Here is a 57,671-nt window from a genome sequence, read left to right on the forward strand (position 1 = left end):
AAAAATTACCTTTAAACGCGGTCTGTCTTCTTTGAAGGTACGTCGATAGACATTTTTCTTATGGAAGTTGTAATTAAACGAGAGCTTTAACGGCAGCAACTGCATTTTCGTATTTAGGGTGCTCTGTCATTTCGCCTACATACTCAACGTATTGAACGGTATTGTCAGCATCGATTACAAAGACGGATCTCATCAACAATTGAATTTCCTTAATGAGAACGCCGTAAGATTGGCCAAAGCTGCGGTCTTTATAATCGGATAAGATGATTACATTGTCAATGCCTTCAGCACGGCTCCAACGGGATTGTGCAAAAGGAAGATCCACGCTGACGGTCAGTACAACCACGTTATCGCCAAGCTTTGCGGCTTCCTTGTCAAAACGCCGGGTTTGAGCGTCGCATACACCTGTATGGTCCAGGGAAGGAACGACACTGATTAGTTTGACTTTCCCGGCATAATCAGCCAAGGATGCTTGCTCTAACAAATTTTTGCTAACTTTGAAGTCAGGGGCTTTGTCGCCGACCTTCAGTTCAGGTCCTACTAAAGTAAGCGGGTTGCCTTGAGCTGTTGCTACACCGGTACGCTCTTGTGCCATAGTACACGGGCCTCCTTATTTTTTAATGGATATAAGTGGAATTTGACTAAGATTAGTTGTAAGCTTTTTTTAAAAGGAACTTGTTAAACGGGCTTTTTAACAGCAGCAACTGCATTTTCGCAGTTAGGATGCTCTGTCATTTCGCCCAAATATCAATGTATTGTACGGTATTGTCAGCATTGATTACAAAGCTGGATTTCATCAACATTCGGATATTTCTTTAATGAGCACGTCGTAAATGCTCGAGCTTAAGCTTTAGGCACCTGCATTCCGATCTCTCTGCTGCCGCTCTTCGCGACTGGGGCCGTAAACGCCAGGCACCACCAATCCGGCTTGACGCATGAGCACGAACATTTGTCCACGATGATGGGCCTGGTGCTGGATCAGCAAACGCAACACTGCAGAAATAGGTAGCACAATCGTGCCCCACATATTCCGGGTTTCGCTTAACGTCACATCGTTCCATTGCGTCTGCAGGGCATCCAGCATCGCACGGCTCGTCCGATCATAGGCCTCTGTGATGGAAGCCGCCGATGTTGGTTGATCGCTATCTTTTCCTTGATCTTGGAATTCCAGCCAATTTCCTTCCGCTTGGAATTCCAGCCCCGCTGTGGACAAAAAGTAATGAACCGATAGTGTTATATGCCACGCCAGTTTCCCCAAAGTGAAATGATCTGGAGCCACTTGTTGCTGAAGAGACTCGTTCGTCAGGACCTGGAGGACCTTCTGTGTGAGGGCAGCTTCCATTTTCCACTCATCGATAAATTGATGCAAACTAGTAAACATGTGCTAATCACCCTGCTTTTCGTTGAATTTGGAAACTTATTACCGCTCCCTGATCGGCAAACGCTTCTGCCGTAGCGGTGCCATGGCCGCGTGAGCCGCCAGCATGAGGACGACCTTGCATTTCTGCATGAAAAGAACCTCCTTGTACGTGGCGGACGCCCTGGCCCGGGGATCTTCTGTACGGCCACATAATCCAGCACACAGATCACTACCACCGGACTCGCCGCAATCGCTTCGGTCACTGTGTTCGCGGCCTCCGTCCCCTGTTCCATAAGCGGAACTGCTTTGCTGTCAGTTCGCATCCGGCTGTGTTTCATTTATGTCCTATCTAATCTCACTTATCCCATTTTGTTCATTTGGATATCTCATCTCCTTTCTCCTTTATCTTAAAAGGTTGACACAGTGTCAAAGTCAATGCATACTTTCGTATTTTTCTGAGGTCTGGCAAATGCGCGCCTTTGGCTTGACGCTGCAGGGCGGATTATCACAATGGGATGCTCCTAGCTGAGGCTTGCAGCGGGTTATACCAGTTATTTACAAGGCCGGGTGAAGGCTCTACAATGAGTGCAACAACATGTTAGCGGGTTAACATCTACCTGGCTGATTCGCAGCAATGGATGCTCGATCGGCCGGGACAGGCCAATCAGCCAATTTTTACATTGCGAGGAGCGGTGACAATGAGCAAATCAACAAGCAAGCTGGTGGTACCCATTGCGGATGATGCAGCGAAGCCCGTGGGATTGACCGCCGCTGCCGGGTTTCAGGTCGGCGTTCGGAGAACGTTTCCGGTATCACGGGAGGCGGCGTGGTCGCTGCTGACTTCCCCACAGGGCATGATGGTATGGCTTGGGAAATTCCAGTCCCTTGAATTCAAGCCGGGAACGACGTATACGTCCAAGGAAGGAAACCACGGCGAGATTCGGGTCGTCAAACCCGGGGAGCAAATCCGCTTGACCTGGCAGCGGCCCGGCTGGAGCCATCCTTCCACGGTCCAGATCCGCTTGCTGGAGGCCAAGACCGGAACGACGATCAGCTTCCATCAGGAAAAGCTGATTGATATCCAGCAGCGTGAGCAGATGAAGGCATATTGGGAGGAGGCGGCGGACCACATCCGGCAGCAGCTGGCTGCAGACTGATCGAAAGTATGGCCTCAACGAATGGATCATTGAGTAAAACTCCGCCACTTGAATCGCTTGATTGAATCGAAGGAGCCGTAAGGCCGGTAAGACGACTTGGAGAGTTGATTTCCTCCTCCGCTGCGGCTTACTATAATAACTTCAGGAGGAGGTCTGCTGATGGCTGAGCTGAAGGCAGTATACAATGAGGAATTTTTGCGCGGATTCGGGGCGAAGGTTCATACGGCCCACGCCGCATTTGATACAGATAAGTTTGTCAAAGACGTCATGGACGACACATGGGAGGAACTTGAGCTGAAAGCCCGTATGCGGCGGATCAGCGAAAAGCTGGGCGATCACTTGCCCGCCCGATATGAAGAGGCGCTGGAGGTGCTCTTCGCGATCGACGAGCATTGTGCGGGGTTTCCGTACCTGTTCTTTCCCGATTTCGTAGAAGTGTTCGGGCAGGCGCCGGAGCACTGGGACCTTTCAATGAAGGCGCTCGAGCGCTTCACGTCCAAATCGTCGGCGGAGTTTGCCGTCAGGCCCTTTCTGCTGCGGGACCCGGAACGGATGATGCGTCAGATGACGGCTTGGGCGCAGCATCCGGACGAGCATGTCCGGCGTCTGGCCAGCGAAGGCAGCCGGCCGCGGCTGCCGTGGGGACAAGCCCTGCCGATGTTCAAGAAGGATCCGGCGCCGGTGCTGCCCGTGCTGGAGCTGCTGAAGCAGGACTCGTCGCTCTATGTCCGCAAGAGCGTCGCCAACAACCTGAACGACATCGCAAAGGACCATTCTAATGTGGTGCTGGAGACGGCGCGGCGCTGGAAAGGTACTCATCCGCATACCGATTGGATTATCCGTCACGGATGCCGGACCTTGATCAAGAAGTCCCATCCGGAAGCGATGGCTCTGTTCGGCTACGCGGAGTCATCCGCGGAGGAACCGCTGGCGTCCGCCGCTTCGCTGACGGTAGATCCGTCCGAGGTCGCGGTCGGGGGCAGCACAGAGCTTCACTACGAAATCCGCGTGCGGGACGGGCAGCCGGCCCATATCCGGGTGGAATACGGGATCGACTTTGTCAAAGCCCGCGGCAAAATATCGCGCAAAGCGTTTTTGCTGTCGGATAAGACCGTACCCGGAGGCTCCCGCCTGTCGGGGACGCGAACCCATTCCTGGGCCGATCTGACGACGCGCCGACATTATCCGGGCGAGCACCGGATCGTGCTGCTCGTCAACGGCCGGGAGGCGGCCTCCGCCAGCCTCGTGCTTACGGGCAGCGGCGGGGCGCAGCAGGCATAGGCGAAGCATGCGAAGACAAAACAAACAGGAGTACCCGAGCGGTCGTTGGACCTCAAGGGGACTCCTGTTTTTCGTGATCGGCATGCCTTTATATAAGCAGGGAACGCTCCGATCAGTGCTGCCGCTGGTTTGAAAGAAACTGCTTCTCATGCTGAAGCAGCCAGCTTTTACGCGTCAGTCCACCGCCGTAACCGCCCAAGTCGCCGCTCGCGTTGATGACGCGGTGACAGGGGATGACAAGGGCGAGCTGGTTGGCGCCGTTAGCCTGGGCCACGGCCCGGAAGGCCTTCGGTTTGCCGAGAGCCCCAGCCAGCCCGGAGTAGGAACGTGTCTCGCCCGGCGGAATTTGCACTAGCTGCGCCCAGACCGACTTCTGGAACGGAGAGCCGATCAGATGCAGCGGCGTGGTGAATACGGACAGCCTCCCGTCAAAATAAGCCGTCAGCTCCTGCTCGATGGAGCGTATGGGAGCGGTGACGCCTGGGATGATCGCCGATTTCGTCCGCTGGCGCAGCCGCTCCACTTCGCGCTCGAGGCCCCGCCGGTCCACAAACTCCAGCAGATACAGCGCCTCCTCGTCGGCGATCGCGACCATCGGGCCGAGGCGCGTATCGATCCATGCCGCGCGCAGGATGCGGCTGTCTGCGGATTTCGCCGGAGCCGCCCCCATGATGCGGGAGAAGGCGTCCCGGAATCCGCTTCCGGATTCATACCCGCTCGACAGCTGGGCGTCGATCACCGCCTGGCCGGACCGGATCTGCTTGAATGCCAGCCCCATGCGGCGGGCGCGGGCATACTCCACAAAGGTCATGCCAAACCGTTTTTTGAACTGCCTCCGCGCCGTCGAGGCATCGATGTCGAGCTCATCAAAGTCCTGTTCCTTCCACCGTTTTTCCGGATGGGTCTCGACGGCCTCGACCAGCTTCTGGACGACCGGCGAAACGTGATTCGGATGGGACAGCGGACGGCAGCGCTGGCAGGGCCGGAAAGAAGCGAGCAGCGCCTCCTGCGCGGTCTCGTAAAACTCACAGTTTTCATATTTGGGCTTTCTGGCCGGGCACGTCGGGCGGCAGAACACTCCCGTCGTTTTGACCCCGACATAGAAAATCCCCTCGTACTCCGACTTTTTATCGAGCAGCGCCTGATAATACTCCATTTTATGTTCAGCCGTAATCATGACCGGCCTCCTTTTTTCATCATCCTTTACTCTTATTATAGACCAGCCCTGCAGATCCCCGCCGCCGAAAATCGGGCACTGATTTTTAAATGATCGTTCTTTTTCAACAGGAAGCCATCATAGCGGAGCCAGCAGCCCCCATCCGTGGCTAAATTCCCGCTGCATCCCTTGTTTTAACAAAAAAAATTTGGGACAATAATAGACAGATTGCCTGCCGGATCTGGTAAAGTAGAGAGAGTATGCATTTTAAAGCTTTTGAAAAGAGGAAAAACGATGAACAAACCATCCATCTATGGATTAACGTTCGATCAGCTGTCTGCATGGCTGCTTGAATATGGACATAAACCATTCCGCGCCTCTCAGGTGTGGGACTATCTATATGTACAACGGGTCACCGATTTTGCCGATATGACGGATGCCAATCCGGACTGCGTGAAGCTGCTTGCGGAGCATTACGTTATCCAGACACTCGAAGAGCATGTGAAGCAGGAGTCGGCCGACGGGACGGTCAAGTTCCTGTTCCGATTGCAGGACGGCAATCTGATCGAAACGGTGCTGATGCGCCATAAGTTCGGCCTTTCCGTCTGCGTGACGACCCAGGTCGGCTGCAATATCGGCTGCAGCTTCTGCGCGAGCGGACTGCTGAAGAAAAGCCGGGACCTGTCCGCCGGGGAAGTTGTGGAGCAGCTCATGAAGGTGCAGCTGTTCCTGGACCAGAACAAGCCGGGCGACCTCGTCAGCCATATTGTCGTGATGGGCATCGGGGAGCCGTTTGATAATTTCGAGAACATGGTCGACTTCATCAATGTGGTCAAGGACCGCAAAGGGCTGGCGATTGCCGGGCGCCATATTACCGTATCGACCAGCGGGCTGGCTCCGAAGATCATGGAATTTGCCGACCGCGATTTGAAGGTGAACCTGGCCATTTCGCTGCATGCTCCGAACAATGAGCTGAGAACCCGGATTATGAAGATTAACAAGGCTTATCCGATTGAGGAAGTCTTGAGGGCCATGGATTACTATCTGGCCAAAACGAAGCGCAGAGTGACGCTCGAGTATATTTTGCTCAAGGACGTCAATGACGGCAGGGAACACGCGGCTGAATTGGCGGAGCTGATCGGTGACCGCAGACAGCTGGTCAACGTCAACCTGATCCCGTACAATCCGGTCGATGAGCACAGCCAATATCAGAGAAGCGCGCAGGAGTCGATCCTGGCTTTCTATGACACGCTCAAAAAGAACCGGGTCAGCGTCAGTGTCCGGCTGGAGCATGGAACCGATATCGACGCGGCCTGCGGACAGCTGCGGAGCAAGCAAATCCGCAAGGAAAATGGCAGAGGTGCGGGCCAGGCCAGCGCGGTAAACGGTTGAGGCCGGCATCCTGTTTTTCAGGGGATTCCCCCATTTTTTTAAACATGAATAACACGAAAAAGCCTGCAAATCTGCAGGCTTTTGTCATAATACCAGAAAGTATAAACTCCAGAGCCATGGCTTCCTGGTATTGCAAGAAAAATTACCTTTAAACGCGGTCTGTCTTCTTTGAAGGTACGTCGATTGACGTTTTTCTTATGCCTAGGGCATTTATACGAAACATCCCTATCCTCAATCGGTTAGCCAGCCACAGCCACGATGAATACGACCCATCCCGCCAAAAAGGCCACTCCGCCGATCGGCGTAATCGCCCCTAGCTTGCGGATGCCGGTCACGCTCAGCGCGTACAGGCTTCCCGAGAATAACAGAATTCCCGCAAACAGCAGCCATCCTGCGAGCTGGATGGTGCCCGCATGTGCGGCGGATGGGGCATAGAGGCCCATCAACAGCAGGCCAAGTCCGTGAGCCAAATGATATTGGACTCCGGTCTGATAGGTTTTCTGCCGGTTATCGTCGAGTCTTTCCTTCAGGGCGTGCGCCCCGAATGCGCCGATGGCCACGGCCAAAAACATCATGATTCCGCCCAGAATGAGCAGCGTGTTCACATCAATCACCTCTAAGCGTCATCATACGTTCTGGCGCGGCGGCCGTCAACGAGTTGGATTTGATCTGTTTTCTTAATAATGCCGGCGGATATGATGATTCCGTTTTTTCTTCTTCACGAACTTGTTCGTGCCGCTAGCGCCGGGTCCGCCGCCGACCGAGTCCTGCTGTCTGGTGCAAGGGCTGTCGATGGTGGAGTTGGTGCCGCTCGTGCTGTGTGTGCCGGAGCCGCTGGCAATTTGGGTGGCGGCAGCCTCCTCGCTTCCCTCCGGCATTTGAACCCGCTGGTGATTCAGAACGAAGATGGCTTCCTTCTTCCGGCGGTGCGAGCGTTTCCGCTTACCGCGGCAGGCGTGGGCGGGCTCGCGGAGGATGCTGATGTTATCGGCGGTACCTCCGGCTCCGACGCTGACCTGCTGGTCCGTATTCGGGGAACCAATGGCCGCGTTGCTTCCCGACGCGCTGCTGTGGCCTGCACCGCTGGCGATCTGCGTCGTATTCGGGGCGTTGGTGAATTGATCGTTAATGACGAACACGAACTTATCGAACCTGCGAAGCGGAACCTTGGTCGTCAGCCGTTTTTCGCCTCGGACGATGCTGACGATGAGCTTGCCCTGTGACCGTGAACGAGAGTGCCTCTTCAGTCGTCTTGCCATATGCCGGCGGGCATAACCGCAGCCGTGGCTTTTAAGATACCTCCTCATATCAACCATCCTTTGTCTCTGGTATGGTTCATCCTAGTGATGTTTGCCGGATTTTGTGAGGGACAACTGTCTCGTAGGGGCAAAAAATAGGGCGTTTTATATAGGATGAACTAAAGAAATGAATGTTATAGGACTCTATTGGGCTGTTATAACAGGAAGATCAAGCAAAACGTTAGTTCAATCGATTTTGCCGGATTTTACCCCTGATAGGTGATTAATGCTTCTGTCGGTGATAAAATATAGCAAAACCGTCCGGTCATAGAGAACGGCCTGCCGGAAGATCTGTAGCTGAACCGTTCCCGGCGTAAAGGTCCAGTCTGCCGGGGGTATCAAAGACACTTGTAAACGCTTTAATCATAAACCGTAGATTGCTTTGCCTAAAGCGCGGGCAGTCATACAGGAGAGGATGGGAATGCAATGCAGGTGAATCAAGTTCGCGAGTTGGCTGTGAAACTGAAAGAGAATATCGGGAGAGTCATTGTCGGCAAAGAGGGAGAAGTGGAGCTGCTGCTAACGGCCTTGCTTGCGTCAGGACATGTGCTGCTGGAGGATGTGCCGGGGACCGGTAAAACGCTGCTTGCCAAAAGCTTGGCGGCGTCCCTGTCGCTCAGCTTCCAACGGATTCAGTTTACCCCCGATCTGCTGCCGTCGGATTTGACGGGCATCCATTTCTACAACCAGAAGGACGGCGAGTTTCAGTTTCGCCCGGGTCCGCTGTTCTCGCGGATCGTGCTTGCGGATGAAATTAACCGGGCCACGCCCAGAACCCAGTCCAGCCTGCTGGAGTGTATGGAGGAGCGGCAGGTCAGCATTGATGGGCAGACGATGGCGCTGGAGCGGCCGTTTATGGTGCTGGCCACCCAGAACCCGGTCGACAACCAGGGCACGTTTCCGCTGCCCGAAGCCCAGATGGACCGCTTTATGATCCGCATGAAGCTGGGGTATCCATCCGCAGCGGAAGGGAAGGAGATCTTGAAGCGGACGCAGGGACCAGCCGGCTTAACCGCAGAGCGGGCCGAGCGCACAGCAACAGCCGACGAGGTGCTGGAAGCCCAGCAGCTGTGCACGCAGGTGAACGTGAGCGAGGATTTGATGGGATACATCGTATCCCTGGCCGAAGCGACCCGCGTCCATGCGGAAGTGGCTCTTGGCATCAGCCCCCGCGGAACCCAGGCGCTGCTGCGCGCGGCGCAGGCTTATGCTGCGCTGAATGGACGGGAGTACGTACTTCCCGATGACATCAAGCATCTGCTGGAGCCGGTCTGCGCTCACAGACTGGTGCTCAAGAAGCGCTACGGCGGGCAGCATGAGGCCGCCCGGCGCATTCTGCTTGAGGTGCTGGATCAGATCGCAGTTCCCAGCGAAGCGGGACTGGAAAGCGGCGTGAGATAATGGCGATGCTGTGGCTGCTTCTGGCCTGCGGCGGCGTGTTGGTGCTGCAGGGCCTGGTCCTGGGCAGGGGATCGCTGCGGAAACTGACGTACGAGCGCCATTTCAGCACGGAAACCTGTTACGTGGGAGATCGGATCGAAATGGTCGAGGTGATCGAAAACGGCAAAATGTTTCCGGTGCCCTGGCTGCGCCTGGAAGCGATGCTTCCCTCGTCCCTGATGTTTAAGCGCAGCCGGGAAACCTCGATCAGCGAGGGGAATATTTATCAGAATCATACGAGTTTATTTATGCTCCGTCCCCGGACCCGGATTACCCGGACGCATCAAATCCAGTGTACCCGCCGGGGGATCTATCGGATGGACTCGGCCACGATGACCGGCGGGGACCTGTTTGCGGTCTACACCCCGTCACGGCAAATTACGCTCAGCAAACGGCTTGTCGTTTACCCGGAGCTGCTGGGCGATGACCGGCTGCCTTCCTCCTGGAAGACATGGCAGGGGGAGCTCGCGGTGCGGCGCTGGGTCGTTGAGGATCCATTCCTCATTACCGGAATCCGGGAATACGCCGCGGGAGATCCGATGAACCGGATTCACTGGAAAGCCACCGCCAGAACGGGCGAGCTTCAGGTCCACAAGCACGGCTATACCGCCGATCCGCGGGTCATGATCTGCCTGAACATCGAGGTGTCCGAGCAGATGTGGAACGTGGTGACCCGGCCGGAGATGGTCGAGGATGCGCTGTCCTATGCGGCCACCTGTGCGGCTTCGCTGATCCACCAGGGTATGGCGGCCGGTTTCACCCATAATGCGTCGGTTAATCCGGAGAGCCAGGCCATGCTCCGGATCGATCCGGATTACGGCACGGCCCATTTGGAGAACCTGCTGGAGGCCATGGCCGGTGTGGACATGAAGACGCGGATGTCATTCCACGAAATGCTGCGTCTGGAAGCGGAGCGCGAGCAGGAAGAGACGGTCGACTATCTGCTCATTACGGCGCATCTGTCTGAAGCGGTCCGGGAGAGCATCCACGGACTGGAGAACAAAGGCCACCGCGTATCGGTTGCGGAATGGCCGGATGCGAGGGAGGCGGCGGTATGATACGTCAGCAAGCGCAAGCCCGTTACCGGGGAGCCGGGGAAGCATTATATTTCTCGCTGCTCGAGTCCGCCTCGCTGTACCCTGTGGCCGTGCTGCTTGCGGCATATGCGCTGCCGATCCATCCGCTGCTCATCTGGCTGCTTGCCGGGATTGTTCACGCTGCAGGCGTGCTGGCCGGCCGGGAGCAGTCCCGCAGCGGGGGCGGCCGCCTGTGGACGCCGATCCCGCTGGCGGCCGCGGTCCTGCTGCCCCTGGCCGTATTCGGGCTGCGGCTCGCCGCGGCGCTGGCCGCTGTGGCTCTGCTGGCGGCTGCGATCCGCGGGCTGATCGCCGGGCGCAAGCAGTGGTGGAAGACAGCGGTGCAGCGGCTGCCGCTGATCGGCCTTGGCGCCTCGCTTGTGCTGTACATTACGGCCGGCCAGGTCAGCGCCCTTCATCCGCACCGCACGTCGCTGTACGTGATGGCGATGATTACGCTGTTCGCCCTCCTGCTGCGCATGAACGGCGAGCGGGTCCGGGACGCCTCGCATGCCGAGCAGGCCGACCGTCAGCTGTTCGGCCGGATTCTGACGGCAAACCGCTCGATGACTTGGATCGTCATTGCCGTTATCGCCCTGCTCAGCGGATGGAAGGGCCTTGGTGCGATCTTCCTCTTCCTGCGGGACGGTCTCCGGTCTCTCCTCCAAGGCTTGGGAGGAGACGGACAGTCTGTGGAACAGCCTCCGCAAGCACCGGCCGATCCGATGATGCCCGATTTGTCCGGAATGGATCAGGGTCCGGTGCAGCACCCGATGTGGCTGAAAGTCATAGGCTATGTCGTCCTGGGCATTCTTTGCCTGGCTGTTCTTGTTTTGCTGGGGATGCTGCTGTATAAGCTGTTCCGGCGCTGGCTTCCGGAGCGCATCCGAAGCTGGGTCCGGCGCCTCGCTTACCGGCTCGGGCTGCTGCGCCAGATCCGGCACATTTCCGAGGAGACGGCGGACTTCGTGGATGAGGTCGAGCGAATCGACCGCGTTGCCGCCAAGCCCCGCCGGTTCCGCCGCTTCCGCAAGGAGCAGGACATCAGCGGCAGCGACCCGCGTCAGGCTTACGAGAGCCTGATCCGCCGTGCGGTCAAGAAAGGATTCGCGTTCCGGGCGAGCCGGACGCCTGCGGAGAACGGCGCCGAGCTTGCGGCGGGAGAGAGCTTCACCGGCATGGCGCCGGAAGCGGTCCATACGCTCATCGAGCGGTATAATGCCGTGCGGTACGGCGGGAAAAAGGAGCAGTAGAAGCCCTGCTCCGGCCAGCATGATGCCGTATACTTTTGGTCGTGAAGGTCCCCTAAAGGGGGCCTTTTTTGTGCTCTTGGACTTCCAATAGTTACGCCGAGGTAACTTCATTACGATAAAGTGCCTACTTACGCAAGCGAAATAGAGCCACTACAATGGGGTTGTGGTTCACGAACCAAATCGATCATAAAGGAGACAAACGCACTATGGAACTTCAACTGGCACTTGATCTTGTCGATATTCCCGGAGCCAAGGAAATCGTAAACGAGGTTGCTGAATATATAGACATCGTGGAAATTGGAACGCCGATCGTCATCAATGAGGGGCTTCGGGCGGTGAAAGAACTGAAAGAAGCCTTCCCTTCCCTGCGCGTGCTGGCCGATCTGAAAATCATGGACGCCGGCGGATACGAAGTCATGAAGGCATCCGAAGCCGGGGCAAGCATTATTACCGTGCTCGGCGTCTCAGACGATTCCACCATCCGCGGAGCTGTGGAAGAAGCTAGAAAGCAAAACACAAAAGTCATGGTCGATATGATCAATGTGAAGGATATTGAACAGCGCGCCAAGGAAATTGACCAAATGGGCGTGGATTATATCTGCGTGCATTCAGGGTACGATCATCAAGCTGCAGGCATCAGCTCCTTTGAAGATCTGGTGACGATCAAACGCGTGGTGAACCGCGCCAAAACGGCCATTGCCGGCGGGATCAAGCTGAGTACGCTGCCTCAGGTGATTGCGGCCGGCCCGGATCTGGTTATTGTGGGCGGGGGAATCACCGGTCAGGATGACAAGCGGGCTGCGGCATCGCAGATGAAGCAGCTGGTCAGTCAGGTCTAAGATGAACACGGCCGATTATGCTCTCGAAATTACGAAGGAGCTGCAGCGATCGATTGCCCGCATCTCGAATGGAGAAGCGGATCAGTTGGCTGTCATGATTCTTGAAGCCGGAAATGTGTTTGTGGCGGGAGCCGGCAGGTCGGGCCTGATGGGCCGGGCGCTGGCTATGCGGTTAATGCATCTCGGAATTACCGCATATGTGGTCGGCGAGACGGTGACACCGGGAATCGGCCCGGGGGACCTGCTTGTCATCGGGTCCGGGTCAGGCGAGACGCAAAGCTTGGTCACGATGGCCAGAAAAGCCAAGGAGATCGGAGCAGCGGTTGTCACCGCAACCATTTACCCGGATTCCACGCTGGGCCGGTTGTCCGATTTCCCGGTCTGTCTTCCGGGTACGCCGAAGGAACAGCAGGCAGCGGGCAGCGGAGAAAAGGTGACCATACAGCCGATGGGATCGCTGTTTGAGCAAACCTTGATCATTTTGTACGATGCCGTCGTTCTCCGCTTGATGGAGCAGCGGGGTCAAGATTCCTCCCAGATGTTCGGCAGACACGCCAACCTGGAGTAAAGCTTCACCTGAAAAAGATACCAATCCAAACAGGAGCCATCCCGGAGGTCGCAGACCGAGGGATGGTTCTTTTTTGCATCAAGCGAAAAAGCGAATCGTGTAGTATCCTATAAGAAGGAGGTGGCAGCGTGGCAACGGAAATTAAAGACCGTATCAATTTAAAAGAAATCAATTGCGCGAAGGAACTGACCCTTGCCGTGATCAGCGGCAAATGGAAGTTGATTATATTGTGGCATCTGGGGCTTGAGGGGACGAAGCGGTTTGGCGAGCTGAAGAAGCTGATCCCCAATGTGACCCAAAAAATGCTGACCAACCAGCTTCGGGAGCTGGAAGACGATCAGCTGATTTCGCGGAAGGTATATCCGGAGGTCCCTCCCCGGGTGGAGTATTCGCTGACCGAATACGGCAGCTCGCTGATGCCGGTGCTGAAGATGATGTACGACTGGGGCAGTCATTATGGGGACCGGGTCATTTGGAAGGACGATCATTAACAGGTCTGCATTCTCTTCATCGGAATGATTTTTTCACGTACTTAAAAAAAATATGAAGTTCAATCCCTCGCAGAGTCCGAAGGCAGGAAAGCCGCCGCTTTGCGGGGGTATTTTTTTGTGACATTGCCTGTAAATGGGGTAATAATTAGAAATTGATTCCAATTTTGGCTGCTGTAGCTGCTGTAAAGGAAGGATGCTGATGAAAGACCAAACGCCGACACGACGCATTGAAGCAGGCTATCTCATCCTTGTGTTGGTCATCATGATTCAGGAGCTGCTCATTTTTATCAAGGTATATGCAGATCAAGCCTATACCACTCAGGAGCTGCTGTTCAGTCTGGGGACATTGGCTGCGCTGCTGATCGGCTTCTTTATGCCGGTCGGCGTCACGGCGGTGGCCGTCTTCTTTTATCTTGTGAGTTATTTTGTGTGGCTGAACACTTATGCACATGTGGATATCTTATCTTTCTCATGGCTGCTGCTCGTTCCCGCCAACATGATTCTGGCCTCCGTGATTCATTCTGGGTTGATCCGCAACCGGAGACTGATCGAGCGGCTGGAGGATTTGAAGGACATGAGCCCGCAGCTGGACCTTGATACGTCTCTCGGGAACAAGCTGTCCCTGGAGGATGCCGTCATCAAACACTCCAATCTCGCCAAGCGTTATCCGCAGCGTTACGACTTCTGTATGGCGATGTTTAAAATCGAATTTTTGCCGCTCGTCAAAGAGTCGCTCGGTTCCAGGCGGTACGCCCGGCTGCTGGTCGAGTTATCGCACACGATCCAGAAGCAGATCCGCTACGAGGATTATAAATTTTTCATCGACCATGGGCGCTTTGTGGTCTTGTATCCGATGACGAATCAGGAGCATTTGCAGCAGCTCACCGCCCGGATTAAGCAGGCTATGATGAATGTTGAAGCCGTCGACCGGAGCGGGAGCCCGCTGAAGCTCGTCGTCCGCACGGGGGCGCTCGTGTTCCAGCCGGAGCAGTTCAGCAAATATGAACATATCGACGCGGTCATTGCCGCATTGGAGCGCAATACGGAGACCGATCTGATCGGTGAGTATGTATAAGGAGAAAGGAGGGGCGCCCGCATGTCGTATGCCCAGTGGTTTATACCTGTATGTATCGGCGTCAGCATCCTTTTTGCCGCAGCGGTGCTGGTGCTGACAATCACCACGCTGATGTTCCGGGCCAAAGTCAAGAAAAAATACGATCGGGGGAATTTCAGTGGCTGACGTCATCCTGCTCCTGTCGATCGTATCGATCTGGATCGCCGTACTGGAGTCGATTGTCATCATGTCCGGGGCGATCCGGTTTGTGTACAGGCAGAACCGGGGGGCTCTGGTGCGCAGCGGGCAATTGGACGATTTTCCGACCGTGACGGTCATGGTCCCCGCCCATAATGAAGAGTTGGTCATTACCGCGACGGTGGAGCATATTCTGCAGCTGTACTATCCCCCGGACAAGGTCCAGATCATCGTGATCGCCGATAACTGCACCGACCGCACCGCGGACAAGCTGAAGGCACTGAAGGCCAGAACCAGCTATAAAGACAGGGACCTGCTCATTTTGGAAAGAACCGGCACCGGCGGGAAATCCGGAGCTCTAAATGATGCGCTGAAGGAAGCCACCGGCGATTGGATTTGCGTCTATGACGCCGATGCCGCACCCGAGCACAACGCCCTCTACTTTCTGATTCAGAAAGCCATGGAGCAGCCTGAGCGCTACGGTGCGGTGTTCGGACGCAACAAAGCGCGCAACCGCGGGCAGAACCTGCTGTCGCAATTCATCAACCTGGAGCTGATCACGATTCAACGGGTGCATCATACCGGTCTGTGGGAGCTGTTCGGTCTGGGAACGATCCCCGGGACCAATTTTATCGTCAAACGCTCGCTTATGGAGGATATCGGGGGATGGGATGAGCACGCCATCACGGAAGACACGGCGGTGTCCTTCGAAATTTTGGGGCGCGGCCAGCTGATCGCACTCGCACCGCAGGCCGAAGCCTATCAGCAGGAGCCGGAAAGGCTCGACGTCTACATGAAGCAGCGCCAGCGCTGGGCCAAAGGCAATTACAAGGTGGTCGTGGACAATATCCACCAGCTGTTTAATCGGAGCAGCTGGCGGATCAAGCTGCACGTGCTTTATTATGCCGCAAGTTATTTTTGGTTCATGGTGGCGATTATCGTTTCCGACCTCATTTTTATCGTCAACCTCGTGTACCAGATCATCGCGCTCTTTCACCCGGATACGGTATCTCCGTTCCAATTCAGCAGTGACCTGTATGTGTATCTGGTCATCGCCTGGGCTCTGATGTACTACATTTATGTTCTTCAGATCAACCTGGCACTGGCTACCGATATCGGACAGAGCAACGTCAGGAACTTCATCCTGTCCTGTGTGTCTTACTTTACGTATGCCCAGCTGTTTCTGGTCATTTCGCTGCTGGCCTTCTGGTCGATGATCGTCGATAAAGTGACGGGCAGGCAGAGCAAATGGTATAAAACCAAGCGCTTTGGTTAGGCGCTTCTCACCATTGCCCAACCGCGGCATATAATGGACCGACCGGAGCCTACAGAAAGGAGATCACGCCATGAGTTATCCCTCGTACGGTGGATGGTGTCCCCATTATTACCCGCGGCCCTATTACTATTCATGGATTCGTGAATACCCCCAGATCAAGACCGATACCCTCAACCAGTCCATTCAGGGATATTATTCGCTGATGGAGGAGGGCTACAAAATTCTCAACAGGCTGTCGGACCATGCCTTTGCCGTTCAGGTGATGACAGCCGCCCAGGCCGGCAACAAGCAGGAGGTGGACCGGCTGATGAAGTCGATCAGCAGCCGGTCGAAGATTTCGTCCGAGTTTTCTCCGAGCGGAATCGGGATTACCGTCGACCCGTTAGTTGAGACCGACCCTTGCTGCAAACTGGCCATGTTCCTGAAATGGGGAAAATAAACCCACTGAACGGCATATGTAAGGATCATTCCATTTCCACTGGCAGCCCGGAACCTTCGCGTTTCGGGCTTATTTGACGTTCTATGCGGAGTTCTCAAACAGCCGGGCCTCCTGATTTGTGCTGCCTTCGCCAAACGGAGTGCTGTACCCCCGTGTTCCTGTTGTATACTTAAGTTTAACGGAAGAATGTAACGGACAACCTGTTCGGCAATAGCACGGAATGACAGGATTTTGGCGAATGACGGGGTTATGATGACTTACGAGGAGTGATCGGATATATGGCATGGGTAGAATCGCTGCAGCGGGCAATCGATTATATGGAGGACCACCTCTCCGAGGACATTACCATTGAGGAGATCGCGAAGCAGGCGCATTCGTCGCCGTTTCACTTTCAGCGGACCTTTACGCTGCTGACCGACTTTACGATCGGCGATTATCTTCGGCGCAGGCGGCTGTCTCTCGCAGCGAAGGAGCTGACGGGGACGGATACCAAAATTATCGACCTTGCCTGCAAATACGGGTACGACACTCCCGAGGCGTTCTCGAAAGCTTTTCGCAAGCAGCACGGCGTTACCCCGACGGAAGCGCGGAAAGGGATCGGGAAGCTGCAATTTTATAACCGCCTGGTCATCCAGGTGAGTCTGAAAGGAGCCGAACCGGTGAAATATCATATTGTGGAGAGAGAAGCGTTCCAGGTCGTTGGAGTCAAGCGGGCCTTTTCCTATGAAAATGGCCAGAACCTCGAGGGGATTCCGAAGATGTGGCAGGAGGTTCATCAGAACGGGGTCAATGACCTGTTGTTCCGCGTGAACAGCGGTCAGATCAAGGGTGTGCTCGGCGTATGCGTCGATCAAGGCCCGGTGAGATCGAAGGAGATGGACTACTGGATTGCGACCGAATGCGACCAGGAAGTGCCGGAAGGCTTGGAGAAGCTGGACATCCCGGCATCCAAATGGGCCGTGTTCGAAGTGCGCGGCCCGATGCCGGACGCGATGCAGAGCGCCTGGAAGCGGATTTTCTCCGAATGGTTTCCGTCCAGCGGGTACGAGTATACCGGCACCGCCGAGCTGGAGGTTTATACAGACGAGGATCCTTCCAGTCCGGACCTGTATTCGGAAATTTGGATTCCGGTGAAGTAACGATTTGTATAATCGCTCCAGCCCAAACAAGGCCGCCTCTTTAGAGGTGGCCTTGTTGATTGTTGTGCTAGTGAAAAGCAATCGTTGATTTCCGGCCTGCCGTTACGGCTGGATTTTGGTCAAAATTTTAGCCTGGCTTTTGTCCTGGATCAGCAGCTCGAAGCCCTCGTCAATGAGGTTGTCCAGCGCAATTTTCTTCGTGATCACCTGCTTGACGTCCAGTGTACCGTTTGCGATCAATGAAATAATCTCAGGGAAAATGTGGCGGTAGGCCAGGATGGCGGTAACGCTCGCTTCCTTCACCATCAGCTGCATCAGATCAATGCTGGCCGGTTTGGCGAACGCCGCGATCACGACAACCTCGCCGCCCTTCTTGACCGTGTTCACGGCATTGGTGAACGTCGGCTGGGCGCCAGCCGCTTCAAAGGCCACGTCCACGCCGGTGCCGGTCAATGCGAGGATTTCCTCCTCGGTGTTCTGGCGGGCCCCGTTAATGATCGCCGTCGCACCAATCTCCTGAGCCTTTGCCAGCCGCTCATCCGAGACGTCCACCGCGATGATTTGGGCTGCGCCGGCGGCCTTGGCGGACAGAATGGTAAGGAGACCAATCGGCCCGACGCCGAACACGGCCACCTTGTCGCCGACCTTCATGCGGCTGCTGCGCACGGCGTGGAAGGCAACGGCGGTGGGCTCCACCAGCGCGCCTTCCTCCAGCGACACGTGATCGGGCAGCTTATGCACCATATACGGCTGCACGATGGCGTATTCGGCAAAGCCGCCGTTAGCGTTCAGGCCGACGAACCCGAAGCGTTCGCACTGGTTATACCGGCCCTGGCGGCAGTATTCGCATTCCCCGCAGTAGATCAGCGGCTCAATCGTGACCCGGTCGCCCACGTTGACGTTCGTCACGCCATCGCCGACCTCGGCAACCGTACCCGCGAATTCATGCCCCAGCGTAAGCGGTGCCATTTCTCCGGAAATCGGATGCGGCACTCCGGTCTGTACGCCGATACCGTGATGGTACGCATGCAGGTCGCTGCCGCAGATGCCTGTCCATTCCACCTTGACCTTCACTTGTCCGGGATTCACGACGGGTTCCTCGACGTTTTCGATTCTTACGTCTTTCGTTCCATGCCAAACGGCTGCTTTCATATCTATATCTCTCCTTGTCCAAGAAGTGGATGATGGGATTCTCCCTTGCCATAAGCCGGGCAAAGGGACCTTACCCCTTTATTGTACTCTCGGATTATGTTTAAATAAATTTAATTGTGGTTACCTTAACTTAAGCTAGACTTATATAAAGAAGGAGATATGCTCGTTGAATATCGATCAGCTGTTTTATGTGGTGGAGGTTGCCCGCGTGAACTCGCTTGCGGAGGCAGCGGGAAATCTGCATATTACCCAATCGGCGGTCAGCCAGGCGATCACGAGCCTGGAGCATGAGCTGGGTCTGAAGCTGTTTAAGCGCTCCCGGCTGGGCACGTTTCCGACGGCCGAGGGCCAGAGCCTCATCAAGAAGATGACGGAAGCGGCCAGAATGATCCAGGAGATTCGGCTGGAAGCGGAGCACCGGACCCAAATGCTGAACGGCGAGCTGCGGCTGGCCACGATGCCCGCTGAAATGGCCGCGCTGGTCAAAGTGATTTCCCTGCTGCGCAGTGAGCATCCCGGGCTTCAATTTGAAATATCGGAGAAGGGTTCCAAGGAGATCATCAGCGATATCCGGCATGATCTGGTGGACCTTGGCTTTGTAGGTCTGCCGGAAAGCATGCTGCATCAGGAGGGTCTTGCGTTCGAAGCGGTGTATACGGGCAAATTGATGATTGCTGTACCGCGCATCTCTCCGCTCGCCGCCCGCAAATCGCTGACGCCTGAGGAAGTCCGCGGGCAGTGGTTTGCGCTGTATAAGGACGATTATGTCGAAGCATACATCAAGGAATTTACCCGCCAGTTCGGACCGGTGCAGGTCCTGTTCAAGACCAATAACGGCGGAGCCGTGCAGAGCGCATTGCAGGAGGGTCTCGCCGTGACGGTGGGGCATGATTATTCCTTTTACAGCTTAGGCGGACCACTCCGCGACAACCTCGTCATGCTGGATGTTGAAGGCTTCGTCCAGGAGCCGGTCAACTTTGGCTGGATTTGGTCGGAGAGCCGGAAGCGGCCGGCATATCAGTATATTATCGACCGCTTTAAGCATGAATCCCGTTTTGGAGGTTGGAGAAGCCAATGACGCCTTTTACGATGAACGTCATCCACATTATTCAAAATATACCGGAGGGCCGCGTGATGACCTACGGGCAAATCGCCGAGCTGGCGGGGAGCCGGAGAGCGGCAAGGCAGGTCGTGCGCATTCTTCATTCCTTGGGCAGGAAGCACCGTCTTCCCTGGCACCGGGTCGTCAACGCGAAAGGCGAGATCGCCCTTGTGGAGGAGGAGTCGCGCATGCTGCAGATTCTGTATTTGAAGGGCGAGGGGGTAGAGGTCGATGCCGAGGGACGGATTGACTTGGAGGCATACCGCTATCATCCGGAGCCTGGGGCGGACTGAGGCATTGCCACAGACTCCCTCCCTTCCAATAAGTGTAGCGGGGGGCGCTTTCCCGATGGATGAAGGGTAAATACGGCCGGGACATTCAGGAGGAAGCGAGCAATGCGCCCAGCTCTTTTTGATATTGCAAGAATCGGTCTGTAGAAGGGATGACCCGTGCGGCAGACTGGATCCCGCCGATTTTGATACTTCGGACGACGGGATACGGTGCAGACAGCAGTGCATGCAGTAGGGAGAGATCCGGAGCGCTAAGCTGCCGGTGCCGCTGGTAGTATTCGACGGCGCGCAGCATTCCGCCCGCGTTCCAGGTGAAATTGCGGTGGAGAATGTGGGCTAAGTCCTTCATTCGCACATGCTGTGAGCTGTTTTCAAAGTCAATCAGATGCAGCTTTCCCCGCTTGTCTTTAATCAAGTTGGGATAATTATAATCTCCATGGATATAAGCAGATGCCTGCTGCTCCGCTGTCATCGCCGCAAGAACGGCGGGCTCTCGCAGCCGGCTGATCACTTCTTCGCAAGGAGGGACTAAGTGGCGTGTATTTTCGTAGTATCCAAGCAGGTCCTTATAATCCGAGACATCTTTCTCCAAGTCGAAATAACGTATCCTAGAGGCGGGGGCCTCCCCTGCTGGAAAGCCTTCGGCGGCAGCGTGAAACCTGGCCAGCGCACGCAGACCTTTCCTCAAGTCCGCTGCTGACCCAAAATCCGGCTGCCTTCCGTGCACCCAATTCGTCAGCATGTACACCGAGCCCTGATGGGTCATGACCGGTGAAAGCGCGGTTGTAGGGTATACTTTTGGACTGCGGGTAAATCCCCGTTCGTCCAGGCAGGCAAAGACCCGGGCTATATAGAAGACTTCTTCCACTTGAACATCGTAGCCCTTCAAGCAGTAAGTACCCAGAGGAGTCCGAATTCGGAACACGTCCTTCACCCGTCTGATTTCACGGATTCTCATGCCGTAGGTTTCTTCAATGCCGGTCCTGAAGTCCGTCACAAACATCACCCCTTGGTTATAGATTTGCCCACCTGCTCATGTATTCCATCGCCTGACGCCTGAGCATCCAGGTCTGGTCCATGGTCTTCAGCATCTCGGCGCTTCTGTTGCTCCGTGGGAACCGGACGACATACCAGGCTTCCCGCGGCAAGCCGTATAATGCCGTGACCAATTTTCGCTCCGGTGGGCTTAAGGGCCGGATCCCTTCGTATCCCCTAAGAAAAGCCTCAATGAATGCGGTATTAAACCCGGTCGTATTCATGATCGTCTTGGCCGTATCCGCATAGGTGGAGCCGACTCTGATAAAATCCCAGTCTATAATATGAAGACGCTCGTCATTTGCGATAATGACATTCGGCGGCGTGATATCGCCGTGAATTAAGGCGGGATTCGCCTTTTCCTGGGTGCAAAGCCGCGAAATATCCGGATGGCGGATTTCGGACCATGCCTCATCGGAGAAGCGTTTCCAAGCCGCGCCATATTGCCTGACGGCTCTTCGGAGCGCCGGATTCGCGGAAGCTGCTTGAACCAAGTTTTTCCGCAGATAACGATCCTTGACTTTCCACAGCCGAACTTGCTCTAACGTAGCCGATTTCGGTGTGGACGGCAGCCCGCAGCGGAGGGTGTGAAGCTTTGCCAAGGCATGGCCCAGCTGCTCACAATCCTGCTCCGTCCCCATCGGCCGTCCATGAATCCACTCCGTCATATAATATGGCTGCCCCTGGCGCATGACCCACAGCTTTCCCGAGTCGGCAGGAAGCCAGTCCGGCATAAAGCCATAGTCGTTGTTCATTAACAGACGAACATACTTTGCGGCTGATTTGATTTGGGCAGCCAGACCTGAGCGAAGGTGGGGATTCCGGTTATACGGCTTTAATGCAAACGTGCCCAGATTCGTCTGGATCTGGATCACGGCGTTTTTCCGGTAAAACGATGAGATAGGCGTGGAGCGAAGGGTTTGCAGACGGAAACGCCGGGAAATGCTGCGGATTTCCCTTTGACTCAGTAGATGTGACATGGGTGGGTCTCCCTCCGTTAGAAAGTAACTTAGACAGCAGCGCATGGTGTGGTGACCGTTGATTTTTTATCGTATTCTTTTTGTCATGAAAGGTATGGACATTCGCCTTGGATTTCGAAAAGCTTATGGATTCCTGGAACGATGGACGCTGGCACAGGGGTTGACTTTCCACTTAAGGGAAAGCTTTATACTGGAGCGGAGAGGAGGCTGGGAAATGTTCAAAATTACGGAATTTTCGAAAATTAGCCAGGTATCGGCCAAAGCGCTTCGCTATTACGACCAGATCGGGCTGTTGAAGCCGTCTTATACCGATCCGGATACGGGATACCGATTCTATACGGCAGACCAGCTGAAGCGGGTTCACCGGATTCTGGTGTTTAAGGACCTGGGGTTCACCTTGGAGCAGATGATTCCGCTGCTGGACGGAGCCTTGGGCACGGAACAGATGCGGGCGATGCTTCTTCATAAATCGGCCGAAATTACCGAGATGCTGAGGGAGGAGCAGGCCCGCCTGAACCGGCTCGGGGCCAGACTGGGTGAGCTGGAACGGAGTGAGGATGGTGAGCCGCCCCTGGATGTCGTCGTGAGGAAGACCGGCCCTGAATGGATCGCCTCCATTCGGGAAGTCACCTCCAAATCGAAGGTTCCGGGGCTGATCAGGGAGCTGCGGCAGGCCGTCAATACGCTGTACAAGGGCGCTCTGGACCAGAGGGTGATCGTTCTGTGGCACAGCTGCGCCGAATGCGAAGACGCCGTTGACCTGGAGGTAGGCGTTCCGGTTGCAGGCCCCCTCCCGGACCAAGGCCGGATCCGGGTTAGGGAGCTGAAAGGCGCCCGGCTTGCTTGTATAGCCCATTCCGCAGGCCTAGCGGGTTCCTATGAGGTCACGGCCAAGCTGGCTGGTTGGCTTGAGGAACAGGGATACGGCATTTCGGAGCAGGAACCGAGCCGGGAGATTTACTGGGAACTGCCGGACCAGCCGGCCAGCCCGGTGTTGTCCGAGTTGCAGATGCCGATCGTGGACAGACCGGGCGGAGCTCCCGGGGCAAAGGGGGGACAGGCATGAGGGAAAGAAGACGGGTTCCGTCCGGTATCCTGCAGGTCCTCCTGCTGGCGGTGGGCATTTTTGTGATCAGTACGTCAGAGCTGCTCCCGATGGGTCTGCTGCCGGACATCGGGCGGCAGTACCAGGTCACCGTTCAAACGGCAGGCTGGCTCGTCACCGCCTATGCGCTCGGGGTTGTCGCGGGAGGACCGCTGCTGACGGTCGCCACAGTCCGGGTCCCCCGCAAACGCCTGCTCCTATACATGCTGGCTCTGTTCGGGGCAGGGAGCCTGCTCAGCGCTGTCGCGCCTTCATTCGGACTGCTGATCGCCTCCCGCGTCGTCAGCGCCGTGGCCCAGGGGGCCTTCTTCGGTGCCGCCGTCGTCATGGCAGGCCAGCTGGCGGCTCCGGGACGGGAAGGCGCGGCCATATCTCTAGCCGGGTCGGGGCTGACGATTGCGACGGTCATCGGCGGGCCGCTGGGCACGCTGCTCGGACAGCAGTTCGGCTGGCGCTTTCCGTTTTGGATGCTGGTCATCATTACGCTGCTCGTCGGAGCGGGCATCCTGTGGAAGATTCCAGACATGCCGCAGGTTACACGGCCTCAGATCCGCCGGCAGCTCGGGCAGGTCGCGCGTACGGGCCCGGTACTGGCCCTTTTCACGACAGTATTCGGATTTGGCGGCGTCTTTTTGGCCTTTACGTATATCTCCCCGATCCTGCAGGAGATCACGGGGCTGCCGGAGGAGCGCATTTCAATCGTGCTGCTACTGTTTGGGCTGGCGTCGGTGATCGGGAATGCCGCTGGAGGCAAGCTGGCCGACCGGCATCTCCATGCGGCTCTCTTGGGCAGTATGGGGCTGCTGCTGGCAGTGATGATCGCCTTTTATTTCACGAGCACTTCGGTCGTTCCCGCACTCATTACGGTGTTTGTGTGGGGAGCGGCCGCGTATGCGATGGTCACTCCGCTGAACGTCCAGGTGCTGCGGCGGTCCGGCTCGGCGCAGGATTTGGCCTCCACCCTGAACATCTCTGCCTTTAATCTCGGCAATGCGCTTGGCGCCTTTATCGGCGGGTATGTGGCGGAGAGCAGGCTGGGGCTGTCCGGACTGCCGCTGGCTTCGGCCGTGATTGTGGCCATTGGCATCGCCTTAGCCGCGGGCAGCGTGATGCTGGAGCGCTCGAAGCCAGGAAGCGCAGAGGCTGCGGGACAGGCGGAATGCGTGAATACTGCAGGCGAGGCGTCTTGCGGAATGAATCCCGGCGCCCAGTCATAGATTACAGGAAGCCGGATCATAGAAGCCGATGAGACCTCCCGAAGGCGGGAGGTTTCTTTTTGGTCTGTGCCGCTTTTTTCATTTTTTTCTGCTTTCCGTGTCACAAATGCTTCCCCTTCCTCGTGATATATGCAAAACCAAAGCGGGGAGTGGACGTTATGGAAAAGTTAACATGCGTCGTGGTCGGCGGCGGCTACGCCGGAATCAATGCGGTCAAAGCTTTGCAAAAATCGCTTAATGGGGCTGGCCGGGAACTCAGGCTCATCCTGATCAACAAGGATCCTTATCACCTTCGCAAGGTGCTGCTGTTCAAGCCGGCGGCTCTGCAGGAGGATATTGCCGTCCCCTTGAGACGATTGTTCCCGGAAGGGGAAGGCGTAGAACTCGTTCAGGGGGAGGTCACACGCGTGGATTTTGACGCCAGGCAGCTGATCTACAGCCGCAGTGAGGGCGGGGACGCACGCCTTGGATATGACATCCTGGTGATGGCGGCGGGGAGCATGGTCCGGCGCCCACAGCCGGATCAGGGCGGTATCGCGCTGACCTCGCCAGAAGCGGCTGAACAGATCCGCCGGATGTGGAAGCAGAATCTTCGAGAAGCGGCCGGCGCCAGTGCGGAGGAACGCGCCAAGCTGCTGACGTTTGCCGTGGCCGGAGGGGGCATCAGCGGCATTGAAACCTCAGCCGAACTGGCTCATGCCATTCGTGCCGATGCCGAAGGTATGGGTCTTCATCCCGCAGATATCCGGGTGTATCTGGTCAATGCAGCGGAGCGGCTTTTTGCGCAGGGTCCGGCGAAGGTGTCCCGCAAGCTGGAGCGGCTGCTAGCCGATGAGGGGGTCACTACACTGCACGGACGCAAGGTCATCCGGGAACGCGGCGGGGTGATCGCCCTTTCGGACGGGAGCGAAATTTCCGCAGGGCTGTGCGTATGGACGCTTGGCATCGTGCCGAATCCAAGGCTTTCCAGCATGGGCTTCCCGGTTACTGCGGAAGGAAAAGTAGTTGTCGATGCGAGCTATCGGGTGGAGGGCAAACCCGGCGTCTACAGCATTGGAGATTGCGCGCAGATCGTCGATCCGGAGACGGGCCGGGCAGACAGTATGACCTGCAAGGAAGCCGGCGCTCAGGCAGCCAGGCTCGGCCAGGTCGTAGCGGCGGATGTCGAGGGCCGTCCTGCACCTGTCCATAAAGGGTACATGGATGTTTTCTGCTTCGGCCTTGGTCCGGCCAAAGGAATGGTCTGGACCCGGCAGTGGGGACTCGATATGATCATACAAGGGAGACTCGGCTGGAATATTCGGAAATTCACCTGGGATCATGCGAGTCTGCTCAAGTGAGCAACGCCATGCCAGTAGGAAAGGTGAGCAATCCATGAGGGAACTGTATGAGAATTACCGTCCGCTGCTGTTTTCGATCGCTTATCAAATGATGGGCTCCGTGTCCGATGCGGAGGATGCGGTGCAGGACGTTTTCGTGAAGCTGGCGGACCGGGACCTGGCACAGCTGAAAGAACCGAAATCCTACCTGTGCAAAATGGTTTCGAACCGCTGCCTGGATATGCTGAAATCCACCCAGAGGCAGCGGGAGCAGTACTTCGGGCCATGGCTGCCCGAGCCGATCGAGACGTCGGCGGAGGATACCGCCGAAACCGTGGTTCGCGGGGAGCTGCTGTCCTACGCGATGCTGGTGCTGCTGGAGCGGCTGTCCCCGCTGGAGCGCGCCGTCTTTATCCTTCGGGAGGCGCTGGGCTTTGAATATCCGGACATTGCGGAACTCGTCGAGAAAACGGAGGTATACTGCCGCAAGCTGTTCAGCCGGGCCCGTGCCAAAATGGGGTTCGATCCCGAGATGCCGATTCAGCCGGAAGCTGCGGACGAAGAGTGGGTCCACCGGTTTCTGTCGGCTCTGGAGCAGGGCAGCATGGATTCCGTGCTGTCTCTGCTCTCGAAGGACGTCGTCATCACGTCCGACGGGGGCGGCAAGGCGTCCGCGGCGGTTCATCCGATCGTGTCGCCGATCTTCGTCGCCCGCTTTGCGCTGGGTGTGTATCGCAAATTTTCGGCCGCTGACGGAGACATCCAGATTGAGCATGTCTCACTGAACGGCCAGCCTGGGATTGTGTTCCGGTCTCAGGAGGGGGTCGAAGGCGCCATGCTTCTCCATGTGGAAGGTGACCGGATTCGTGATCTGTTTATCGTCAGAAACCCCGATAAGCTTCAGCATCTGTAGAACAGTGGGTTAACACAGCAGTTTAAGGCCCCGGGAGTCATCCCGCGGGCCTTTTGCTTTTCGCCCCCTAGAAAATACCTTGGTAACCGCCCCCACCATATGGGTAATGACCTCTATAAGGCTGAATCCTGACATCTGGGGTGGACATTGTGGGAAAAAGAGAGAGGATAACCTATCTGGAGCTGCTGAGGGGCATACTGATCATCGCGGTGGTCGCCATTCATACGACTTCGTTTTCGGTCACGAAGCTGCCGACCGGTTCAACGTTATACCCGCTTTACTATATCGTAAACGTCGGCTGTAATTTCGCCGTTCCGGGATTTCTGTTCCTGAGCGCGCTCCTGCTGTTCTATCATTACGACGGGAGGCAGCTGAGCTGGCTTTCTTTTTATAAAAAGCGGATCAAGAAAGTCGTGGTTCCGTATCTGTTCTGGTCCTTTTTTTATGCGGCCTATTACACGTACGCTCACGGGCTCTCGCTGGAGCAGGGCTGGCATCGATTCTGGAGCAACCTGCCGCTGGGAAACAATTACGAGCATTTATACTTCATGATCATTATCGCGCAGTTCTACCTGCTGTTTCCGCTGTTTATGCTGCTGCAGAAAATTCCGGTGCTGAAACGCCATCCGCTCGTTTTCGGGATCGCCGTCCAGCTGGCCGTCTATTTGCTGAACTATTATGTATGGCATATGGACGAAATCGGTACGTTTATCGGATCGTATATGCTGTATTTATACCTGGGGGCTTATGCTGCCAAAAAGATGAGGGAGGAGGGCGCCCGACAAGCGTTTGGCTCAGGCGCGGTCTGGATGTCCGCAGCGTTTATAGCGGCTGCAGCCGTGTATATTGGGCAGAAATGGCTGCAAACCGCCGCTCCGCACTGGGTTCCGCAGCCGTATCTATCGTACATGAACAAGCTGTCCGAAGGTTTGTATTTCTCACTGGCCTGCTTATTCCTGCTGCAGCTGGCGCGGAAATTCCGTCAAGGAAGCCCGCTGTACAAGACGCTGTTTTCGCTCGGGGCGTATTCCTACGGCATTTACCTGCTGCATCCATTCTTCCTGCTCCTGTGGCGGGAATATGTGCAGCAGACCGGACCGTCCTCATATCATTTGCTTGTATGGGCCGGCGGAGCGCTGTCTATCCTGCTGTCCTGGGCGATCGTCAAGGCGGTCTCCCGGACGCCCCTGGCACCTTACATTGTTGGCGAATCCGCGAAATAGTCATAATTTCCCCTATTCATTTCCCAAGCGATCCTCTATTATATTACACAGGCATTGAAGGAGGACACGATGAAATGAGAAAGTGGTTTTTCATGCTCGCAGTCATCGTCATCCTGGTGCTGGTGGGCTTTAGAAGCGTACAGCATCAGATCGGCGGCTCGGGCACAAAGCATGTTAAGACAGAAACGGAACAGGAAGCCGCCAAGCAGGGCGGAGCTTCGGCGAAGCCGGAAGAAGGATCCCCTTCCAAGGAAGAGAGTCCGTATTTGGACGTCAACTCGAATCAGGTGCATCTGGGCAACCTGCTGCTGGTCAACAAGGATCATCCCGTTTCCGGGGATGCGGTAAAGAAAGATGTTGTCAATCTGTTTGATCATAAAGACCTGATGGAAGGATACAGCCTGCTGGACGCGCATATTATGCTGTCCGAGGATTTGGCACGCCATTTTATGACTATGGTGGACGCGGCCAGGAAGGACGGCGTGGATCATTTTCTCATCAGCAGCGGCTACCGCGATTTTGACAAGCAGGAGGAGCTGTATAAGGAAAAAGGCTCCGAGTACGCCCTTCCGGCCGGTGCCAGCGAGCATAATTTGGGGCTCTCCATGGATATCGGTTCCAGTCTGAAGGAGATGGATAAGGCGCCGGAAGGCAAATGGCTGAAGGAGAACGCCTGGAAGTACGGCTTTATTTTGCGTTATCCCGAAGACAAAATCAGCATTACCGGCATCCAATATGAACCGTGGCACTTCCGGTATGTCGGCCTGCCGCACAGCGCCGTGATGTATGAGAAGAATATGGCGCTGGAAGAATATCTGGACTATCTAAAGACGCAGGGGAAGATCACGGAGACGGTGGAGGGCAAGACCTACGAAATCGCTTATTACCCGTCGGCCGATATGGGAAAAATTGATAAGCCTGCTTCTGCAAACTATGAAATTTCCGGGGATAATATCGATGGGGTCGTTGTTACGACCGAGAAAGAGCAGACAGCGGAATAGGGGATGTAACAATTTGGCTGCTTGACTCTGCCGAAGGCAAAGGAGTAGGATAGTTGCATGACTATCAAACTAACGTCAAAAGACGATGAGAAGCGGGCCAAAATTTTCAAGGCGCTGTCGGAAGTGAAGCGGATCGAAATGATCCGGTATCTGGTTCGGCATCCGGAACACAAAACATGCGGTGAGGTCGGCGAATCGCTTGGGATGGACAAATCCAACGTGTCTTATCATCTCAAGATTTTGTATGAGGCCGATTTGATCCACATTTACCGGAGGGGCCAGAATAAATACGGGCAGCTTAGAGAGGATACGTTTAACGCATTTTTGCCGGGTTTCCTGGACAGTCTATGATTGGGCGGGAGACCCCTCTTTATTCTTTGTAATTTGAAAGTTTTAAAACTATCCTATTAATACTGGATGGTTTTGAGGCCGTGTAGTCATCGCCTTTTGATCCCAATTCTAAATGATGGAGATGTGAATATTGTATGGTACAACCATTGATGAACCGTTCGATTCTGTTACAATCGCGCCCGGTGGGCATGCCGGGACCCGAAAACTTTGAGTTCCGCGAAGGGAGCGTCCAAGAGCCGCAGGAAGGTCAAGCCGTCATCCGCACACTGTATCTGTCGGTTGACCCGTATATGCGGGGAAGAATGAGCGACGCGAAGTCGTATGTGGAGCCGTTCAAGCTGAATGAGGCCATTTCCGGCGGGATCGTCGGCGAAGTGGTGGAATCGAAGTCCGATGCCCTGCAGCCAGGGGACAAGGTGATCGGCATGCTGGGCTGGCGGCTGTATAACACGGTCGATGCCGGCAGCGTCCGCAAGCTCGATCCGTCGATCGCGCCGTTGTCCGCTTACTTGAGCGTGCTGGGTCTGACCGGATTGACGGCCTATTTCGGTCTGCTGGATATCGGCAAGCCGAAGGCAGGGGAAACCGTCGTCGTCTCAGGAGCCGCCGGCTCCGTCGGCATGTTCGTGGGCCAGATCGCCAAGATCCAGGGCACCCGCGTCGTCGGCATCGCCGGTACGGATGAGAAATGCGAGTACCTGACCCGCGAGCTCGGCTTTGATGCGGCGGTGAACTATAAAGCTGACAATTTCCAAGAAGAGCTGGCAGCGGCATGTCCGAACGGGGTCGACGTGTATTTTGACAATGTCGGCGGCAGCATATCCGATGCGGTCATGAACCTGCTGAACGACTATGCGCGGATTCCGCTGTGCGGCGCGATTTCGTCCTACAACAGCACGGAGGATGTCGGCCCGAGAATTCTGTCCAAGCTGATCAAGACCCGATCGATGATCAAAGGTTTTGTGCTGAGCGATTATGCCTCCCGCCAAGCTGAGGGCATGCAGCAGCTGGGACAGTGGCTGGCCGAAGGCAAGCTGAAATACGAAGAAACGATCGTCGAGGGCTTTGACCATGTGATCGACGCGTTCCTGCAGCTGTTCCAGGGTACGAATCTCGGTAAAATGTTAGTAAAAGTCAGCGATCCGCAAGCCTAAAAATGGGCGCGACGAAAAAACATCTTGATCTGGTATGCATTTCATACGCTATGATCAAGTCAGGGAACGGCCGGAGGCCGCCGGCGTTACTGCGGTCATCGCGGGCGTGACGGGGACTCTCTTGGCGCTGTTCCTTGTCTGTTATGTAAAAAAGGATTAGAGCGGTTATCGCTCTAATCCTTTTTTTTGGTCTTCAACGTATGCCGCGGCTTACGCGCGGATATAGAACAAAAACTCCTGCCCGTTCCGGACGGGATCCTTTTCCAGCACATATCCGTGCTTCACGACTTCCTCCGGAACGTTACGGAAGGAAGAAGGGCAGTCGGTAATGACCTGCAGCAGCTGGCCTTTCTTCAGATCACGCAGCGTTTCCAGCGTGTAAATGACCGGATACGGGCAGGACTCCCCGCGGAGATCGAGCGTAAAATCAATGGACATGTTTCGTTTCCCCTTTCTTAAAGCCGATGCCAAACCGGTAGTTTTTTTGCCAGTACACGGCAATGCCAAAACCGACCGCCAGCAGAGCCAGCGTCAGAATGATCGCACCGGCCGGTCCCATCGCCGTAATGAGGTTGATCGGTTTGCCTGGCTTCACGATGGCATTGAAAATGCCGAGGTGGTCCCAGGCGTATGCCAAAGCGGTGGCTCCCGCAATGTTGCCGATGAATACAGGCAGGAATACCACCTGGCCTTCCATCAGACGGTACATCATGCCGGTTTCGCAGCCACCGGCCATGACGATGCCGATGCCGAACAGGATGCCGCCGATCAGCGTGCTCGGCGCGGCGATCTTCGTAATCGGATCCATTCCGTTTACCAGAATAATGATCAGCGTGGCAACGGAGCTGACGGCCATTCCGACGAAGATCGCCTTCGTCATGGCTGCCCGTCCGCTGATCCAGAGATCGCGGAATGCGGACGTAAAGCAAATCTGTCCCCGTTCAATCAGAATGCCGAAGGCGGCCCCGAACAAAGCAGCCGTGCCCAGCATCGTTTTGCCTGCCGCATAGAAATAGACGATCAGAGCCGCATACGCGAGCGCCAGAACGGCACCGACGTAGGGCTGGATCTTCTTGCGGGCCGCGGAAGGCGCGGCGGCATTACCCTTCAGAAGGGTGGGCTTCCCCTTCCACCAGGAGGTATTCACCAGCTTGGTCCCGAGGTATGTACCGATTGCGGTAGCGGCAATAAAAATCCAGGAGTGAAGGGAAAACTGCGGCACACCCGTGAAAAAGGCCGCCAGATTGCAGCCGAGGGCAAGCCGTGCCCCGAAGCCGGCGACAAAACCTCCGGCCAGCCCCTGAAGCAGCCGGCGTTTCTGTCGCGGCACCCTGATTTTGAAGCTGTTGCTGAGCAGAATCATGATCAGCGCGCCGATGAACATGCCCCAGACGATCCATCCGTCGGTCCGGGTGAACGTGGTTCCGTTCATATGGATCAGCTGAAAGTAAGCCCAGTCCGAAATATCCACGCCGCACCATTCCAGAAGATGTCCGCCCAGACGGGTAAACTCCCCGGTGACGGCCCAGACCGTGCCGGTGATACCAAAATACACGGCGCTTAAAATACCGGCCAGCGCCATGGCCAAATAAGGGCTCCAGTAGCGGTTAAACACTTTGTCGTACACCTGCTTCATTCTCGTCCAACATTTCCTTTCCGAACGGTCCCGATTTAGGGAACTGTTGAATTCATCGTTTGACTTCCCCAATGGTTTCCTTGATTCCATAGGGATGCCATTCTATTCTACAACAACGGGCCGAAATGAGAAGAGGGTTTTTCACGCCGGGCGTTGCCCATGGAGATCGGAGGAAGTTGTGGTACAATGGCTCTAGTCAAACAAAGATTGGAGATGATTTCGCCCATGAACAAGCCGCTCAAACAACAAGAGCTGATTTCATATATTGCCGAGGAGACCCAAGCCGACCGGGACAGCATTACGCTCGTCCTGAAGCATGAGGAAGCCTATATTAACAACGCCAAGGCCGATGTGAAAGGCGAGGTGGAGATCGACATGGACGATTTGGTCGATTATGTGCTGAGCCGCCGCGATATCAAGCTGGACGAGATGACTATTGAAGCTATTCTGGAGGCGGAAATGGATTTCTTGATGGACCAGGGATTGGCCAGTTACGAGGACTAGGCAGCCGGACCATGCAGACAGACGGAAAAACCGCACCGAGCGTTTAAACTGCATCCTCAGTGGTAGATTGTTTCTACACAGGAGGTGCAGTTTCGTTCGGGCGGTTTTTTGGTGCGTTCTCACGAATTCGACACAAGCACTGCGGGATCAGCCCGCATTAGTGCAGCATTTTACCGTAATCCCGGATTTTGACGTCGACGTGAACGCTGATATCCGCTTTGGAAAACACTTCTTCCCACTTCAGCTGCTTCCATACGCTGTGGGGAATCGAGTTACGGACATACTGTCCGATCCCCATCGGGTCGGATTTTTTCTCCTGCATGTGGTCGATCAGCTTCTGGCACTTCCGGTTAATGGTTTTTTCCAGCTCCGCCTCCAGCTTTCGCTGATCGGTCCGCTTCTTCATGTCGAGCGCTCCGATATACTCCAGCAGCGAGCCCGACAGCCTGATACGGAGGGCGACCTGAATCGGCCTGCCCTCGCGGATGTCCCGGGTCGAGAGCACCTTGATCCTCCGCTTGCTGGACAGGTACTCTAGCGTCGCCTGCTCTTCCGCGTTCCGATCCGTTTGAATGCTGACGTTTAAATCGCCGGCACGGACCCCGTGATGGAGCAGGGCGAAGAACATCCGGTCATCCGCGTCGATTTTCCCGACATATTGATCGTTTTTGAACAGGGCGATGCCGTCAACAGAAAGGGCCTCCTTCTCTTCCTTTAAGATCGTGGCGACGGGATCAATACCGTCATCGTAATAGTCCCTGGTGAATGTATACAGGGTGGTGTCCGGAATTTCACCGGCCTTGGCTTCGGTCCGGATCAGCGTGTCGATATATTCCCCGGCGGTGGGACCTTGGGGATAATCGTTGCGGATCAAGATGTGATGCGGGTCGGATTCCGCCACGATAATATGCAGGCGCGAGCCGATGGAAGGGTCCCGGGTCAGCGTGTCCATATTGCTCCAAACGCCTCTTCTTGCCAGCCTCTCGCCGAAAATGACCTGCCGCAGCTGACCGTTGACCAAGCGGCGGTTGTTCTGCCGGTCAAAGATCATCTTGGCTTTTTTTCCTGACTCCGCCAAGCTGGAGTAGACAATCGCGTCGTCGTGGTTGGACTTCGGGATGCTGGCGGTTACCCTTAATTTTGTATTTTCTCCTTCCCCGGATAAGTCATAGGCGAGTGTCCGGACGAAACCTGCCCTTTCGATAATATGTTGGTCGGTGCATCCCGTAAGCATCAGCATAACGGCAGTCAGCGTCATCAGCAGGCGCTTGTTAATGCTCATGGCTGTTCATCCTTTCCCGAAGCTTTTGAAACAGGAGCACCAGGATCAGCAGCATAGGCAGGATAAAGGCAATCCCGATCTCCGTGAAAAGCACACGCCTGAGCTGATATTCCGATTGGGACAAGTACTTGGAATAGAACCCGACGATAAATACCCCGAGCACGATCAAAAACTCGAGGCGCTTGGGGCGGGTCTTGGGAAAGATCCGCTTGACCATGGACAGGGACGCGAACGAAAACATCGTGGTCGATATCAGATTGCCGAATACGAAAATGACAAACACCAGGTTTTCCACCCGGTTAATAAACGGCATCTCAATAAAATCCAGCATATCGATGATCGGGTACAGCAGGGATTGAAGCTGCTGAAAGCTGAAGAAGCCAAACGCCGTCAGCAGGACGATCACCTGAGCCAGTGCAGTCAGCAGATGACCGTACAGAACCCCCTTGAACAATTTGCTCTTTTTGTTGACATAAGGGAATAGAAAGATGCACAGCTCATAGCCAATAAAGGAGGTATACACCTCGGCCCAATTGTGAAGAACCTGCCCCCCGGCAGGATCCTCAAAAAAATAAGACGTGAGGCGGACAAGCTTCCACTCGCGCGCCTGGTAGGACGTCAGCAATAAGGTCCACCAAGTCATAAATGCAAACACCGTGGCTGCTTTGCCGATGCTGTAAACAGGCTTGATGAGCAGGAAATACACCATAATACAGAACAGCAAAAAGATAAACATTACATTGGATGTCTGGAACGAAATCATCTGGAAGATCAGAAAGAAGTTTTTTCCGACAAAGGAAGCGATCATGATATAAAAGACGGCCAATCCTGCATATACCGGGTAGAGAATCCATTTGGACAGGGATTTCTCCAGAATGTCGAACATGGACCGTCCCTTCCCCATGCGATAGACGACCAAATACAGCAAAATATTGCCGGTGGATACCAAGGCAAGAAAGATGTATCCCACCCAGCCGTTGGTTCCCATATTCTCCGCTACCAGCCGCGGCAGGGCGAACAGGACGATGTTGTTCTCGATCATATAGATCAAGGTCGCAATATGAAAAGCGCTTAATTTCTCGTTCACAGTCCATCACCGCCGCTATTTCCGCATTTTGTTGATTTTCTTGTTGGGTGTTCTCACTATCGTCGGCCGACTGCGCAAAGCCCAAAACGGCCCCCGGATATAAGTGTCCAGCATGTCCTTAAAGTTGATTGGGGCCAGGGGTGTGAGATAAGAGGTCCCCATGTTCGTGACTCCCGCCAAATGGATCACGACCATGCCGATGGCCATTAGCAGACCAAGGTTCCCCAGAATACCGGCCATGATGATCAGCCCGAACCGGATGAGACGGATCGATGCACTCATGATGTAACTCGGGATGACGAAGGAAGCGATCGCTGATGTCGCCACGGCAATGATCAGGATATTGCTCGTAAATCCTGCCTGAACCGCGGCCTGCCCGATGACGATACCGCCGACGATGCCGATGGTCTGTCCGACCTTCGTCGGCAGCCGGGCGCCGGCTTCCCGCAGCAGCTCGATCGTCGTTTCCATGAGCAGTGCTTCGAGCAGCGGAGGAAACGGGACCTTGGCCCGGGATTCTGTCAAATTGAGCAGCATCGTGTGCGGAATCATTTCGTAATGGTAGGTCGTGACCGATACATAGAATGCGGTGAAGGAAATCGTAATCAGGAATCCGATAAACCGTAAAACACGCAGTGCCGTGCCAATCAGCCACCGCTGGTAGTAGTCGTCCGGCGATGAGAAGAAATCGAAGAAGGCGGTCGGGCAGGTAAAGCCCGATGGACTGCCATCCACAAATCCGGCGACCCGCCCGGCGACCAGCTTGGACACGATTGCATCCGGACGCTCGGTCGTCATAAATTGCGGAAAGATGGAGTTGGGATTCTCATCGATGAACTGTATCAGCATATTGGAATCGGTAACGGCGTTATATTCAATCCTTTGGATCCGCCTGATCAGCTCGTCGACAATTTCCTGATTGGCGAGCCCTTCTATATAAGCGATGACGACGACGTTCTTGGTGACCTCCCCGACCTCCAGTTTAATGAACTTTAAATGGGAGCTCTTCAGCCTTTGGCGCAGGACACCGAGGTTCTGTCCAATATTCTCCACGAAGCCGTCATGGGGCCCGGAGATGACCGTTTCGGTCTCGGATTGTTCAATGCTGCGGCCGGCCGGTTTGGCGATATCGACCAAATAAGTGCTGTCTCGGAAGAAAACAGCTGCCTTGCCGTTTAGTATGCCGTTGATGCACTCTTTGCTGTCTACGACGACGACATATTGGGAACGGCTAAGGACGGTTTTGACTTGTTCTTCGTCCGCATCGGTAAAAGGCTGGATGATTTCCTGCAGCAGCTGGTCATTGCCGACGAGAAAAGCCAAATAGATGACATCCACTTTGCAATGCGGGTAGGTTCGGTGTATAAAATCCATCGAGTTTTCGAACTGCCGGATCGTGTGCTCCAGCGAAGGGTGCTCATTTTTTTCCGGCTCTTTGACTGTTGTTTTCTCTTGTTCCCCGGCTACAAAAAAATGCTTAATTTTTGCAAATATGTCCATAAATCACACCTCGTGGGTATTCTATCCAATTGCGATACAGTTATACGCGACCAGGTGCAGGCGGCAGAGGTTGCTGTTTGATCACAGAACAGAGGGGTAGTGTATGAAGTAGGGGATAAACTTCAAAGGAGGCGGGCCGGGGATGAAAGATTACCGGGAACTATATATTCGGGGGATATTGGATATAGCGGAGGAGCATGGGCTGGATTATACGAGGGAGAAGCTGGAGCCCATGACTGAAAACGAGCTGATTGCGCTCCGGGACCGGCTGAGAATGAAGTACGAGAATATCCATTTCAAACGGTACTGTTGATGGGGTGCAGGTACGATTGTAGTGCTGAACTATTTCTCCTTTTATAAACATGTTTATGGAGAAAATATCTGAAAATTGCTATAATGGAGGCATCTGAGCAGAACCGAAGGGATGTGCGATACATGAAAGCAATTGGCCTGGATATTGGGGGAACTTCCATCAAGGGCATGGTGCTCGATAGGAACGGACAGGTGCTCGACCTCGGTAAAATCGCGACCGATGCGAAACAGGGGAAAGACCGGATTATGGCCAACATGCATTCGCTTCTGCGTGAGCTGCTGGAAAGAAACGGGGATGTGACCGGCATCGGTATCGGCACCGCCGGCCGGGTCGACGTCCATACCGGAAGGATTGTGTATGCGACCGACAATTTGCCGGGCTGGCAGGGAACTGAGCTGAAGGCGATCTTGGAGCAGGCATACGGCCGGCCGGTCTTTGTCGATAACGACGCCAACACAGCCCTCGTCGGAGAGGCTTGGCTGGGCGCTGGCAAGGGGATTCCCGACATCACCATGCTTACCCTGGGCACTGGCGTAGGCGGGGCAAATATGGTGGGCACTGAACTGTTCAGGGGGGCTGGCTGGAACGGGGGAGAATGGGGACATACCATTCTCATACCCGGGGGCCGGCCATGCAACTGCGGCCAGCGGGGCTGCGTGGAGCAATATCTGTCTGGGACGGCGCTGGTTTCCCTTGCGGCTGAGGCTGCAGGCGTATCCTATCCGTCAGGGGTTGAGGTGCTGGGGGACTTTAAGCGAGGGCTTCCGGCTGTTGTGAAGGTTGTCAACGAATACGTCCGAAATTTAGGTGTGCTGCTGCACAATATTCATATCGGCCTCAACCCCGGTGTGATCGTCATTGGCGGAGGCTTGACCGATTCACGGGAAATCTGGTGGCCGCTGCTTGATGAATGTCTCTCCAGCTTAAGTCCGGGGATCGATGTCCGCCCGGCACAGCTCGGCAACCAGGCAGGAGCGATCGGGGCGGCCAGGCTGATTTTGAACCAACTGGAAAGAGAATAGAAATACATAGCATGGCAGTCATTCGGGTAGAATGGCTGCTTTTTGGCGTATGGCGTACATTTTTTTGAAAACCGGATGTATCCCCTTACACCTGTACTGCGCATGATGTAGGGGAAGGGATGCGATTGAATAAATAGTTTGTATGTTAATTATGTGTTTACAAATATTATTTACAAAAAACATTTTTGGCTGTAAAGTGAAAAGAAGAACATGCACAAGAGAAGGGACGATCCGGCCGTGAACAAGGGAGACTACGAGGATCTGTACGGGCAATTTGTTTCCAGAACCAGCCGCGCGCTGAACCGGTACATGGCGTTACATTTAAAGGATGACGATATTACCCCGGAACAATGGACGGTCATTAAGCGGCTCAGTGAGCAGGACGGCATTACGCAGAAGGACCTCGCATGGATTGCCGATAAAGACCAGGCGAACTTGACGAAGATTCTGGACATCCTGGAACGTAAACATCTCGTGCGCCGCAGCCGAAATGAAGAGGACCGGCGGTCGTTCTTGATCTATATCACGGAAGAGGGTAGGAAGCTGCATGGGGAGCTGGTCGGGCGGATCAACCGGCTGTACCGGGAAGAGGTGCTCGCCGGCATTCCCGAGGCGGAGCTGGCCCTGTTCAGCGAGATGCTGAAGCGAATCAACCGGAATATCGGAGCGAGCGGTCCGTTCGTTGATGAATATGAGGCTGAGCAGTGATGAAACGGTACAGATGAAAAGATAGAACGTACCGCATTGAATGGGTGCGAATAAATATGGAATCTAAGAGAAAGAGATGATGCGAATTGAATACGATGCATACTTATCCGGGGGTACGAGCGGTTCACAAGGGCCCGGCTCCCGGAACCGTCCGGGACGCGTTCCGCATTCGGCGGATGCCGCTGCAGTGGTTCCGGGGGATCGGCTCGGCCGTTGCGGCAGGTGTGCCTACGCTAATCGGCGCGCTGACCGGGCATCTTGATTACGGGCTGTGCGCTTCAATCGGGGGCTTTGCTTTTCTGTACGTGGGCAGCGAGACGTACCGGCAGCGGGCGATCAAGCTGGCCTGTGTGGCCCTGGGCCTGTCGCTTACCTTTGGTCTTGGGTCGCTCTCGGCGGCAACCCCTTGGCTGATGGTGCTGCTGTTTGGCTTGATCGGAGCCCTTGCCGTATTCGGCTTCGGCGCATTTCAAATGGCCGGACCGTCGGCCATGTTCTTCATTCTGACCTTCTCGGTCGGAACGAGTCTGCCGTACGATCTTAACGCCCTGCCGCTGCGAACCCTGCTCGTGCTGACCGGCGGAGCCTTTGCCTGGATGGTGGGAATGAGCGGTTGGCTGCTTCGTCCTCATGGGCCGGAGACCAAAGCGGTCGCCGGGGCTTACCGGAGCCTGGCCGCCTTTGTGGATGCGATCGGAACCGATTTGTACCCGGAGAAAAGATACCAGGCGGCCGTTCAGCTTCGAGCAGCCGACGCTGCCGTGTCCGGCGGGGAGCTGCGCTGGCGCCGGAATTACGGGCCGACGCTGCGCCTGATGGCATTGACCCGGAAGGCCAATGAGATGTTTATGGCGGCCGTCGAAATCTCGCTGGACCGCCAGGCGGCGAAGGTGCCGGAAGGGACGGCGGCGTCCCTTCTCTCGATTGCGGATCGCTTGCAGCATCCGCAGCAGGAGATGCTGCAGCCCAAGGCGGCTGCGGACATCCCGAACGGGCATGTCCGGCGCATGTCCGGGCTGCTGAACGAGGCGGCCGCCATCTGCCTGGGGGAAGATGCAGGCCGCGGAACGGCGGAGGAAGTGACCCTTCCTCCCTCTTTTTCCTTGCGCCGTCTCTTATCCGGCGCTCTGAATCCGCACTCGGCGCTGCTCCATACCTCGCTTCGGTACGGCATCATGATTGCCGTCGCTGCTGCGGTCGCCTACTCGCTGGATTTGAACCGGTCCTACTGGGTGCCGCTTTCTTGCACGGCGGTGATGCTCGGTACGACGGTGCTCGGCACGGCTCACAGGGCCATCCAGCGGACGGCAGGCACCGTCGTCGGGCTGCTTCTCGGCGCCTTTATTCTGTCGCTGCGGCCCGAGGGCATTTATATCGCATTGATCATGGCTGTTCTTCAATTTATTATCGAACTGATTTACTTGCGCAATTACGCCCTGGCCGTCATCTTCATCACGCCGAGCTCGCTGCTGATCGCAGAGAGCAGCCATCCGGATATGGCGGTAAGCTTCTTCATCTCGGCCCGGTTGACCGATATTCTGATCGGGAGCGCCATCGGCATCATCGGCATGCTTCTCCTCTGGAGACGCGCCTCTTCCAGCAAGCTGCCGCGGGCGCTCGCAGGCGTCATCCGGATGGAAGGCAAATTGCTGGAGAGCATCCTGTCCTCCTCCCCCTCAAGTAGGGTTACCACATGGACGAACGAGCTGGAAACTTCTCTTATCCGGCTGCGCCTGCTTTATGACGGTGCGCTGGCCGAGTCGGTGGGCCGGCGGAATCAGGCCAGCTCCTGGTGGCCTGCGCTGGATGCGGTGCAGCACATCGGTTACGCGCTGATCACAGCGGCCGGGAACGCTCAACGCCATGCCGCACCGGATGAAGCGTCGGACTGCAGCCTGTTCTTTGAACAGATGGCCCAGGCTGCCGAGCGGCAGCTCACGCCTAAGCCGGCGAACATCCCAGCGCTCAGCTCCATCCCTGTGCTGCAGCATGAACTGGCCGGGCTTCATGAAGCGCTGCAGATCCGGGACCGCACGGCGCAGCCCCCTGCCATCAAATCATCATAATCTACCCTCTTCGGCAAGCCGTATGGACTTTATGTCCCGCGGTTTGCCTTTCCTTATCTTATCTATCTCATCACATCACATCACATCACATCACATCTCATCTCATCTACCTTTAACTCTAACCTCCAGCCTTTACCGCCAGCACCAGCCGTTCTTCGACAAAGCTTCCTATAGTTGTACTGAAAAAGACTACGCTTTTCGACAAGTTATGACTTGGCCAAAATCATATCGATGAACCGCTGTGCAGGGGGAGAGGCCTCCTCCTTCCGGGTGTAGATGGAGACCGGATTCGTCATATGCACGCCGTCGACTTCCACCCGGGAAATGACGCCTGCCGCGATATGTTCGCGGGTCTCCAGCAGCGACAGAAAAGCCGCGCCGTAACCCTCCATCACGACCCGCAGCGTTTCGTTCAGACCGTTCATCTGCAGCCCGACCGGCGGGGCGGGCAGATGGCGGGCAGAGCATAGTGCGATCAGCTGCTCTCTGCCGAAACTGCCCTCCTCGCGGTAGATGAACGGCTCCTGCAGCATCTCTTCCAGGGTGACCCGGGCGCCGGCCAGAGGATGCCCCTTATGAACGATAAAGCACATTTCGTCCTCATACCAAGGGGTGCGCAGCAGAAGCGGATGGTCCAGCCGGATGCCGCCGATAAAGGCGATCTCCGCGCGGTAATGCAGCAGCAGATCGGCGGCCTGGCTGGAATTGGCGGTGCTGAGCTCGACGCCGACGCCGGGATAAGCGCGTTTGTAGCGGGCAATCCACTTGGGGAGCAGGAAGTTGGCCGGAAGATAGGTGGCCGCCAAGTGAAGCTTGCCGGCGCTGCCCGCCTTCAGCTGCTCCAGGGTCTCCTCGATATGGCCTTCCAGCTCGAACAGCCGCCGGGCTTCGGCGGCCAGATGTCTGCCGGCCTCTGTCAGCATGACGCCCCGCCCCTGAGGGATCAGCAGGCGGAGGCCGATTTCGCGTTCCAGCTTTTTAATTTGGGCCGTCACGGCGGGCTGGCTGAGATGCAGAGCCTCGGCTGCGAGAGTTACGCTTCCGAGGGAAGCGGCTTGGTAGAAGAGGCGAAGCGCATGCAGGTTCATGGAAATTCTCCTTTACGAGGTTGTTCAAAAAGTCCGCTTTTGATCACGAAGTAAATCGGGAAGCTGATTCGGCATCGAATCTTGAATTCAGCCGGGCCATCCGGTGCTCACGTACCCACTACGTACGCTCTGCTCCTCAGTCCCTTGCTTCATCCAATTCAAGTGTTTTGAAAAAACACACATCGGAAGCATAAACCTCGGTGCTGAAAACCGGCCTTTTTGAACTCGCACTTTACATAGGGATTAGAGATCCAGGTCTATTCATAATTGAAATTTATGTTTTATGAAAAACAATATATTAGATTTATACCATAACAGAGCATATTCTAAGCTTAAATTACAGGCGGGTGCAACCATTTGAGGAAGCACAACGTCAAAATAGGAGGAATTTGTCAATGAGGCTGAAATGCGTGGATTGCAGCAGCAGTTATCCCCTGGAGCCGATTCAGGTTCGATGCGGGTGCGGCGGGCTGCTGGAAGTGGAGCAGAACCTGGCGCTGGCCGATGCCGAGCTTCTGAAGCGGCAGTTTCAGGAGCGCCTGTCCGAACGGATGGGGGTCTATGCCAGCGGCGTATGGCGGTATAAAGAATTAATTTATCCGGAACTTCCGGACGAATATATTGTTACTAAATATGAAGGCAACACCGGAATGTACGCTCCGGAGCCGATTCGCGAAACGCTGGGAATCCGCGGGCTGTACTTCAAAGCGCAGAGCGAGAATCCGAGCGGCTCATTCAAGGATAACGGGATGACCGTGGCCGTGTCGCATGGTCGTTCTCTCGGGTACTCCGCATTTGCGTGCACCTCGACGGGCAATACCTCCTCATCGCTCGCCATGTATGCAGCCATGGGAAGGAGCCGGGCGTATGTATTCGTCCCCAATCGGAAGGTATCCGCGAACAAGGTGCTGCAGACTCAGGCTTATGGCGCCCGGGTCCTCAGCTTTGACGGCACGTATGATGACGGAATCCGCTTCTTGGAGAAGCGGGGCGAGGAGTTGGGGTTGTATGTCTGCAACTCGGTGAACCCGCTGCGGATTGAGGGTCAGAAGAGCATCATTTATGAAATCGCCCAGACGCTCGGCTGGAGTCTGCCGGACTGGATCATCATTCCCGGTGGCGCGCTCAGCAACGTATCTGCACTTGGCAAAGGGCTGGCCGATTTGAAAAGCCTCGGGTTCATCCCGTCGGTGCCGCGGATCGCACTGATCCAGGCGGAAGGGGCCAGTCCCTTCCACCGCATGATGGCTTCGGGAAGCCCGGTGATGACGCCGGAACCCCGGCCGGATACGCTGGCCTCGGCACTGAACATCGGCAACCCGCCGAGCTGGAAAAAAGCGCGCAGCGTGCTGGAGATGAGCAGCGGCGTAACCTGCTCCGTCACCGATGCGGAAATTCTCGCCGCCAAGGCGCAGATCGACCGGAGCGGAATCGGATGCGAGCCGGCATCGGCGGCGACACTCGCCGGATTGCAGAAGCTGATCGCAGAGAGGACGATTACCAAGGATGAGACGGCGGTCTGCATTTTGACGGGAAACCTTCTGAAGGATACCGATGTGCTGAAGGGAAGCTTTCAGGACATTCCGGTTGACTTGTCGGGTTCGGACTGGGAGGCGCTGCTCCGGTAAACTTAAGCCGCGTTTCCTAAAGCCGGCGGAGGGTGACTGAGGGAATGACCGCAAACATACGGGGAGCGTTTTTGGGGCATCTTTTATGGAAAGGTTCGCCTGCTCTGACGTTGCCTTATAATATCCGTCACGGGTTATTGATAACCAAGACGGCATGATTAGACGTTTTCCAGACACGATTACAAAGGGATAAGGGGCGCATGCTTTTTCATGATCAATAAGAGGAAATTCGTATATTTCGTCCTTGTTCCACTCCTGCTTATAGGGCTGGCTATTTCATTGACGCCGACATCCCTGTTCCATGAGGCCGCGACGGCTCAGGTGGATGCTCCCGTAAGGACGGGGGGCACAGCGGGAACGCAGGGCAAGCAAGCGCAGGGCACGCACACACAGAGCAAGTATTACGACGTTGTCGTCATCGGCAGTGAAATACAGGGGGTGCTGCTGGCCCGGGAAGCGCAAAAGCAGGGGCTGAGCGTTCTGATTCTCGATCCGCGGAGCAAGCCGGGCGGCGAGCTGATTCAGGGGCAGATGATGTTTCTGGACGAGCCGCATGACGCCAAGAAGCGGAGCCTGGTCCAGGGCGAGATCAAAACCTTGTTTGACGGCTACAACAGCGGGAAGATCCGGAAGACGGCCGATTTTAACCGGTACTATAACCGACTGATCAAGGGAATTCCGGTCCAAAGCGGAATCACGGTCAAGTCCGTCACGGCTGCGGCTTCCGGCGGCAGCAAAAAGCTGCTGAAATCCTTGACGTACCGGGATCCTCAAGGCAGCGTCGTTACGGTAGAGGCGGGCTATTGGGTGGAAAATACGGACTTTAATGCCCTGACCGGCAAGCTCAATGCGAAGCGGATTACCGGGATGGAGCGCATTTCAAAGGTCGGCCATCCCGACTACATGGCGGCCACGATGATGCTGAAGTTCAAGCATGTGAACTGGAGCAAGCTCCACCAGGCCGTGCTGGACGACTACCCGTTGACCAACGTCCGGGATAAGTACGGCGGAAATACGTATGTCGATTGGGATTTTGCCACCGGGTTCAGCAACATCACGCTCAAATACAAGCCGCGCGATCCGCAGCTGCTGCTGAGAGGAATGAACACCTCTTATCAGAAGGGCGGCGAAGCCATTATGAACTCCCTTCTGATCTTCGACGTCAATCCTTCCGATCCGAAGTCGGTGCAGACCGCCCTGGATAAAGCACAGGCAGAGGCTCCGTTCATCCTGCAATTTTTGAGGAAGAACATCCCGGGATTCGACCGGGCCGAGCTGAACGGCTTTCCGGATTATTTGTATATCCGTGACTATAACCGGTTCGAAACGGATTATATCTTGACCTTCTCGGACGTCATGAACAGCCGGATGTTCTGGGACAACGTCAGCATCGGCGGCTATGCGCTGGATTTGCAGGGAACCCGGACGGTGCCGAAGGGCATCCATCTCGGGCAGCCGGACCGCTACGGCATTCCGCTGCGCTCTTTTGAGCTGAAGGGCTATAACAACGTCCTGGTGACCGGCAAAAATATCGGGGCAGCCATCGAGGCCTACGGCAGTGCACGCATCATGCCGAACACCGCCCTGGCGGCGCAGACAATCGGCATTATTTTGGGCAGGGAGCTGAAGCAGGGCAAGCACCTGCACGACCTGAACCAGGAAGACTTCAAACGGATTCATCAGTACTTGAAAAAGGAATATCATATTAAAGTAGACGGATAAGGAACGCGTTAGGATATTCGGGCGCTGCCCCTCGTCCCCGGTGTTCTTTACCATCCAACCGGTACCATCTGCGGTAATCTGGATCATCTGTGTGTCAGAAAAGGCAGGGAGCTAAAGCTCTCTGCCTTTTTGCGTCATTCGTGAAAGGCATCCCTTCGGGAACCGGTGCCGCTTGGAGAACAACAGCGTCCAGCGGCTGCCTTTGGTAGGTGCGGTAGAGTCGCCTGCAAGGGAGATGCAAAATCAGAGACAGTGGATTGCCTTTTTCGCACATTTACAGCGGATGATGGATCTGCTAGAATAGCGGTAAATTAATTGTCAACCAACATAACACTGGTTTGGTTGACAATTAACGAGTAGCAAATAGACCGATGTAACGACTTAACAAATACCGAAAATATAACAGCTCGAAGGGATGATAACCTATGCAGAAGGACATGGTTCTGGGAAGCCCGGTACGGCAGGACTGGCAGGCATTGGCCGACAAGGCGCTGAATGGGCAGCGGCTTACCATGGAAGAGGGACTGGCCGTATTAAACGCACCGAACGATGAGATTCTGGGACTGATGCAGGCTGCTTTTACGGTAAGAAAGCATTACTACGGCCTGAAGGTGAAGCTCAACATGATCTTAAACGCCAAGAGCGGGCTGTGTCCCGAGGACTGCGGCTACTGCTCCCAATCCATCGTATCTACGGCGCCGATCGAGAAGTACAGCCTACTGGATAAAGAGACGGTGCTTGCCGGAGCCAGGGAGGCTCTTGCGCGTAAAGCGGGTACATACTGCATCGTGGCCTCCGGCCGGGGCCCGTCGCCAAGAGAACTGGATCAAGTAGTGGAGGCGGTTCAGGAAATCCGGGAGACGATGCCGCTTAAAATTTGTGCCTGCCTTGGGCTGCTAAAGGACGGGCAGGCCGAGAAACTGGCTGAGGCAGGGGTGCATCGGTATAACCACAACCTCAACACGAGCCAAGCGAATTATAGCCGCATTACCACAACGCACACCTATGACGACCGGGTGGACACAGTGCAGAAGGCCAAAGCCTCCGGTTTGTCCCCCTGCTCCGGGGTCATTATCGGCATGGGCGAAAGTGACGAGGATATCGTCGGCATGGCCTACGCCTTGCGGGAACTGGACGCCGATTCGATCCCGATCAACTTTTTGAACGCGATCCCGGGGACGCCTTTGGAGCAGGCCGGACGTACGCCCGCGCTGAAGGCGCTGAAGGTGCTGGCTTTGTTCCGCCTCGCGTGCCCGTCTAAGGAAATCCGCGTGGCTGGCGGCCGGGAGCTGAACCTCCGTTCTCTGCAGCCGCTCGCGCTCTACGCAGCCAACTCGGTGTTCGTGGGCGACTACTTGACGACCGAAGGGCAGGACGTGCTTGCGGACCATGCGATGATCGAGGATCTCGGCTTTGAGATCGAGGAGCGGGCGGTCTAGCCGAGGATGCGGAGCCGAAGGGCAGGAATGCGGGCAGGTGCTGCTACTTATCTGATCGAGGTGGCACATCACTAAGGGTGGAAGGGCAGCCGGACCGAAAGCACTTCGATACTTAAGTAGAACGTCCACAACCGCCTAAAATGAACGTATGTTTCGACAATTTCCCGCATAGGATGAAAAGCCGGAAAAACGACATTTGCCAGCAGGCGATGGAGCCGCTATAATAAACTCATTAATCTATCAGTAAACGGGTGTTTATTTATGCAAATTCTCAAAGATGACGTCCGCCAAAGTATTTTGAACGCCGCACTGGCCGAATTCAAGCAGCACGACTACGCCGATGCCTCCATGCGCCGCATTTCCGCCTCCGCCGGCATGACCACCGGGAATATCTACCGTTATTTTAAAAATAAAGAGGAGCTGTTCGAAGCGCTGGTCGGGCCGGTCTATGAGCGCTGCATCGCCAACATCCTGGTCATCAAGGAGGAAGTGGACCAGAACTTCGCCAAAGGGACGGAGGCGAGCGACTGCCTTCAGATGGTCGAGAGTATTATTCTCGATCTGTTCGAGGAATCCAGCGCCGAGCTGATGATTTTGCTCAACCGCAGCACTGGTTCCAAATACGCCGGCGTGAAGGCAAGTATATGCGCTTTGGTCGTATCGATTCTGGAGAGCATGTTCCGCTTCGGTAAGGATGAGACCAGCGAGCTGACGCTGGAAGAGAAACAGACGGCCCAGATGCTGGGCGGAACCGTGGTGGAAGGCGTATGTCTGATTCTGCGCGATCATGAAGACGGGGAAACGGTCAAACGGCTGGTGAACCAACTGGTATATCTGTACTACTTTGGCACCGATCATTGGAATAAGAAAAAGGGATGAATCCAAGGGATTCCCTTTTTTTCGCTCAAAAATGAACGCTTGTTTACTAAGGAAGTTGAAGGAGGAATAACAACAACATGCGGCAAATCATCAAGTGGCGCTGGGCGATTCTGGTGTTATGGCTGGTGGCAACGGTCCTGCTGACCGTGTTCCAGCCCAACGTGAATGCCATTCTCCAGCAGAGAGGCCAGGATCCCCTCGCCGAAGACAGCCCTTCCAAGGTTGCGGGGGCGCTGCTCAATAAAATGACCGGCCAGAGCGGGACCAGCGACATCGTGGTGTTCCACGAAGAAAACAAGCTGACCGATGAGGATATGAAGAGCATCGAGAGCGGCGTGATGAACATGAAGGCGAAGCAGTCTGAGCTTGGCATCACTGAAGTCCTGGACCCGTTCTCGATGCCTGAAGCCAAATCTCAGCTGATTTCGGAGGACGGCACGACCGTGATGGTCAGCTTCAGCCTTGACAAGAACGGGCGGGATATGGAAGAAATCACGGATCAGTTCAATCAGGCGCTGAAGGATGTCAAAGCGACATACTACCTAAGCGGCGAGGATTTCATCCAGAACGACTACATCAAGGCGTCCACGGCAGGGGTGGAGAAAAGCGCGGCGCTGACCGTTATTTTTATTCTCGTCGTGCTCATCGTCATGTTCCGTTCGATCGTGATCCCGTTCGTGTCTCTCCTTGCCGTAGGTATATCCTACCTCTGCTCGATGGGGATTGCGGCGCAGATTATCGATAAAATGAACTTCCCGGTCACCAGCGTGACCCAGATGTTGCTGGTACTCATCCTGTTCGGAATCGGGACGGATTATAACATTCTGCTGTTCAACCGTTTTAAAGAGGAGTTGTCGCATGGCAAATCCGTCGATGAAGCCATCGTCGCTTCCTACAGAACGGCGGGCAAAACGATCGTATACAGCATTCTTACCGTCTTTATTGCCTTTGCGGGACTCAGCTTCTCGGACTTCGGCATCTATAAATCGGCCAATGTGGTTGCGATCGGCACAGTGATCTTGGTGCTTGAAATTCTAACGCTGACACCGTTCCTGATGAAGACGCTCGGACCGAAGCTGTTCTGGCCGTCGAAAAAGGTGGCGGGCCACAAGGAAAGCACCTTCCTGGCGAAGCTGACGGCAGTTTCCGTTAAGCATCCGGTCATCGTGACGGTCATCATCGTCATTCTGATGATTCCGGTGCTGCTGACCAGCGGCCAGAAGCTGTCCTTCGACCAGCTGAAGGAGCTCGGGGACGGCTATCCGTCTACCAAAGGCTTCAGCATCGTAGCCGATCATTTCAGCCGCGGCCAGGCGCTGCCGACGACTGTCGTCATCGAAGACGACAAGACGATGGACAATAACGACACGCTTGGGGTTATCGACAAGCTCACCGAGAAGTTAAAGGGCATCGACGGGGTCAAGTCGGTATCAAGCGTGACCCAGCCGCAGTCGGAGCCTGTGGAGGACTTCTATATCAGCAGCCAGACGGAAACGGTGACGGACGGCATTTCGGCGTCCAAAAAAGGCGTGGACCAGATCAAGGACGGCCTGGACCAGATCGGTGATAAGCTGACGACGCCTGACTTCTCCAGCGCCAATCAGCTGGTGTCGGGTACGGGACAGGTCAAGCAGGGCTACGATCAAATTACGGATGCGATCTCGCAGGTGTCCGGCGGCATACAGCAGGGAGCAAGCGGCGCATCGGAGCTCAGCAAGGGCATCGCGAAGCTTGAAGCCGGCATGAACACCGTCAGCACCAATACGTCCAAAATCAACCAAGGACTCACCGAGCTGTCCAAAGGATACACTTCGCTCGCAGGCGGTTATGAGCAGGTATCCGGACAGATTCCGCAAATTCAGCAGGGGCTTGCCGGCATGAATACGCTGATCGGCAATCTGGGTGACAGCCACAGCGAGCTGGCCGAGGATCCAAACTATATCCAGCTGAAGCAGACCGGCGAAGGACTCGTTACCGGTTTGGCGCAGCTTGACGGCGGTCTCAAGGAACTGAATGCGAATTATGCCAAGCTGAACGCATCCTTCGCCCAGGCTTCCGGCGGCTTAGGCCAAATTGCCGCGGCGCAGAAGCAAATGGCCACCGGCCTGGCAGCGCTGGAGCAAGGGGCTGACCAGTTGGCCAAGGGATTGCGCCAAGGCAGCAGCGGCAGCCAGGAAATCGCCGCAAACATGAAGAAGCTGAATGCTGCGCTGGGCAGCGTCCAAAGCGGGCAGCAGCAGCTGCTGAGCGGACTATCCAGCCTCTCGGGCGGCATGTCCCAGCTGAAAGAAGGCATCGACCAGAGCGGCAACGGACTGGGTGACATCTCTGAAGGTCTCGGCAAGACCAATGACTTCCTGACCCAGCTGAACAGCTCGAAGACCTTCTTTATTCCACGGGAAGCGCTGGAGAACAAGGACTTCCAGCAGGCAGTGGATGCCTTTATGTCCAAGGACCGCAAGATTACGAAGCTGATCGTCATCCTGAACGACGATCCGTATTCCCCGGCGGCCATGGACACGATTGAGAAAATCAACAGCGAGGTTTCCGGTACGCTGAAGGGAACCGTGCTGGGCGATGCCAAGTTCGGAGCTGCGGGACCAAGCTCAACGACGTACGATACGAATGAGGCCCAGATCAAATCCTTCAACAGCACGGCGATTATTGTCATCGTCAGCGTGTTCGTCGTTCTGCTGTTCGTGATCCGTTCCTTCTGGCCGTCGGTATTTATCGTATTGTCGCTTGTCGCTTCCTACTACGTAGCGATGAGTGCCTCGAAGTTTGTGACGACCTATATCATTGGGGCGGAAGGGGTATCGTCCTTTGTACCGTTCTTCTCCTTCATCGTCATCGTCGCGGTCGGCGTGGATTACAGCATCTTCCTGATGGAGCGCTACAAGGAATACGGGGAGCTGTCTCCGGGAGAAGCGATCGTCAAGGCAGCCCGAAGCGTGGGCGGCGTCATTATTTCCGCCATGGTCATTCTCGGCGGAACGTTCGCAACGCTGATGCCTTCGGGGCTCGTGCTCTTGATCGAGCTGGCTGCGGCCGTGATCGTCGGTCTCGTCGTGCTCTGCTTCATCCTGCTGCCGATGCTGGTTCCGGCCTTGATCGTGCTGCCGGAAACCCTGTCGCGCGGGCGGTCCCGCAAGCAGCAGATGGCCCATGTCAGCGGGAAGGACTCCACGCTGGATTCCTAATAACTTGTAAACGTATGAACGCATTGTGCACAAGTCAAAAAAGAACAATATTCTGTACACAGCAAAAAGACCGGAAGAGGCTGCAGCCCTCTTCCGGTCTTTATTTATATCAAGGCTTCACGCGGCGCGTTGTCCCGGGGGTGGGGCGGGACCGCATTAAGCCAGTGTTTTCAGCGCTTCAGGCGTGAACGGAGCAAGCTCGTCGAAGCGGCCTTCACGCACTTTGGTGGCCCAAGCCGGGTCTCCAAGCAATGCACGGCCTACGGCAACTAGGTCAAATTCGCCGTTCTCCAGGCGTTCCAGGAGATCGTCGATATCCTTGCTGCCTGCACCTTTGCCTTCGGCAAACAGGCTCGTGAATGCTTCGTCGAGTCCGACGGAACCGACGGTAATGGCCGGTTTGCCCGTCAGCTTCTTGGCCCAGCCGGCGAAGTTCAGGTCAGATCCTTCATACTCCGGCTCCCAGAAACGGCGGGTCGAGCAGTGGAACACGTCGACGCCCGCGTCAGACAAGGCGCCAAGCAGCTTCCCAAGGTCTTCCGGTGTTGGGGCGAGCCTTGCGTCGTATTGGTTCGTCTTCCATTGGGAGAGGCGCAGCACGACAGGGAAATCCGGTCCTACGGCACGGCGGACGGCTTCCACGACTTCAATCGCAAAGCGTGCGCGTTTCATCATGTCGCCGCCGTAGCGGTCCGTGCGGCGGTTCGTCTGTTCCCACAGGAACTGGTCGATCAAATAACCGTGGGCACCATGAATTTCCACACCGTCAAACCCGATCCGTTTGGCATTGGCAGCCGCATCGGCATAAGCCTGGATCACGTAGGCGATTTCTTCTTCGGTCATCGGTTCGGAAACCTGATTGCCGTTCAGATCAAGGCCCGAGGGACCGATTGGCATCGCTTCCGGATTCGGCTCGGCACCGATCGGACGGGTCATGCCGATATGCCAGATTTGCGGCATGATCTTGCCTCCGGCTTCATGAACCTGCTTGACCACTTCGGCCCATCCGTTCAGGGCGTCTTCACCAAAAAATCTCGGAATGTTCGGGCTGTCAGTAGACGCCGGGTGATTGATTACCGTACCTTCGGTAATGATGAGGCCGACGTTGTTCTCGGCACGGCGGCGGTAATAGGCTGCTACGTCCGGGCCCGGTACTCCGTTCGGGGAGAATCCGCGGGTCATGGGCGCCATGACGATGCGGGTGGGCAGCGTCAAGTTGCCAATGGTAAACGGTTCGAATAAAGCTGCGGTGGAACGGGTATGCTGTGGATTGCTGTTCATGTATCGGTTTCCTCCAATATGTGAGATTTATATCTTTATACATTTACATAAAAATAGATATATATGATGAAAAGAAAGAGCGTTTAAGCCAAAAGGTTCAGATGTGTACCATATGTCATTTTAGCCTAAAGCTCTTTCTTGAGTTGTTCGATAAAACGATTGATACCCTCCTCATTCCGTCTGTAGTAGGTCCACTGGCCGGCCCGGTGGGATTCCAGCAAACCAGCCTTTTGCAATTTCACCAGGTAGCCTGAAACAACCGACTGTGCAAGCCCTGTCTTCTGCGAAATGCTGCCGACGCAAATGCCGCCTTTGAAATTACAGGATGCCGGCATATGCTCCTGAGGGTCAAAGTGCTCCTCCGGATGCTTCAGCCATTCGAGAATTTTAAACCGGGTCTCGTTTGATAGTGCTTTAATGGTTAATAAGGTATCCATGAATCTTATTATATCTATTTTTATAGAAATGTAAATATGGTTTGGCAAAAAAGTTTGGAATCCGAAAAACGCCTCTGCAGCCTGGCTTTTAACGAATGCACCGCAGATGTCCAGGTTAACATTCCCGTTTGGGTGGATTTTCATTCGGGTAATAACGGGTGTAAATACTCGGACACCGTCCGTAACCGACCAGGAGGGGATGCATTGATGGACCGTAAGAATGAACAGCAGCCGCAGAAGGATGTTAAGGACAGCCAGCTGGAGGAATTCCGCGTCAGCGATGCGGGGAAACCCATGACTACGAACCAAGGCGTTCGGGTTTCTGAGGACGAACATTCGCTCAAAGCAGGCGAACGCGGGCCGACGTTAATGGAGGATTTTCATTTTCGGGAGAAAATGACCCACTTTGACCATGAGCGTATTCCTGAGCGTGTGGTTCATGCCCGGGGCTTTGGCGCACACGGGTATTTTCAGGTGTACAAGCCGATGACGCAATATACGAAGGCGAAGTTTCTGCAGGACCCGTCGATGAAAACGCCGGTGTTCGTGCGTTTCTCCACCGTGGCTGGTTCGCGGGGTTCGGCTGATACGGTGCGGGATGCCCGGGGCTTTGCCACCAAGTTCTACACGGAAGACGGCAACTTCGACCTGGTGGGCAACAACATTCCGGTTTTTTTCATTCAGGATGCGCTGAAATTTCCTGATTTGGTGCATGCGTTCAAGCCCGAACCCCATAACGAAATTCCGCAGGCGTCGACGGCCCATGATACGCATTGGGATTTTGTCGCCAATAACACGGAATCGGCCCACATGGTCATGTGGACGATGTCGGACCGGGCGATTCCGCGCAGCTACCGGATGATGGAGGGGTTCGGCGTACATACCTTCCGGCTCGTCAATGACAAGGGCGAAGCGCATTTCGTCAAATTCCACTGGAAGCCGCTGCTGGGCGTGCATTCCCTGGTCTGGGACGAAGCGCAGAAAATCGCCGGCAAGGATCCCGACTTTCACCGCCGCGACCTGTGGGAAGCGATTGAAATGGGCGACTATCCCGAATATGAGTTTGGCGTGCAAATGATCCGGGAGGATGAGGAGTTCAACTTCGATTTCGATATTCTCGACCCGACCAAAATATGGCCGGAGGAGCTCATTCCCGTTCAGCGCATCGGGAAAATGACGCTGAACCGCAATGTGGACAATGTGTTCGCCGAAACGGAGCAGGCGGCCTTCCACGTTGGCAACGTCGTGCCGGGGATAGATTTTTCCAACGACCCGCTGCTGCAGGGACGCTTGTTCTCTTATACCGATACGCAGCTGATCCGTCTGGGCGGACCAAATTTCCATGAGATTCCGATCAATCGGCCGGTGGCGGAGATCCATAACAACCAGCGCGACGGATACCACCGCATGACGATCAACCGGGGCCAAACGAGCTATCATAAAAACTCCCTTGGAAACAACGATCCCCATCCAGTTTCGGAGCAGGAGGGCGGATACACCCACTATCAGGAAAAGGTGGAGGGACGCAAGGTCCGGGCGCGCAGCGACAGCTTCAAGGACCACTATACCCAGGCCAAGCTGTTCTGGAACAGCATGTCCGACGTGGAGAAGCAGCATATCATTAAAGCTTTCCGCTTTGAAGTGGGCAAGGTGAAAAACAAAAGCGTGCAGCAGCAGGTTGTCGATATGTTCGGCAACGTTGATCTCATGCTGGCTGAGCAAATCGCCCTCGGCGTTGGTGTCAACCCGCCGAAGGCTGGAGAGGAAGCCTCCGGAGCGACTGTGGCAGGAGGTGCGGAAACCAAGGCTTCCCCGGCGCTGAGCCAGCTTCACACCGCGATGTCTCCGGCTACCCGTAAGGTGGCGGTGCTGGCCGCTGACGGATTCGACGCGGGTGAAATGAAGGCCGTCCTCACGGCCTTCGCTGAAGCAGGCGTCGTGCCGGAAGTCGTCAGCGAGAATCTGGGGATGATCGCCGGAACCGACGGCAGCCAGCTGGAGGCCATGCATACCTTCCTGACGGCTGACTCCGTGCTGTTTGACGCCGTCTATGTAGCTGGCGGGGAGCAGAGCATCGCCAAGCTGCAGGGTATCAAAGAGGCGGTCAATTTCGTGACGGAAGCCTACAACCACTTCAAAACCGTAGGCGCCTCCGAGCTGGCGACCGGACTGCTGTCCGGCTCAGGCATTCATTTTGCCGACGCCTCGGCATCTTCCGGCCATCTGACATCTCCTGGGGAGGATACCGGACTGGTAATCCGCAAGGAGACGGAAGACGGCAGCGTCTTTGCCCGGCAGCTGGTCGAGTCCATCGCCATGCACCGCCATTGGGGCCGGGAAATGCAGATGATTTCTCCAATGAAGTGATCGATTGAGAATAAAAATGGAATGGTCCGGCTCCGCTTGTTGCGGGGCCGGATTTTTTAACATTCAGCGTTATTCCGACAGCATTATTCCGATACTTGGCAGCCGAATCTGGCCTTCGTGCCTTCGTTTCTCTCCGCCCCGTTTGCCGGTCTCTCATCGCGATCTCCCCATAAAAACCCGGTTCATTAGACGTGTTTGGATGGGAAGAGTGCTTTATGGTAGGATAAGGAAGAATGTCAGGACTAACATCAATGGGTTTTCGCTGCTGAAAGGGTGCATAGCATGAAGGAAAAGCTGGAGCGGTACAAATTTTTCCGTATCCTGGCTTCGATATATGAGATCAAAGCGATTCGTCTGCTCATTCCGCTTGCGGTGATCGCGCTCGTCTATTGGGAGGGGCAGCGGGAGCTGCGGCAGATTCACCTGGGGCGTACGTTCCATGAGCTGCGTCTGTTGCCGGTGGGCACCGTTGTGGGGATCTGTCTGTTTTCCCTGTTCTCCGTCGGGGTGATGAGCTTGTACGATTACATGATCCGCATGCATTTCAAGCTGAAAGTTGGCTGGTGGAACACGTTCCGCTACGCCTGGATCGCCAACACGTTTAACAATATTATCGGTTTTGCCGGACTGACTGGCGCCGGTCTCCGTACCCTGCTGTATAAAAGGAGCGGCATTGCGCCCTCACTGATGGCGTCTGCGGTCGTGTTTTTGTCACCGGTCATCATAACGGGGTTATCCATCATGTCCTGGGCCGTTTTAACCGGGCTGTTCCCGGCAACCGCGATGATTCGGGAGCACCGCTGGCTGATTTTCGCCGTATGGGGGATGGCCCTTTACCTGCCTTTATTTATTCTGATGCAGCGCTCATCGCTATTCGCGCGGTGGTTCAACAAAGGGGAAGGCCGAACGCCGTGGAGCACGGTGGCCGTCTCTCTGTGCGCATCGCTGCTGGAGTGGGCCTGCGCCGGCGTGACGTTTTGGCTGATTGCCGCCAGCGTCCTGCATGACGTGACCTTCCAGGGCGTCATGGGCATGTATACCGTGTCCGCCATTGCCGGCATTCTCAGCATGGCGCCGGGAGGGATCGGCGCGTTTGACCTGACCGTCCTTCTTGGCATTGAGCGTATGGGATTTCCGGCCGAAAGGGCGATGGCCGTCCTGGTGCTCTTCAGGCTGTTCTACTACGTTATACCTTGGCTGATCGGGCTGATTATGTCGGCCTTCGAATTCGGCAGTCCAGCAAAACGCACCTTGGAGAAGGTCGAGACCGCCGTCGAGATTCCGCTGAACGCCTGGCAGCGGCTGTGGCGCTGGCCGGGGCAGATGCGCTTTCTCAGCGATCTGGGCGTGTGGGCGCTTGGCAAGCTCGTGCTGGTCAGCGGTCTTCTTCTGCTGCTGTCGGCGGCTACGCCGGGACTGCTGTATCGGCTGCGGTTGTCGGAGGAACTGCTGTCCATGCCGATCATGCGCATCTCCCACCTGCTGTCGGTCATGATCGGCTTTATGCTGATTATCCTCTCCCGGGGCATTTCGCTCCGTATCCGCGGGGCGTATTTGTGGACGAGCGGGCTGCTGTTCGCCGGGGCGGTCTTCACCTTTACGAAGGCGTTTGATTTCGAAGAGGCGATCTTTCTGCTGATCGTTGCACTGATGCTGTGGATCTCGCGGGCCCGCTTTTATCGCTCGGGCGCCTTGATCGAGTGGAGAAGCGCAGCCGTATGGTACGTGCTCTCTGCGGTCATCGCCTTGGCTTACTATTGGGTCGGTGCCCATGTCCACCACGGATGGCTGCGCCACCTGCCGACCACGGAGCGGATGCATTGGATGGTCGGCTCCAATCCGTATGCCGCATCCGCCGTAATCGGTCTCGCCGGGGCATGGATCCTGTTGACCATGCTGATCGTGCTGCGCCCCAGCCGCAAGGTGGCGGCCCCGGCGACACCGGCCGATCTGGACAGGCTGCGGCAGTATCTGCAGAGTCATCAAGGAAATTTGCTGACCCATATGCTGTTTACGGGGGATAAAAGCTTCTACTGGTCCGTGGACGGCGAAGTGCTGATCCCTTACGCCCGCTCGCGGGACAAGCTGGTCGTGCTCGGCGATCCGCTCGGTCCGGAGAAGCTGGTACCGGATGCGTTGGGCGAGTTTTTGCAAATGGCCGATACCTACGCGATGTCCGTGGTCTTCTATCAGGCGACCCCCGGCTATCTGCCGATGTATCATGAGTTCGGCTATCGGTTCTTCAAGCTCGGGGAAGAAGCCTTGGTGCATCTGGATCAGTTTACGCTGTCGGGCAAGAAAAACACCGACCTGCGCACGGTACGCAACCGCTTCGAGCGGGAGGGGGCGGTGTTTGAAGTGGTTCATCCGCCTTTTGCACCGGAGCTGCTGCTCGAGCTGCGGGCAGTGTCGGACGACTGGATGCACGGCAGGCGGGAAAAAGGGTTTTCCCTGGGCTGGTTTGACGAGCGCTATTTGCAGGAGGCGCCGATTGCCGTGCTGCGGGAGACCGGAGGAAGCATCTTTGCCTTTGCGTCCCTTGCCCCGGCTTATGACGGCGGACGGACGATATCCATCGATCTGATGCGCCACCGCAGCCAGGTTCCGAACGGGACGATGGATTATTTGTTTGTCCAGCTCTTGGAGTGGTCCAAGGAGCAGGGATACGAGCTCTTTAATCTCGGGAACGCGCCGCTGGCAAGCGTGGGCGAGACCCGGAGCGCGCTGCGCGAGGAGAAGCTGGCCGCGCTGGTGTTCCAGTACGGAGGGCATTGGTACGGATTTAAGGGCCTCCGGAAGTACAAGAGCAAGTTTTCGCCCGAATGGGAACCGCGGTTTCTGGCATATCCCGCTTCTGTGTCCCTGCCAGTGCTGACCGTCGACCTGGTGCGGCTCGTATCGCGCAGGGTGTAAGGATGCCAGGCGTGGCGTTGCTCAGGATGGCGGCAAAGATCCAGTATTTTATATTGTGAAGTTTGGAGATCGGCCAGCCAGCGTAGAACATCCTTACCGCCAGGCTGGCCGTAAATTTGGAAATTCAGTCCAGAAAACCTGAAGAATGCCGGAGAAGAGAATAGCTGAATGGTTTGCGATTTAGACGATGTAGAGCGGGTTCACGGTTAAATTGATCTTGTCTACTTATAATGGACAAAATCAGTTTTTGTCTTTTAAATGGTGGACAGAGGTGACATATCCTTGCTCAAACATCCGCCTCCATATATAGGACATGGGTCGGATATTGGCACTAAATATA

At 55.7% G+C, this 57,671-nt stretch carries 52 protein-coding genes; 36 read left to right on the plus strand and 16 right to left on the minus strand.

The window, feature by feature from the left end:
* Positions 1-73 precede the first annotated feature (73 nt).
* Together tpx and IAE55_RS24290 are read right to left on the minus strand one after the other, a co-directional pair.
* Complete coding sequence (gene tpx, locus IAE55_RS24285) at positions 74-595, minus strand: thiol peroxidase (protein ID WP_200634121.1); 522 nt, start codon at positions 593-595, stop codon at positions 74-76.
* A 255-nt stretch (positions 596-850) separates the two neighbouring features.
* Positions 851-1,381: a DinB family protein gene (locus IAE55_RS24290; RefSeq protein ID WP_200634122.1), complete on the minus strand. Its 531-nt coding sequence runs from the start codon at positions 1,379-1,381 to the stop codon at positions 851-853.
* Between the two features lie 677 nt (positions 1,382-2,058).
* On the opposite strand from IAE55_RS24290, the gene IAE55_RS24295 reads away from it, so the two are divergent.
* Entirely contained in the window at positions 2,059-2,517 is a 459-nt protein-coding gene (locus IAE55_RS24295; protein ID WP_200634123.1) for an SRPBCC family protein, read from the plus strand.
* Positions 2,518-2,676: 159 nt separating this feature from the next.
* Complete coding sequence (locus tag IAE55_RS24300) at positions 2,677-3,798, plus strand: hypothetical protein (RefSeq protein WP_145162584.1); 1,122 nt, start codon at positions 2,677-2,679, stop codon at positions 3,796-3,798.
* A gap of 112 nt (positions 3,799-3,910) precedes the next feature.
* On the opposite strand, the gene IAE55_RS24305 is transcribed toward IAE55_RS24300, so the two are convergent.
* Positions 3,911-4,975, minus strand: a complete 1,065-nt coding sequence (locus IAE55_RS24305; RefSeq protein ID WP_145162587.1) for a bifunctional transcriptional activator/DNA repair enzyme AdaA — start codon at positions 4,973-4,975, stop codon at positions 3,911-3,913.
* A gap of 273 nt (positions 4,976-5,248) precedes the next feature.
* On the opposite strand from IAE55_RS24305, the gene rlmN reads away from it, so the two are divergent.
* The gene (gene rlmN / locus IAE55_RS24310) at positions 5,249-6,346 is read left to right on the plus strand and encodes a 23S rRNA (adenine(2503)-C(2))-methyltransferase RlmN (protein WP_105445471.1); all 1,098 of its coding nucleotides are present in this window, start codon (positions 5,249-5,251) and stop codon (positions 6,344-6,346) included.
* Between the two features lie 239 nt (positions 6,347-6,585).
* Here rlmN and IAE55_RS24315 read toward each other — a convergent pair whose 3' ends face one another.
* The gene (locus IAE55_RS24315; RefSeq protein WP_105445472.1) at positions 6,586-6,951 is read right to left on the minus strand and encodes a DUF423 domain-containing protein; all 366 of its coding nucleotides are present in this window, start codon (positions 6,949-6,951) and stop codon (positions 6,586-6,588) included.
* Positions 6,952-7,023: 72 nt separating this feature from the next.
* Complete coding sequence (locus IAE55_RS24320; RefSeq protein WP_234489825.1) at positions 7,024-7,653, minus strand: hypothetical protein; 630 nt, start codon at positions 7,651-7,653, stop codon at positions 7,024-7,026.
* A 417-nt stretch (positions 7,654-8,070) separates the two neighbouring features.
* Here IAE55_RS24320 and IAE55_RS24325 point away from each other — a divergent pair, with 417 nt between their 5' ends.
* The 11 genes from IAE55_RS24325 to IAE55_RS24375 all read left to right on the plus strand — a co-directional run bounded on the left by IAE55_RS24325 (position 8,071) and on the right by IAE55_RS24375 (position 17,417).
* Positions 8,071-9,045 carry an AAA family ATPase gene (locus tag IAE55_RS24325; RefSeq protein WP_145162596.1) on the plus strand — a complete coding sequence of 325 codons (975 nt, stop codon included), beginning with the start codon at positions 8,071-8,073 and terminating at the stop codon, positions 9,043-9,045.
* On the plus strand, positions 9,045-10,142 hold the full coding sequence (locus tag IAE55_RS24330; protein ID WP_145162599.1) for a DUF58 domain-containing protein: 1,098 nt from the start codon (positions 9,045-9,047) through the stop codon (positions 10,140-10,142). Before IAE55_RS24325 ends, IAE55_RS24330 begins: the two co-directional genes overlap by 1 nt.
* Positions 10,139-11,413, plus strand: coding sequence for a DUF4129 domain-containing protein (locus IAE55_RS24335; RefSeq protein ID WP_200634124.1), 1,275 nt, complete (start codon positions 10,139-10,141; stop codon positions 11,411-11,413). Before IAE55_RS24330 ends, IAE55_RS24335 begins: the two co-directional genes overlap by 4 nt.
* 206 nt (positions 11,414-11,619) lie before the next feature.
* On the plus strand, positions 11,620-12,252 hold the full coding sequence (hxlA, locus tag IAE55_RS24340) for a 3-hexulose-6-phosphate synthase (RefSeq protein WP_145162605.1): 633 nt from the start codon (positions 11,620-11,622) through the stop codon (positions 12,250-12,252).
* Position 12,253: 1 nt separating this feature from the next.
* Positions 12,254-12,820 (plus strand): 6-phospho-3-hexuloisomerase, encoded by a 567-nt coding sequence (hxlB, locus tag IAE55_RS24345; RefSeq protein ID WP_200634125.1) that lies wholly within the window; start codon positions 12,254-12,256, stop codon positions 12,818-12,820.
* A 128-nt stretch (positions 12,821-12,948) separates the two neighbouring features.
* Positions 12,949-13,311, plus strand: coding sequence for a winged helix-turn-helix transcriptional regulator (locus tag IAE55_RS24350; RefSeq protein WP_200634126.1), 363 nt, complete (start codon positions 12,949-12,951; stop codon positions 13,309-13,311).
* A 199-nt stretch (positions 13,312-13,510) separates the two neighbouring features.
* Entirely contained in the window at positions 13,511-14,386 is an 876-nt protein-coding gene (locus tag IAE55_RS24355) for a diguanylate cyclase domain-containing protein (RefSeq protein ID WP_200634127.1), read from the plus strand.
* Between the two features lie 21 nt (positions 14,387-14,407).
* Positions 14,408-14,551 carry a hypothetical protein gene (locus IAE55_RS24360; RefSeq protein ID WP_186326114.1) on the plus strand — a complete coding sequence of 48 codons (144 nt, stop codon included), beginning with the start codon at positions 14,408-14,410 and terminating at the stop codon, positions 14,549-14,551.
* Positions 14,544-15,839 (plus strand): glycosyltransferase family 2 protein, encoded by a 1,296-nt coding sequence (locus tag IAE55_RS24365; protein ID WP_145162615.1) that lies wholly within the window; start codon positions 14,544-14,546, stop codon positions 15,837-15,839. The genes IAE55_RS24360 and IAE55_RS24365 overlap by 8 nt, the downstream gene beginning before the upstream one ends.
* A 70-nt stretch (positions 15,840-15,909) precedes the next feature.
* Positions 15,910-16,278: a hypothetical protein gene (locus IAE55_RS24370; protein ID WP_084203961.1), complete on the plus strand. Its 369-nt coding sequence runs from the start codon at positions 15,910-15,912 to the stop codon at positions 16,276-16,278.
* Positions 16,279-16,556: 278 nt separating this feature from the next.
* The gene (locus IAE55_RS24375; RefSeq protein ID WP_200634128.1) at positions 16,557-17,417 is read left to right on the plus strand and encodes an AraC family transcriptional regulator; all 861 of its coding nucleotides are present in this window, start codon (positions 16,557-16,559) and stop codon (positions 17,415-17,417) included.
* Positions 17,418-17,519: 102 nt separating this feature from the next.
* On the opposite strand, the gene IAE55_RS24380 is transcribed toward IAE55_RS24375, so the two are convergent.
* Positions 17,520-18,569 carry a 2,3-butanediol dehydrogenase gene (locus tag IAE55_RS24380; RefSeq protein WP_200634129.1) on the minus strand — a complete coding sequence of 350 codons (1,050 nt, stop codon included), beginning with the start codon at positions 18,567-18,569 and terminating at the stop codon, positions 17,520-17,522.
* Between the two features lie 166 nt (positions 18,570-18,735).
* Here IAE55_RS24380 and IAE55_RS24385 point away from each other — a divergent pair, with 166 nt between their 5' ends.
* Both IAE55_RS24385 and IAE55_RS24390 read left to right on the plus strand, forming a co-directional pair.
* Positions 18,736-19,647, plus strand: a complete 912-nt coding sequence (locus IAE55_RS24385) for a LysR family transcriptional regulator (RefSeq protein WP_200634130.1) — start codon at positions 18,736-18,738, stop codon at positions 19,645-19,647.
* Positions 19,644-19,964 carry an MGMT family protein gene (locus IAE55_RS24390; protein ID WP_145027805.1) on the plus strand — a complete coding sequence of 107 codons (321 nt, stop codon included), beginning with the start codon at positions 19,644-19,646 and terminating at the stop codon, positions 19,962-19,964. Before IAE55_RS24385 ends, IAE55_RS24390 begins: the two co-directional genes overlap by 4 nt.
* Before the next feature lie 85 nt (positions 19,965-20,049).
* On the opposite strand, the gene IAE55_RS24395 is transcribed toward IAE55_RS24390, so the two are convergent.
* A complete protein-coding gene (locus IAE55_RS24395) occupies positions 20,050-20,958 on the minus strand; it encodes an aminoglycoside phosphotransferase family protein (protein WP_260986943.1) in 909 nt (302 codons plus the stop codon).
* Positions 20,959-20,974: 16 nt separating this feature from the next.
* Positions 20,975-21,976 (minus strand): phosphotransferase, encoded by a 1,002-nt coding sequence (locus IAE55_RS24400; protein WP_186382046.1) that lies wholly within the window; start codon positions 21,974-21,976, stop codon positions 20,975-20,977.
* Between the two features lie 214 nt (positions 21,977-22,190).
* Here IAE55_RS24400 and IAE55_RS24405 point away from each other — a divergent pair, with 214 nt between their 5' ends.
* From IAE55_RS24405 to IAE55_RS24440, 8 genes are all read left to right on the plus strand, one after another.
* Entirely contained in the window at positions 22,191-23,042 is an 852-nt protein-coding gene (locus tag IAE55_RS24405; protein WP_200634131.1) for a MerR family transcriptional regulator, read from the plus strand.
* Positions 23,039-24,298: an MFS transporter gene (locus IAE55_RS24410; RefSeq protein ID WP_200634132.1), complete on the plus strand. Its 1,260-nt coding sequence runs from the start codon at positions 23,039-23,041 to the stop codon at positions 24,296-24,298. Before IAE55_RS24405 ends, IAE55_RS24410 begins: the two co-directional genes overlap by 4 nt.
* Positions 24,299-24,456: 158 nt before the next feature.
* Positions 24,457-25,638 carry an NAD(P)/FAD-dependent oxidoreductase gene (locus IAE55_RS24415; protein ID WP_200634133.1) on the plus strand — a complete coding sequence of 394 codons (1,182 nt, stop codon included), beginning with the start codon at positions 24,457-24,459 and terminating at the stop codon, positions 25,636-25,638.
* A 34-nt stretch (positions 25,639-25,672) separates the two neighbouring features.
* Positions 25,673-26,530 carry an RNA polymerase sigma-70 factor gene (locus IAE55_RS24420; protein ID WP_200634134.1) on the plus strand — a complete coding sequence of 286 codons (858 nt, stop codon included), beginning with the start codon at positions 25,673-25,675 and terminating at the stop codon, positions 26,528-26,530.
* A gap of 149 nt (positions 26,531-26,679) precedes the next feature.
* Positions 26,680-27,753, plus strand: coding sequence for an acyltransferase (locus IAE55_RS24425; RefSeq protein WP_200634135.1), 1,074 nt, complete (start codon positions 26,680-26,682; stop codon positions 27,751-27,753).
* Positions 27,754-27,827: 74 nt separating this feature from the next.
* On the plus strand, positions 27,828-28,754 hold the full coding sequence (locus tag IAE55_RS24430) for a M15 family metallopeptidase (protein WP_200634136.1): 927 nt from the start codon (positions 27,828-27,830) through the stop codon (positions 28,752-28,754).
* Between the two features lie 57 nt (positions 28,755-28,811).
* Entirely contained in the window at positions 28,812-29,105 is a 294-nt protein-coding gene (locus IAE55_RS24435) for an ArsR/SmtB family transcription factor (protein ID WP_076172099.1), read from the plus strand.
* 134 nt (positions 29,106-29,239) lie between these two features.
* Positions 29,240-30,259: an NADP-dependent oxidoreductase gene (locus IAE55_RS24440; protein WP_234489826.1), complete on the plus strand. Its 1,020-nt coding sequence runs from the start codon at positions 29,240-29,242 to the stop codon at positions 30,257-30,259.
* 210 nt (positions 30,260-30,469) lie between these two features.
* On the opposite strand, the gene yedF is transcribed toward IAE55_RS24440, so the two are convergent.
* The gene (gene yedF, locus IAE55_RS24445) at positions 30,470-30,697 is read right to left on the minus strand and encodes a sulfurtransferase-like selenium metabolism protein YedF (RefSeq protein ID WP_105445487.1); all 228 of its coding nucleotides are present in this window, start codon (positions 30,695-30,697) and stop codon (positions 30,470-30,472) included.
* Entirely contained in the window at positions 30,687-31,895 is a 1,209-nt protein-coding gene (gene yedE / locus IAE55_RS24450) for a selenium metabolism membrane protein YedE/FdhT (RefSeq protein WP_145948100.1), read from the minus strand. Before yedE ends, yedF begins: the two co-directional genes overlap by 11 nt.
* Before the next feature lie 186 nt (positions 31,896-32,081).
* Between yedE and IAE55_RS24455 the strand changes: the two genes are divergently transcribed.
* Positions 32,082-32,399: a hypothetical protein gene (locus tag IAE55_RS24455; protein ID WP_374954745.1), complete on the plus strand. Its 318-nt coding sequence runs from the start codon at positions 32,082-32,084 to the stop codon at positions 32,397-32,399.
* A gap of 157 nt (positions 32,400-32,556) precedes the next feature.
* Here the strand turns inward: IAE55_RS24455 and IAE55_RS24460 are convergent, their stop codons facing one another.
* Genes IAE55_RS24460 through IAE55_RS24470 form a run of 3 tightly spaced genes read right to left on the minus strand, consistent with a single transcriptional unit; the run spans position 32,557 to position 36,268 of the window.
* Positions 32,557-33,681, minus strand: a complete 1,125-nt coding sequence (locus IAE55_RS24460; RefSeq protein ID WP_145162654.1) for a Ger(x)C family spore germination protein — start codon at positions 33,679-33,681, stop codon at positions 32,557-32,559.
* The gene (locus IAE55_RS24465) at positions 33,671-34,768 is read right to left on the minus strand and encodes a GerAB/ArcD/ProY family transporter (RefSeq protein ID WP_145162656.1); all 1,098 of its coding nucleotides are present in this window, start codon (positions 34,766-34,768) and stop codon (positions 33,671-33,673) included. The genes IAE55_RS24460 and IAE55_RS24465 overlap by 11 nt, the downstream gene beginning before the upstream one ends.
* 15 nt (positions 34,769-34,783) lie before the next feature.
* A complete protein-coding gene (locus tag IAE55_RS24470) occupies positions 34,784-36,268 on the minus strand; it encodes a spore germination protein (RefSeq protein WP_200634137.1) in 1,485 nt (494 codons plus the stop codon).
* A gap of 142 nt (positions 36,269-36,410) precedes the next feature.
* On the opposite strand from IAE55_RS24470, the gene IAE55_RS24475 reads away from it, so the two are divergent.
* The 4 genes from IAE55_RS24475 (at position 36,411) to IAE55_RS24490 (ending at position 40,377) form a co-directional block, all read left to right on the plus strand.
* The gene (locus IAE55_RS24475; protein WP_200634138.1) at positions 36,411-36,581 is read left to right on the plus strand and encodes a hypothetical protein; all 171 of its coding nucleotides are present in this window, start codon (positions 36,411-36,413) and stop codon (positions 36,579-36,581) included.
* 122 nt (positions 36,582-36,703) lie between these two features.
* Positions 36,704-37,603, plus strand: coding sequence for an ROK family protein (locus IAE55_RS24480; protein ID WP_200634139.1), 900 nt, complete (start codon positions 36,704-36,706; stop codon positions 37,601-37,603).
* 210 nt (positions 37,604-37,813) lie between these two features.
* A complete protein-coding gene (locus IAE55_RS24485; protein ID WP_200634140.1) occupies positions 37,814-38,311 on the plus strand; it encodes a MarR family winged helix-turn-helix transcriptional regulator in 498 nt (165 codons plus the stop codon).
* Positions 38,312-38,406: 95 nt separating this feature from the next.
* Complete coding sequence (locus IAE55_RS24490) at positions 38,407-40,377, plus strand: FUSC family protein (RefSeq protein WP_234489841.1); 1,971 nt, start codon at positions 38,407-38,409, stop codon at positions 40,375-40,377.
* A gap of 206 nt (positions 40,378-40,583) precedes the next feature.
* Here the strand turns inward: IAE55_RS24490 and IAE55_RS24495 are convergent, their stop codons facing one another.
* Positions 40,584-41,465: a LysR family transcriptional regulator gene (locus IAE55_RS24495; protein WP_163882009.1), complete on the minus strand. Its 882-nt coding sequence runs from the start codon at positions 41,463-41,465 to the stop codon at positions 40,584-40,586.
* 395 nt (positions 41,466-41,860) lie between these two features.
* Between IAE55_RS24495 and thrC the strand changes: the two genes are divergently transcribed.
* From thrC to IAE55_RS24520, 5 genes are all read left to right on the plus strand, one after another.
* Positions 41,861-43,093 (plus strand): threonine synthase, encoded by a 1,233-nt coding sequence (gene thrC / locus IAE55_RS24500; protein ID WP_200634142.1) that lies wholly within the window; start codon positions 41,861-41,863, stop codon positions 43,091-43,093.
* Positions 43,094-43,303: 210 nt separating this feature from the next.
* Positions 43,304-44,815: an FAD-dependent oxidoreductase gene (locus tag IAE55_RS24505; protein ID WP_200634143.1), complete on the plus strand. Its 1,512-nt coding sequence runs from the start codon at positions 43,304-43,306 to the stop codon at positions 44,813-44,815.
* Between the two features lie 425 nt (positions 44,816-45,240).
* Positions 45,241-46,254 (plus strand): biotin synthase BioB, encoded by a 1,014-nt coding sequence (gene bioB / locus IAE55_RS24510; RefSeq protein WP_234489827.1) that lies wholly within the window; start codon positions 45,241-45,243, stop codon positions 46,252-46,254.
* 261 nt (positions 46,255-46,515) lie between these two features.
* On the plus strand, positions 46,516-47,133 hold the full coding sequence (locus IAE55_RS24515) for a TetR/AcrR family transcriptional regulator (protein WP_105445497.1): 618 nt from the start codon (positions 46,516-46,518) through the stop codon (positions 47,131-47,133).
* Positions 47,134-47,210: 77 nt separating this feature from the next.
* Positions 47,211-50,333, plus strand: coding sequence for an MMPL family transporter (locus IAE55_RS24520; protein ID WP_200634144.1), 3,123 nt, complete (start codon positions 47,211-47,213; stop codon positions 50,331-50,333).
* Positions 50,334-50,489: 156 nt separating this feature from the next.
* On the opposite strand, the gene IAE55_RS24525 is transcribed toward IAE55_RS24520, so the two are convergent.
* Both IAE55_RS24525 and IAE55_RS24530 read right to left on the minus strand, forming a co-directional pair.
* Entirely contained in the window at positions 50,490-51,614 is a 1,125-nt protein-coding gene (locus IAE55_RS24525; RefSeq protein WP_200634145.1) for an NADH:flavin oxidoreductase, read from the minus strand.
* 125 nt (positions 51,615-51,739) lie between these two features.
* Positions 51,740-52,051 carry an ArsR/SmtB family transcription factor gene (locus IAE55_RS24530; protein ID WP_105445588.1) on the minus strand — a complete coding sequence of 104 codons (312 nt, stop codon included), beginning with the start codon at positions 52,049-52,051 and terminating at the stop codon, positions 51,740-51,742.
* A 207-nt stretch (positions 52,052-52,258) separates the two neighbouring features.
* Here IAE55_RS24530 and IAE55_RS24535 point away from each other — a divergent pair, with 207 nt between their 5' ends.
* A complete protein-coding gene (locus IAE55_RS24535; protein ID WP_200634146.1) occupies positions 52,259-54,418 on the plus strand; it encodes a catalase in 2,160 nt (719 codons plus the stop codon).
* 273 nt (positions 54,419-54,691) lie between these two features.
* Positions 54,692-57,331 (plus strand): bifunctional lysylphosphatidylglycerol flippase/synthetase MprF, encoded by a 2,640-nt coding sequence (gene mprF / locus IAE55_RS24540; RefSeq protein ID WP_200634147.1) that lies wholly within the window; start codon positions 54,692-54,694, stop codon positions 57,329-57,331.
* Positions 57,332-57,671 lie beyond the last annotated feature (340 nt).

This window comes from Paenibacillus sp. S28, assembly GCF_016624415.1.
Classification (GTDB): Bacteria; Bacillota; Bacilli; order Paenibacillales; family Paenibacillaceae; genus Paenibacillus_AQ; species Paenibacillus_AQ favisporus.

What these genes read in the sequence shown, in the direction of transcription:
- tpx (WP_200634121.1), bottom strand. Translation starts at nt 595, where the DNA reads ATGGCACAAGAGCGTACCGGTGTAGCAACAGCTCAAGGCAACCCGCTT.
- IAE55_RS24290 (WP_200634122.1), bottom strand. Translation starts at nt 1,381, where the DNA reads ATGTTTACTAGTTTGCATCAATTTATCGATGAGTGGAAAATGGAAGCT.
- IAE55_RS24295 (WP_200634123.1), top strand. Translation starts at nt 2,059, where the DNA reads ATGAGCAAATCAACAAGCAAGCTGGTGGTACCCATTGCGGATGATGCA.
- IAE55_RS24300 (WP_145162584.1), top strand. Translation starts at nt 2,677, where the DNA reads ATGGCTGAGCTGAAGGCAGTATACAATGAGGAATTTTTGCGCGGATTC.
- IAE55_RS24305 (WP_145162587.1), bottom strand. Translation starts at nt 4,975, where the DNA reads ATGATTACGGCTGAACATAAAATGGAGTATTATCAGGCGCTGCTCGAT.
- rlmN (WP_105445471.1), top strand. Translation starts at nt 5,249, where the DNA reads ATGAACAAACCATCCATCTATGGATTAACGTTCGATCAGCTGTCTGCA.
- IAE55_RS24320 (WP_234489825.1), bottom strand. Translation starts at nt 7,653, where the DNA reads ATGAGGAGGTATCTTAAAAGCCACGGCTGCGGTTATGCCCGCCGGCAT.
- IAE55_RS24325 (WP_145162596.1), top strand. Translation starts at nt 8,071, where the DNA reads ATGCAGGTGAATCAAGTTCGCGAGTTGGCTGTGAAACTGAAAGAGAAT.
- IAE55_RS24330 (WP_145162599.1), top strand. Translation starts at nt 9,045, where the DNA reads ATGGCGATGCTGTGGCTGCTTCTGGCCTGCGGCGGCGTGTTGGTGCTG.
- IAE55_RS24335 (WP_200634124.1), top strand. Translation starts at nt 10,139, where the DNA reads ATGATACGTCAGCAAGCGCAAGCCCGTTACCGGGGAGCCGGGGAAGCA.
- hxlA (WP_145162605.1), top strand. Translation starts at nt 11,620, where the DNA reads ATGGAACTTCAACTGGCACTTGATCTTGTCGATATTCCCGGAGCCAAG.
- hxlB (WP_200634125.1), top strand. Translation starts at nt 12,254, where the DNA reads ATGAACACGGCCGATTATGCTCTCGAAATTACGAAGGAGCTGCAGCGA.
- IAE55_RS24355 (WP_200634127.1), top strand. Translation starts at nt 13,511, where the DNA reads ATGAAAGACCAAACGCCGACACGACGCATTGAAGCAGGCTATCTCATC.
- IAE55_RS24360 (WP_186326114.1), top strand. Translation starts at nt 14,408, where the DNA reads ATGTCGTATGCCCAGTGGTTTATACCTGTATGTATCGGCGTCAGCATC.
- IAE55_RS24370 (WP_084203961.1), top strand. Translation starts at nt 15,910, where the DNA reads ATGAGTTATCCCTCGTACGGTGGATGGTGTCCCCATTATTACCCGCGG.
- IAE55_RS24375 (WP_200634128.1), top strand. Translation starts at nt 16,557, where the DNA reads ATGGCATGGGTAGAATCGCTGCAGCGGGCAATCGATTATATGGAGGAC.
- IAE55_RS24380 (WP_200634129.1), bottom strand. Translation starts at nt 18,569, where the DNA reads ATGAAAGCAGCCGTTTGGCATGGAACGAAAGACGTAAGAATCGAAAAC.
- IAE55_RS24390 (WP_145027805.1), top strand. Translation starts at nt 19,644, where the DNA reads ATGACGCCTTTTACGATGAACGTCATCCACATTATTCAAAATATACCG.
- IAE55_RS24400 (WP_186382046.1), bottom strand. Translation starts at nt 21,976, where the DNA reads ATGTCACATCTACTGAGTCAAAGGGAAATCCGCAGCATTTCCCGGCGT.
- IAE55_RS24405 (WP_200634131.1), top strand. Translation starts at nt 22,191, where the DNA reads ATGTTCAAAATTACGGAATTTTCGAAAATTAGCCAGGTATCGGCCAAA.
- IAE55_RS24410 (WP_200634132.1), top strand. Translation starts at nt 23,039, where the DNA reads ATGAGGGAAAGAAGACGGGTTCCGTCCGGTATCCTGCAGGTCCTCCTG.
- IAE55_RS24415 (WP_200634133.1), top strand. Translation starts at nt 24,457, where the DNA reads ATGGAAAAGTTAACATGCGTCGTGGTCGGCGGCGGCTACGCCGGAATC.
- IAE55_RS24420 (WP_200634134.1), top strand. Translation starts at nt 25,673, where the DNA reads ATGAGGGAACTGTATGAGAATTACCGTCCGCTGCTGTTTTCGATCGCT.
- IAE55_RS24430 (WP_200634136.1), top strand. Translation starts at nt 27,828, where the DNA reads ATGAGAAAGTGGTTTTTCATGCTCGCAGTCATCGTCATCCTGGTGCTG.
- IAE55_RS24435 (WP_076172099.1), top strand. Translation starts at nt 28,812, where the DNA reads ATGACTATCAAACTAACGTCAAAAGACGATGAGAAGCGGGCCAAAATT.
- IAE55_RS24440 (WP_234489826.1), top strand. Translation starts at nt 29,240, where the DNA reads ATGGTACAACCATTGATGAACCGTTCGATTCTGTTACAATCGCGCCCG.
- yedF (WP_105445487.1), bottom strand. Translation starts at nt 30,697, where the DNA reads ATGTCCATTGATTTTACGCTCGATCTCCGCGGGGAGTCCTGCCCGTAT.
- yedE (WP_145948100.1), bottom strand. Translation starts at nt 31,895, where the DNA reads ATGAAGCAGGTGTACGACAAAGTGTTTAACCGCTACTGGAGCCCTTAT.
- IAE55_RS24455 (WP_374954745.1), top strand. Translation starts at nt 32,082, where the DNA reads ATGGCTCTAGTCAAACAAAGATTGGAGATGATTTCGCCCATGAACAAG.
- IAE55_RS24460 (WP_145162654.1), bottom strand. Translation starts at nt 33,681, where the DNA reads ATGAGCATTAACAAGCGCCTGCTGATGACGCTGACTGCCGTTATGCTG.
- IAE55_RS24470 (WP_200634137.1), bottom strand. Translation starts at nt 36,268, where the DNA reads ATGGACATATTTGCAAAAATTAAGCATTTTTTTGTAGCCGGGGAACAA.
- IAE55_RS24475 (WP_200634138.1), top strand. Translation starts at nt 36,411, where the DNA reads ATGAAAGATTACCGGGAACTATATATTCGGGGGATATTGGATATAGCG.
- IAE55_RS24480 (WP_200634139.1), top strand. Translation starts at nt 36,704, where the DNA reads ATGAAAGCAATTGGCCTGGATATTGGGGGAACTTCCATCAAGGGCATG.
- IAE55_RS24485 (WP_200634140.1), top strand. Translation starts at nt 37,814, where the DNA reads ATGCACAAGAGAAGGGACGATCCGGCCGTGAACAAGGGAGACTACGAG.
- IAE55_RS24490 (WP_234489841.1), top strand. Translation starts at nt 38,407, where the DNA reads ATGCATACTTATCCGGGGGTACGAGCGGTTCACAAGGGCCCGGCTCCC.
- IAE55_RS24495 (WP_163882009.1), bottom strand. Translation starts at nt 41,465, where the DNA reads ATGAACCTGCATGCGCTTCGCCTCTTCTACCAAGCCGCTTCCCTCGGA.
- thrC (WP_200634142.1), top strand. Translation starts at nt 41,861, where the DNA reads ATGAGGCTGAAATGCGTGGATTGCAGCAGCAGTTATCCCCTGGAGCCG.
- IAE55_RS24505 (WP_200634143.1), top strand. Translation starts at nt 43,304, where the DNA reads ATGATCAATAAGAGGAAATTCGTATATTTCGTCCTTGTTCCACTCCTG.
- bioB (WP_234489827.1), top strand. Translation starts at nt 45,241, where the DNA reads ATGCAGAAGGACATGGTTCTGGGAAGCCCGGTACGGCAGGACTGGCAG.
- IAE55_RS24515 (WP_105445497.1), top strand. Translation starts at nt 46,516, where the DNA reads ATGCAAATTCTCAAAGATGACGTCCGCCAAAGTATTTTGAACGCCGCA.
- IAE55_RS24520 (WP_200634144.1), top strand. Translation starts at nt 47,211, where the DNA reads ATGCGGCAAATCATCAAGTGGCGCTGGGCGATTCTGGTGTTATGGCTG.
- IAE55_RS24525 (WP_200634145.1), bottom strand. Translation starts at nt 51,614, where the DNA reads ATGAACAGCAATCCACAGCATACCCGTTCCACCGCAGCTTTATTCGAA.
- IAE55_RS24530 (WP_105445588.1), bottom strand. Translation starts at nt 52,051, where the DNA reads ATGGATACCTTATTAACCATTAAAGCACTATCAAACGAGACCCGGTTT.
- IAE55_RS24535 (WP_200634146.1), top strand. Translation starts at nt 52,259, where the DNA reads ATGGACCGTAAGAATGAACAGCAGCCGCAGAAGGATGTTAAGGACAGC.